Here is a 55921-nt window from a genome sequence, read left to right as displayed (position 1 = left end):
GCATCGTCACGCACGTGGTGCTCGGCGACGTCGCCGCGCAGGTCGAGATCCAGGCCGGCCCGTTCCGCGTGGTCTCGCTCATCAGCCGCGAATCCGCCGAGGAGCTCGCCCTCGTGCCCGGCGCACCCGCGACCGCCGTCATCAAGTCCACCAACGTGGTGGTCGAACGGCGCTGACGCGCCCTCGGCCCCGGCCCGGAAGGACCCGGAACCCATGAGCCGCCCCACCGTGATCGCCGTCGCCCACCGCGGCGATCCGTACCGCCACCGGGAGAACACCCTGCGCTCGGTGGAGTCGGCCCTCGCCGCCGGTGCCGACGCCGTCGAGGTCGACGTCCGGCTGACCAGGGACGGCGTGCCCGTGCTCCTCCACGACGCCACCCTGCAGCGGCTCTGGGGCGACCCCCGCCCGATCGACCGGGTCACCGCCGAGGAGGCCGCCGCCCTCGGCACGCCCGGCGTACGGATCCCCGGCCTCGCCGAGGCCCTCAAGGCCGTCGCCGCCGCACCCGGCGCCCGCCTCCTGATCGACCTCGACGACCCCGGCCCCGCGGCCGCCGTGCACCGCGCCGTCGCCGACCTCGGGGCGGAGGGCCGCGTCGCGTACTGCGGGCCGACCGCCGCCATGCTCGCCGTCCGCGCGCTCGACCCCGGCGCCGAGCTCTCGCTGACCTGGCGCCGCCCCCAACTGCCCGGCCGCCCCCTCCTGGACGACCTGCGCCCGCGCTACCTCAACCCGCCCTTCGGCCTGGTCGAGCCGCGCCTGGTCGACGCCGCCCACGACGCCGGCCTGCTCGTCTCCACCTGGACGGTCGACCTGCGCCGCACCATGCGCCGCATGCTCCGCACGAACGTCGACTCCCTCACCAGCAACCGGATCGAACTGCTGCGACGGGTGCTCGGCGGATGAGCGCCCCGCTCAGCTCCCGCGCCCTCGGCCGCGCCCTGCTGGCCCGTCAGCACCTCCTCGCCCGCAGCCCGCTCGACGCCGCCGCCATGCTGGAGCACCTCGTCGGCCTCCAGGCGCAGGCCGCCCCCGAACCGCCCTACCTCGGCCTGCTCAGCCGCATCGAGGGATTCCACCCCGCCCAGCTCAGCACCCTGCTGGAGAGCCGGCAGGCCGTCCGGATCGCCCTCCAGCGCGGCACCATCCACCTCGTCACCGCCCGCGACTGCCTGACACTGCGTCCGCTCCTCCAGCCCGTGCACGACCGCTGGCTGCGCGGCTCGTACGCCAAGCGGCTGCCCGACCTCGACCTCGACGCGCCGGACGGCGCCGCACCCGTCGCCGCGCTGGCCCGGGAGCTCGTCGAGGCCGAGCCGCTCACCTTCCAGAAGCTCGGCCCGCTGCTCGCCCCCGCCTTCCCGCGCAGCGAGCCCGCGGCGCTCGCCCAGGCCGCCCGGTGCGCCCTGCCGCTCGTCCAGGTGCCGCCGCGCGGGGTCTGGGGCCGCAGCGGCCCGGCCGCGCACACCACCGCCGAACACTGGCTGGGCGGCCCCCTCGACACCGAGCCCGTGCTGGACGCCCTGGTGCTCCGCTACCTCGCCGCGTTCGGCCCGGCCACCGCCACCGACGTGCAGAAGTGGTCCGGGCTGACCCGGATCGGACCGGTGCTCGCCCGGCTCGCCGACCGGCTCGTCCGGCTCCGCGACGAGAGCGGCCGCACCCTGTACGACCTGCCGGACGCCCCGCGCCCCGGGGCGGGGGTGCCCGCCCCCGTCCGGCTGCTGGCGCCGTTCGACAACCTGCTGCTCTCGCACGCCGACCGCAGCCGGGTGCTGCCGGAGGAGTACCGGGCGCGGGTGATGACCGTCAACGGCATCGTGCTCGGCACGGTGCTGGTGGACGGCGCGGTCGCCGGCACCTGGCGGCTCGACGAGGACCTGCTGACGGTCCGTCCGTTCGCGCCGCTGCCGGAGGCCGCGATGCCCGGCGTCGAGGAGGAGGGCGCCCGGGTGCTGGCCTTCGTCGGGGCGGTGGACGGACGCGTGGTGGTCGCCGCCGCCGACTGACCGCGGTGCCGGGTGACCCTCGGCCGCGCGGAGGGCCGGGCCCGGGCAGGCCGGGGGCCGGGGGAGCGGCGCGCCGTGGCGGGTGTACGGAACGGTCGAACCGCGGGCCGGTGTGCTCATATGGAGATCCGAACCGTGCTGTGGACTCCGGAGGTGCGATGCCGGCCGAGACGCCGCGCGCCGACCACGCCGCCCCGCTCCTCCCGCGCGTCGTGGGACGCGCAGCCGCCTGGTCGGCCGCCGTCATCCTCTTCATCGCCGTCGCGGCCTTCGTGGTCTACGCCGTCGTCGTCCTGCGCGCAGCCACCGTGCCCGTGCTGATCGCCCTCCTCGGCACCGCCCTGCTCTACCCCGTGATGCCCTGGCTCACCGGCCGCGGCCTGAGTCGCGGCGCCGCCGCCGGCCTCACCTGCCTGGTGCTCGTGCTCGCCGTCTCCGGAGTGATCGCCCTGCTGGTCAACTCCCTCGTGCACAGCGCCCCGCAGATCACCTCCGCCGTCGAGGAGGCCGGCAACCGGATCGCCGACTGGCTCGGCCCCGTCGGGGAGAAGATCCAGTACGCCCTCGACCAGAGCTCCGGGTCCGGCAGCTCCCTGATCAACTCGCTCGCCAACGGCGTGCTCTCCGGCCTGGGCCTCGCCACCCAGCTGCTCACCGGCGGCGTGCTCACCCTCGCGCTGGTGTTCTTCTTCCTGCGCGACGGCGAACGCACCGGCGACGCCGTCCGCGCCGCGCTCTCCCCCGGTACCGCCGAGACCGTCGTGGCCTGCGGGCGGCAGGCCTTCGCCGCGATGTCCGGCTTCATGCGCGGCACCACCCTGATCGCCCTGATCGACGCGGTGTTCATCACCATCGGCCTGCTGGTGCTGAGCGTGCCCGGGGCGGCGGGGCTCGGCGCGCTCGTCTTCATGGGTGCCTACATCCCGTTCGTCGGCGCGTTCCTCTCCGGCACGGTCGCCGTGCTGGTCGCGCTCGCGGACGGCGGGCTGTCCAAGGCGTTGTGGGTGCTCGGGGTGGTGCTGGCCGTCCAGGCCGTCGAGGGCAACATCCTGCAGCCCGTCATCCAGAGCCGCACCGTCGAGCTGCACCCGGCGACCATCATGATCGCGGTGGTCGCCGGAGCCGGGGTCGCCGGGATCCTGGGCGCACTGCTGGCCGTCCCGCTGTGCGCGGCCGTGCTCGGCGTGGTCTCCGTCCTCCGGTTCGCGGCACCGCCCGGACCGCCCGGACCCGCGGTGCAGGACGGACCCGCGGTGCCGCCCGGACCCGCGGTGCAGGGCGGCCCCGCAGAGGCGTGACCGGGCGGCCCCGGCACCTCAGCCCACCAGCGCCTGCTCCTGCCAGAACACGAACTGCTGCACCGGCTCGCCGTCGAGCCCCCAGGGCCAGACCGTCACCAGCCCGTCGAGCGCCCGGAACACCGCGGCGCCCTCGCGGATCCGTCCGGCCTGGCCCAGCGCGTAGCCGAGCAGGTTGAGGTCGGCCGCCCCCGCGGCGTGCCGCAGGAACCCCGGCACCGGCCAGTCGCGCACGGCCCGCTCCAGCGCGGCCTCCGCGTCCGGCAGCCCCCAGCGGCGCCGGGCACCCAGCGCGGTCACCCCGCCCGCGGCCAGCGCCGCCCGGTAGCGGTCCGTCAGCATCGCCAGCTCCAGGCCCGCCACCGGAGCTCCGGGCGGCGCCGCCTCCCGGACCGCCGCGACGAAGTCCAGCGACTGCCCGTGCGAACCGCACTCCTCCGGCGCGAGGTAGCGCAGCATCTCCAGGTGGGCGATGCGGTTCCACGCGTCCCGGGCCCCGATCTCCCGGCAGAGCGGGTACATCTCCGGCTCGGGCCGGCGCAGCATCCGGTGCACGGCCAGCAGCGCCACCCACGGTGACGGGTCCTCGGGCCGGAGCTCGGCCGCCCGGCGGCAGCGGTCCACGGTGGCCTGCGGATCCTCCAGGGCCCCGGCGACCCGGGCCTGCGCCACGTCGATCCACGACTGCAGCACGAGCGGGTCGGCGTCACGCGGACACCGCCGCCGCCAGACCTGCGCCAGTGCCGGGGTCGCCACCTGGGCGAGCACGGCCAGCCGGTGGGTCCGCCGGTCCCAGTTCGTGCCGGCGCCCTGCAGCAGCTGCTCCGCCAGCGCGGCGGAGACGTCCAACTGCCCCTGCAGCTGCGGCCCGGAGAGCTGCCGCCGCACCCGTCCGAGCTCGGCGTCGTCGAGCTCGGGCGCCAGGCGGGGGTCGGTGCTGCGGCGTCGTCCAAAGATCGGCATGCCGATGGAGGCTAGCGAACCCGCCGGTCCCGTACCAAGGCGTGCCGAGCCGCCGCCGGGTCCCTTCGCGGGCCTTCCGCGGGCCTTCCGTGGCCGGCCCGGCTGCTCGGTGTACGCCTGATCGGAACCGTTCGCCGACGTGCCGTCGGGTGCGGCCGGGACCGCCGCGGCCGCCCGTCCGTACCCGCCGTACCCGTCGTGGTCGCTCGTCGTCGCCGTGACCGTCCTGATCGCCGTGATTGCCCCGACGGCCCGGGGTCGATCGCCCGGGCGTCCGCGTGGTGCCGGTCGTCCCCGCTGCACCGGCCGGCTCCCCGGTACCGCCCGCCCGGTGATGCCGGCGGGCACCGCAGCACCGTCCGTCCCTCCCGCCACAGCCGTCGCGGTGCCGGTGCCGCGGAAAACGGCACGCATCGTCCAATCTCCGAGCAAAACGCTCGTGAATGCCGCGCGGACGCGGGAATGATCATATTCCGAGGGGCCTGTGGGCGCATTGTCGTGACCGTGTCCGAACCCTTGCCGTTCCGTGCTGTTCGTGTAATCTCGTCGCCGGGGCCGATCGCGGGGCGGGCGGTTCCGGTGCGGATACGCCGTCTGACTGCGCGCACTGGGGGATTTCATGATTCATTCGGGTTTCGGCACGGCCGTCGCCGACGCGCCGGAAACGACCGGCCGACTGCTCGGCGAACTCACCGGGAACGGCAGGATATCTCTCCGTCTCGCGTGTTCCCGGCTGACCGACTGGGAGTCGCTGCTCGTCCAGCACGTGCTCGGCCGACCCGACGTCGAACTCCTCGGACCGGCGGTGCCGCCCGCGTCCGACCTCGTGCCCGTGACCCGCTCCGCGCCCGCCGGGCTCGCCTTCTGGAGGCCCGGCGAGCTGCCGGAACCCGGTGCGGAGCCGCTGGGCAGCCTGCGGGTGCCGCCCGAGGTCCTCGACGCGGTGGCCGAGGAGTCCCGGGTCCGCGAGGCGCGGGAGATGGCCGACCGGCACGAGGCCGACGCGCTGCTGCGCACCTGGGAGGAGAGCGGCGAACTCGACGCCCGGATCGTGCAGCTCGCCGACTGGGTCGAGCGGGTCGAGACGGTCTACATCCTGATCGGTCGCGAGGTGTTCTCGAAATCCGACGCGGGCACGAACACCCTGACCCGTGAGGGCCTTCTCGAAAATCTCAGGAAATTACCCGTCGACACCTGGCGGCCGGCCGACCGCCTTTTCGTCGTCCTGGCCTACTGTCTTTTCGTCAGCGGCAGATCGGTGCGATTCGAGGAATTCAACGCGCGGCAGCTCTCCGCGACCGGCCTGCGCGATTTCTTCCTGGACCGCCACGCGCAGTACAGCGGTGCGCTGCGGCGGGATCCGGGCAATCCGCGGGGCCTGCCGCTGCTGGAGCTCGCGGAGCTCGTCCGCTCCCTGATGGCCGAGGTCGACCGCTCGCCGTCGATGCGCTACCGGCGGATCAACGGACTCACCTTCGTCAAGAACGAGCGGCTGCTCGACTTCCCGCTGCCCCGGGACCCGCGGACGATGCCGGAGCTCGTCGCGCAGCACGGCCTGCTGAGCCTCGGCGTCGCGCCCTCCGGCGGTGTCCGCGAGGACCTCCGGGCCATGACCCTGGCCGCTGCCGCCCTCGACGCGGACGCCGCGGGGCCCGCCGGGCCCGGCGCCGTCGGCGAACTGCTCGGCGCGATCGTGCTGTCGGCGATCGTCGCCACCGATTCCGACTACGGCATGAGCAGCTCCGTGCGCGACCTCGCCGGGCTGCGCGGCGCCGAACCCGGCGGGCCGGACGGCGTGCTCGCGCTGAAGAAGAACGACTTCTTCTGCTGCTGCCTGCCGCACACCACGCGCATGGAGGCCGTGGGTGACGAGGTCACGCCCATTCTGTGGCGGGCCGCCCAGCGGATGATGTACAACCGCTGGCACTTCGCGCCCGGAGAGTTCGACCGGGCGGAGATCCCGGAGAAGCGGCACTACTTCTTCCCCCCGCAGGTGCCGGACATCGCGGAGCACGCCGAGCACCACCACGGCGGCCACGTCGCCTCGCGGGTACGGTTCTCGATCCGCGCCCCCGGCGCCCAGGTGTGGCACCCGCCGTTCACGGTCTTCGGCCACGGCTACCGCGGCTGCTACGACATCCGGCTCGTCCGGATGGAGGGCCCGCCGTACACCGTCGCCGACCTCGCCGAGGCGGTGCGGCACTGCTCGCTCGTCGACGAGATGTGGCGCACCCTCGCGGAGGGCCTGCAGGACGGCACCCTGCCCGTACGGCCGGTGGGCGGCTTCGACCGCGCCTGGTACGAGTCGCGCGGCTGGGAGCGCCTGCGTCCGTACGCCCTCGCGGGCGGCGTGCCCGCGCAGGAGGTCCCGGCCGTCCCCGGGTGAGGCCGTCCGCGACCCGGGCCGTTCCCGTCGGCCCCTGAACCCTCCGTCCCTCCGCAGCAGTTCTGCTCTCCCGAACCCCGACGGCCCGGCGGCAGCCGCCGTGCCGTCCCGTCCGACCCCGCGAGGAGGATCTCCACCGTGGCCGAGCACAGCGCGGGCCCGCCCCTCGACGTTGCCGCCCGGGCGGCCGACGCCGTCAACACCATCGCCCTGACGCGGTGCCAGGACACGCAGCACCGGATCAGGTTCCGCGACGCGGACGGCATCCGGTCGCTGACGCTGGCCGAACTCGACCGCGGTGCGGCCCGGGTGGCCGCCCGGCTGTACGGGGCCGGTGTCCGTGCGGGCGACCGGGTCGGCATCATGTCCCGCAACCGCATCGAGTGGGTGCTGCTCGACCTCGCGTGCGTCAAGCTCGGCGCGGTGGTCGCCGGGGTCGAACCGGGCCGCTACCCGCCGCGGCAGGTGATCGCCGACCTCGGCCTCGTCCTGCTCTTCGCCGAGGGACTGCCCGCCGACGGGGAACCGGGCGGGGAACCGGGCGGGGAGCCCGGCCTGGAGCCCGGCCCGGAGCCCGGCCTGGAGCCCGGCGGGGAGCCCCGCGAGGGCTCTGCCCGGGCGGCCCGCGAGCCGGTCGTGCGCGACCTCGCCGAGGTCGGCGGATGGGCGCAGGACGCGGAGGCCGACCTCGCGCCGCCGCCGTCCAGGGCGGCGTACGACCCGGCGGACGTCTTCGCCGTCAAGCAGACCTCCGGAAGCACCGGCACCCCGAAGGGCATCGAGGCGACGGTCGCCAGCGTGAACCGCTCGATGGCCGCCGTCCAGGAGATGTTCGGCCACCGCGACGGCGACAACCTGCTCGTCTTCCTGCCCGTGCGGTTCCTCCAGCAGCGCTACTGGATCTACTCGGCGCTGGTGAACGGACACGACGTCACCCTCGCCGACCGGCACACCGCGTGCGAGACGGCCCGCGCCACCGCGCCGACCGTCGTCATGGGCGTGCCGGGCTTCTACGAACAGGTCAAGGCGCGGGTCGAGGCGTCCGGCGCACCGGCCGGGCCCGAAGCCCGCCGCGCCGCCGTCCAGGCCGAACTCGGCGGCGCCGTCCGCTACCTGTGGACGGGCTCGGCCCCCGCCGGGCGGCCCGTGCTGGAGTTCTTCAACGACTGCGGTGTGCCGCTCTACGAGGGCTACGGACTCAACGAGACCTGCATCGTGGCCAAGAACCACCCCGGGGCGTTCCGGCTGGGCAGCGTGGGCCGGGTCCTGCCGCACAAGCGGATCCGCTTCGACCGGGACGGCGTCCTCATCGTCGGCGGTGCCGACCCGGTCAACACCCGCTACACGTGGTCCGCACCGGGCGCGAGCGAGCGGACCTTCCTGCCGACCGGCGAGGTGCGGACGTTCGACCTCGGCCATGTCGACGAGGACGGATTCCTCTACATCGACGGCCGGGTCGACGACATCGTCACGCTCAGCGGAGCACTCAACATCCTGGTTCCCCTGGTCGAGGAGCGCCTGCGGGAGCTGCCCGGGGTCCACGACTGCGCGGTCTTCGGCGACGGCCGGCCGTACCTCGCGGCCGTCGTCTCGCCGACCGGCGCCGGCGCCGACCCGGAGGAGCTCGCGCAGGCGATCGACCGCCTGAACACCGAACTCCGTTACGAACAGCGGATCTACGCGGCGGTGGTCGCCGGGGAGCAGTTCTCCGTCGACAACGGCCTGCTGAACGCGCAGTTCAAGCTGGTGCGCGCGGAGATCGGCCGGGTGTTCGCCGACGACCTCGAACTCGTCTACCGCAAGCACTCCGTGTACAACGACGGCACCACGGAGGGCGCGCCCGTTCTGGTGACCGCGGCGGTCGGACGGCCGCGCAGCCGACAGTCGGAGGAATGATGAGCTGGGACAAACTGGCGGACGCGGTGCTGGCCAACGGTCGGGTCACGCTGCGGCGGGTCCGCGTCGGCGACGTGGCGGACCTCGCGCGGATCGTCTACGAGCCGGACACCTGGCGGTACTTCGTCACGCGCATCGACTCGCCCGCCGATCTGGACGCCTTCGTGGAGGCGGCCGTCCGCGACACCCTGAACGGCAGCCGCATCGTCTTCGCGATCGTCGACAACGCGGACGGCCGCGTCGTCGGCAGCAGCGCCTACGGCAACCTGGCCGAGGCCGACCGGCGGCTGGAGATCGGGTGGTCGTGGGTCTGCGGCGCCGCCCGGCGGACCGGGGTGAACCGGGCCGCGAAGCTCGCGCTGCTCGACCACGCCTTCACCGAACTCGGCTGCGAACGGGTCGAGTTCAAGACGGACGTGCTGAACACCGGCGCGCGTCGGGGGCTGGAGGGCATCGGGGCGACCGAGGAGGGCGTGCTGCGCAGCTTCAACGTCATGCCCGGTGGCCGGCGCCGTGACGTCGTCTACTACAGCATCCTCCGCGAGGACTGGCCCACCGTGCGCCGCGAGCGCTTCGGCCGGGTCCTCGGGGGAGGGGAGAGCCCCGGCACCGCCGGCGCCGGGAGCACCGGCACACACACCACCGACGCCGACGCCGACGCCGACACCGGTACCGACACCGGTACCGACACCGGTACCGGCATCGGCTGAACCGGGTCCGGACATCCGCAGGTCCACCGAGGGGGAGCGGCACCGTGGGGAACAGCACCGTGGCGAGCGACGGCGTACGGGACGGCAGCGCGGGCGGTGAGGCGGAGACCGAGGACTTCGTCTTCGAGGGCGGCGGGCAGCGCCTCGCCGCCACCCGGACGGTCCGGGCCGACGGGTCGCGGCCGGGTGTCCTGGCCCTGCACGGGCTCGGCACCACCGCGACCCGGCACCGGATCCGCTACCTGCTGGACGCCGTCGCGGCGCACGGCCACGGCTGGCTCACCTTCGACTTCGGGGGCAACGGCGAGAGCACCGGTGCGCTCACCACGTCGACCCTGCGGGGCCGCCGGGCGGAGACCCTCGCCGCCGCGGCCCACCTCGACCCCGCCACCGCGCCGGTGCTCATCGGCACCAGCATGGGCGCCCATCTGGCCGCCGCGTCGGTGCCCCGGCTGCGGCCCCGCGGGCTGGTGCTGTTCTGCCCCGCGGCCTACCCGGCGGACGCCGAGGGGCTGCCCTTCGACGGCAGCCTCGCGAGGCCCGGAAACTACCCCGACTCCCCGGCCTACGCGGGCCTGCGCGACTTCGACGGCGACCTGCTCGTCGTCACCGCCGGGCAGGACCAGGTGGTCGGGCCCGAGGTCGTCGACGGATACCTGGAGAGCGCGCGGAACGCCCGCTCGGCCGAGGTCGTGCGGCTCGACGACTGCGACCACTTCGTGCACCGCTGGCTGCCCGGGCAGCCGGAGCGCCGCGACGAGGTCGTGCAGGCGATGCTGCGCCTGCTGTCCGCCGAAGCACCCACCCTGCAGAGGAGTTGACGACCATGGCGGTCGAACCGAACTACCTGAAGCGGCGTGATCTGGCAAGCCTCAAGGCGGTGGAGGCGGCCTTCCACCAGGGGCCGCTCGCCGAGGCGTACGCCTCCGCCCCGGACATCGAGCGCCGCAGCGGCATCGGCCGTGAGGAGTTCGACGCCGAGTACCGGGCGAAGGGCCGGCCGGTGGTGCTGGAGGGCTACGCCGCCGACTGGCCGTCCGTACGGACCTGGTCGTTCGAGCACCTGGCCGAGCGCTGCGGATCGCTGCCGGTGGTCGTGGACAGCTACAACAGCGCGGCCGCCCGCTCCACGACGTTCGGCGGGTTCGTGGAGATGCTGAAGGCGAGCGCGGGTACGGGCGCGGCGCCGATCTACCTCCAGGAGTGGTACTACAAGACCAGCGCGCCCGAGCTGGCCGCCGACATGCCCGAACTCGACATCGCCCGCTACGACTTCCGCCGCAAGCTGTACGGTGACGCGGGCTCCACCAACCACCAGCTCTGGCTCGGCCAGCAGGGCGGCATCACCCGGCTGCACCAGGACTCCTACTCGGTCGACGTGCTGCACGCGCAGATCGTCGGCGAGAAGCTCTGGTCGATCATGGGCCCCGACGCCGAGCTGCTGCCCGGCCCGGACGGCGAGCTCGACGTCGAGGCCCTGTGCGCCTCGCCGGCCGCGCAGTTGACCCGTTTCGCGCTGAGGCCCGGCGACGTGCTCTACCTCCCCGCCTGGTGGTTCCACCGGATCGAACTGCTCAGCGACTCGATCGGTCTCGGCCGCAAGGCCCTCGACGAGGCCAACCTCCAGCTGCACGTGCGCCAGCGGGTCGGCGAACTCCTCGCCCTCGCCCTCAACCCGGACGAGCTCCGCCGTACGCACTCCGAGCTGTTCGACGTCGTCATGGCGCGCGGCCGCGCCCTGGCCCACCAGATGGACATCGACCTCTCCCGGCTGCGGCAGTGAGCCCGGGCCGGCTCCGGACAGGCGGGTACGACACGGACGGAAGGCGGCTCCGGTGAGGGCACAGCACATCCTGCTGGTCGGCGGGCGCGGGCACGAACTGCCCAAGGTGCGCCGGCTGGGCCTGCGCTACTCGATGATCCAGAGCCCCGAGCGGGACGACGTGCAGCACGCGGCAGGCGCGGAGCGCTACGCCGTGCGCGACTACCGGGTGTTCGACGAGGTCCTGCCGGTGGCCCGGGCCTGGCACGCGGCCGACCCGTTCGACGCCGTGCTGTCGTTCACCGAGTACGGCCTGGAGCCGGCGTCGCGGTGCGCGGCCGCGCTCGGTGTGCCCGGCGACAACCTCGCCGCCGTGCTGCTGACCCGCGACAAGACCCGCACCCGGGCGCTGCTCGACCGGCACGGCCTCAGCCCGGTGCGTCACCGGCTGTGCGAGACACCCTCCGACGCGCGGGAGTTCATGGCCGCGCTCGGCGGCCGGCCGATCGTGCTGAAGCCGCCGGCGGGTGGCCTCAGCGAGGGCGTCTACCTGGTCGCCGACGCGTCCGAACTCGACGAACGCTGGGGCTGGACGAGCCTGGTGGCGGCCGGGCCGGTGCTCGCCGAGGAGTACCTCGACGGCCCCGAGTACAGCGTCGAGTCCGTCTCGCAGGACGGCAAGCACGAGATCGTCATGGTGACCGAGAAGCTCACCACCGGCGCACCCGGGTTCGTCGAGCTGGGCCACCAGATGCCCGCCCGGCTCGCCCCCGCCGACCGGGAGGCCGTCGACGGCCTGGTGCTGCGCTTCCTCGACCTGATCGGTCAGCGCACCGGGCCCGTCCACACCGAGCTGCGCGTCACCCGCGCCGGGCCCCGGCTGATCGAGGCGCAGACCCGGATCGGCGGCGACCAGATCTGGGAGATGACCGAGCTGGTGACCGGCGCCGACCTCATCAGCGAGACGCTCGCCGGGCTGCTCGGCCTTCCGGCCCCGGCCCGGTCCCCGGGGGCGGGTGCCGCGGCGATCCGCTTCCTGGCCTTCGAGCACACCACGGTCGGGGCGGTGCACGGGCTGGCCGAGGCCCGGCAGGCGCCCGGTGTCCGCCGGCTGGTGTGCACGCTGACGCCCGGACGCGTCCTCGGCCCGATCGCCTCCTCGGACTCGCGGCAGGGCTACGTGCTCTGCGAGGGCGAGGACACCGCGGAGGCGCTGGCCCGGGCCGAGTCCGCCCGCGACCGGGTGCGGATCGACCCCGCGCCGGCCCGTCGCGGATGACGGCGGACCGGCCGCACGGCCCGGCCGCCCGCAGCACCACGCGCGCCGTCACCCTGCACTACTTCATGACGAACACGGGCCTCTTCGGCCTGCTCTCCACGCTCGCCGTCTCCCTGACGGCGGCCGGGTTCGGCGGCGCGCAGACCGGCTTCCTGATCCTCGTGTTCACCATCGCCAACAAGGTCGCGAAGGTGCCGCTGGCGCGCTGGCTGGACCGCATCCCGGCGCCCTCCTCGGTGCTGGCCGGCTGCCTCACCGCCGCCGTCGGCTTCGTCGGCCTGCGGGTCGCCGACGGCCTGGCGGCCACCGCGGCGACGCTCGCCCTCGCCGGGCTCGGCGTCTCCGTCAACGCCCTCGCCGCCAAGCAGCTGGCCGCGGACGCCGGCGACCGCTCGGGCGACCGCGCCCGGCTCTTCTCCCTGGTCAACATCGCGGTCAACGTCGCCTCCGCCGCCGCGGCGCCGGCCGCGCTGTTCCTCGTCGCCCACCACCGGCACGGCGCCGTGCTGACCGGGGTCGCCGCGGTCTACTGCCTGGCCGGCACCGTCACGTTCCTGAACTACCGCCGGCTCGTCCCCGACCGTCCGGAGCGGCCCGCCGGCTCCTCGCTGCAGGGGTACCTCACGATCCTGCGGCTGCCCGGCATGCGGGCCTTCATGCTGATCAACCTCCTCGGCTGGTGCTGCTACGGGCAGTTGTTCAACGCCCTGGCCCTGCACGTGTCGTCGGGCCCGGCCGCCGCGGGCGGCCTCGGCCCGCTCTACACGCTGAACGCCCTGCTCGTGGTGGTCGCCCAGCTCGGGGTGACCCGGCTCGGCGAACGGCTCTCCGGAGGCCGGCAGACCGTCACCGCGGTCGCCTCGTACACGCTGTTCGCGCTCGCCTTCGCCACCGTCTACCTGCTGCCCGGCTACCCGGGCGCGGTGGTCGGCGTGGTGCTGTTCACGCTGGCCGAGATGCTGTTCGTGCCCACCATGGACGTCCTGCTGCTGGGCCTGCTCGGCACGGCGAGCCGCGCCCTGGGCTACGGCCTGTTCTCGATCGGCAACGCCGTGGGGGAGGCGGTGGGTGCCGGCGCGGGCGTCGCGCTCTACCGGTGGCTCGACGGCGGCGGGCACGGCCCGTCCTTCTGGCTGATCGCCGCGGTGGTCGCCCTGCTGTCCGCCGTGCTCACCCAGCGCCTCCGCGTGAGCAGCGCGGGCCTGCGGGCCCTGGCCCCCGCGGAGGACCGCCGGGTGGCCGTCGACTGACCGGCCCGCGGGCCGTCGAGAGGAGAGGCGCGACATGCGCGTACTGGTGGCAGGCACCAACCGGATGTGCCACGACCGGCTGCACGCCCAGGGGCACGAGCTGGTGCTGATGGTGCCCCGCGGACGGGCCCGTCCGGGTGACCCGGCGGGCCCGTACCGGCACGTGGTGATCCTCGACGACGACGCCGGGCCCGAGCTGTGGGCGGACGTGGCGGCCGTGCTGCACGCCGCCGCGCCGTTCGGTGCGGTCGCGGCCTTCAACGAGCACACCTACCGCGTCGTCCGGGCCGTCGCCGACCGGCTCGGCGTGCCCACCGTGGTGGACACCGACCTGTTCGACCGGGTGCTGGACAAGGCCCGCACCCGGGAGGTCCTCGACAAGCACGGCGTGCCGGGCTGCCGCCACCGGCTCGCGCGCGGCCGCGAGTCGGTCGCCGCGGCCGTCCGGGCGGTGGGCCTGCCGTGCATCGTCAAGCCGGTCGACGGCGAGGCGAGCGAGGGCGTCGCCCGGATCGCGGGCCCCGGCGACGTCGAGGCGGCGCTGCTGCGGCTGGGCGAGGAGCAGATCGACCGCGGCGTCCTGGTCGAGGAGTTCCTGACCGGCCCCGAGTACAGCGTGGAGGCGCTCTCGGTCGGCACCCGCCACCACGTCCTCGCGGTCACCGAGAAGCACAGCGACGGACGGACGTTCGTCGAACGCGGGCACGTCGTGCCCGCCCCCCTGTCGGCGGACGACCGGGAGTCGGTCGTCCGCTACGTGCAGAGCGTGCTGGACGCCCTCGGGTTCCACGACTGCCCCTCCCACACGGAGCTCGTGCTGACCGCCGACGGCCCGCGCATCATCGAGACCCACAACCGCATCGGCGGCGACTCGATCATGGATCTGGTGGAACTCGCCACCGGTGTGGACGTCCACGAGCTGGTGGCCCGGCAGAGCATCGGCGAGGACGTGTCCGCGCTGCTCCCCGACCCGGTCACGGCGCACCGCGCGGCGGCGGTCTGGTACGCCGACCCGTCCGGTCCGCCGACCAGCACCCTGGTCGAGGTACGCGGGGTGGACGGCGTCCGCGCCCTGCCGTACGTGCACCGCGTCGAACTGCTCAAGCAGCCCGGCGCGCGGCAGTCCGCCGTACTGCGGAGCTCGGACCGCTCCGCGCTCGTCCTGGCCACCGGCGGCACCTCCGCGGAGGCCCTGCAGCGGGCCAGGGACGCCGTCGCCTCGCTCCGGTTCGTCCACACCGGCGACCGGCACGGGAGTTAGACCGGGTCGGCCTCGGGGGAGACCTCCGCCGCGGCCGCGACGTGCAGGTGCGCCTCGACCGCGCCCAGGTGCTCGTCACGGGCGACGACGATCTCGTCCCCGAGGCTGAGGATGCGCACCGGCCCGGCGGTGAAGCCGATGGCCACGCCGATGGGGAACTCCAGCGGCCCGTCCCGGTACCGGACCTCCCGGACGGACTCCACCCGGCCGCCGACGAGCGGGGCGAGCGGAAAGTCCGGGAGGTCGTCCTCCACGGCGGTGCGGCCGTGCTCGCCCATGTCGAACGGGCCGTGCGGCCGGTCGGCGTCCAGCGCCAGGCCGACCCCCTCCGGCCGGAAGCGCACCGGACCGAGCCCGTCCAGGTGCAGCCACAGGTGGAGGAGGCAGGGCTCGATCCCCGGGTAGTGGTGCCAGGACGTCGTCACCTTCAGCAGCTGCCTGCCGACCAGATCCTGAGAGTTGATCATCTCCGGATCGTCCCACACCGCCCGGCGCGGACGGCGCCGCTCGCGGGTTCAGGCGCGCGGTGCCGGGAAGTACGCGCCGATCCAGCGGTCCAGCTCGGTGAAGACCTGGGTGCGCGCGGCCTCGCCCGACAGCACGAGGTCGTGCATGCCGCCGTCGATCCGGACGGTCGTGACGTGGCGTCCGATCCGGGGCGCGAGCGCGGCGATGTCGTCGGCGCGCAGCACCGCGTCGGTGCGCAGCAGGGCGGGATCCCACCGGTTGGTGACCGTGGACGCCGTGGACGCCATCAGCAGCACCGGGCAGTCGACGCCGAGCCCGCGGCGCACCTGCCGCTGCCCGCGCTGGATCGCCGCGAGCCAGCCCGCGTACAGCGGGAAGCCCTCCGCGGGCTTGAGCGCGAGGTCGAAGTCCCAGCTGCCGCGGTGGTCGCGGTGGAGGCTGTGCACGTAGTGCGGGTTGAGCGGCGCCGGCAGCTTGCGGGTGGCCGCCACGCGGCCGAGCACGTCGAGGGCCGGGGCGCCCAGCGTGCGCACCGCGGCCCCGGCCGGCATCGACAGGAACGGGCTGTTGAGGAAGAGCCCGTCCACCGTGCCGCGGCCCGCCCGCCGGGACGCCCACAGCGCGGCGACGAGTCCGCCGGTCGAGTGGCCGTTGACCAGCAGCCGGTCGTGGCCGTCCTCCTCGCGGACGATCCGCACCGCCGCGTCGATCTCCTCGTCGTAGGCGGCGAGGTCGCGGACGAAGTTCGGCGAGTGGTGGGCGCGCAGCGACCGGCCGTACTTGCGCAGGTCGAGCGCGTAGAAGGAGAAGCCCGCCGCGGTGAAGTGGTCGGCGAGGTTGGTCTGGAAGAAGTAGTCCGTGTAGCCGTGCAGGTAGAGGACGGCCTGCCGGGAACCGGGGACGACGCGGCGGACCAGCGTCGCGCTGACCTCCCCCTCCTCGTCCGCGGTGAGCGGCAGCTCGGCCGCCTCGTACGGGGCACCCAGGATGTCTTCTCGGAACTCCACGTCTGCCGCACCCAATCTCTGATCCGACCCGCCACTGCCAGGACCCCTGACGATACCGGCCGGTAGCCGAACGCTCCGTGCCGGCCTTCCCGGGCGGGGGCATAGGCTTTCCGACATGCCCAGAAGCCTCACCCACCGCACCGCCGCGTCCGCGCAGCCGCTGCCGTCCGCCCGCCCGGCCCGGTGACCCGCCCCGTGACGCAGCCCGAGGCCCACCCCGTGACCGACCCGGCGGCCGACGACCTGACCGACGACCCGGCCGACGACGCCCGGCCCGTACAGCGCCCCGTCGCGCTCGGCACCGCCCGGCTGCTCCCCGACCTCGACCGCCCGCAGGCGTGGCTGCTCACCCTCGACGGCACCCCGCAGTCGTACGTCGACCTCGCCGAGCCCACCCACCTCGAGTTCGAGTACACCCGCCGGATCGGCCACCTCGTCGACGTGCTCGCCCCCGCCGGGCAGCCGCTCGACGCCCTGCACCTCGGCGGCGGCGCGCTCACGCTGCCCCGCTACCTGGCCGCCACCCGGCCCGGCTCCCCGCAGCACGTCGTCGAGACGGACGGGCCGCTCGTCGGTTTCGTCGCCGAGCACCTGCCCTGGCCGTCCGGCATCGAGGTCACCGTCGGCGACGCCCGCACCGCGCTCGCCGCGGCCCCGCCCGCCGCCGCCGACCTCGTCGTCTCCGACGTCTTCCACGGCTCCCGCACCCCCGCCCACCTCACCTCGCTGGAGTTCGTGCGGCTCGCCGCCGCCGCGCTGCGCCCCACCGGCTGCTACGCCGCCAACCTCGCGGACGGCCCGCCGCTCGCCTTCGCCGCCGCGCAGGCCGCGACCGTGCGCGCGGTGTTCCCGCACACCTGCCTGGTCGCCGAGCCGTCCGTGCTCCGCGGCCGCCGCTACGGCAACATCCTGCTGGTCGGCTCGTTCTCGCCGTTGCCCGCCGACGTGCTCGCCCGCCGCCTCGCCGCCGACCCGTTCCCGGCCCGGCTCTCCGAAGGGGCCGCCCTCGACGCCCTGGTCGGCCGGGCCCGGCCGGTCCGCGACGAGGACGCCGTCGACTCGCCGCCGCCACCGGACGGCGCGTTCAGCGTCGGCTGAGCGCCCGGCCGGGCAGAATGCAGCCGGGACGGGCCGGCCGGGCCGCCTCCGCGGTCCGGCGGTCCACGGCCCCTCGGAAGGGAGCACGGCGATGACGGCCCAGGAGCCGGAGCACGACCACGCGCCGCAGCAGCGGATCCGCGCCGCCCTCGGCGGGATCCCCGAGACCGCGCTCTGGACGCTCCACCACCGCGCGGTCGAGGCACGCCGCCCCGACACCGTGCTGCCCGACCCCAAGGCCGTCGAGCTGGTCGACCGGATCGACTACCCCTTCACCGAGCGCTTCGGCCCCGACGGCGGCCTCGCCGGGCAGATCCAGGCGCTGCGGGTCCGCTGCTTCGACCGCGAGGTCGCCGACTTCCTCGCCCGCCGCCCCAACGGCACCGTCGTCTGCCTCGGCGACGGCCTCGAAACCCAGTACTGGCGGGTCGACAACGGGCGGGCCCGGTGGCTCTCCGTCGACCTCCCCGAGGCCGTCGCCCTGCGCGAACAGCTCCTGCCCGCGGCCCCGCGCCAGCGCCTCCTCGCCTGCTCCGCCACCGACCCGGCCTGGCTCGACGAGGTCGACGACTCCCGCGGCGTCCTGATCACCGCGCAGGGACTGCTGATGTACCTGCGCCCCACCGAGGTCCGCGACCTCCTCGCGCGCTGCGCCGAGCGCTTCCCCGACGGCACCCTCGTCCTCGACGCGGTACCCCGCTGGTTCGCCCGCCTCGCCTCACGGGGGCGCCTGCGCAGCCGCGGCTGGACCGCCCCGCCGATGCCCTGGGGCATGGACGCCGACGAGCAGCCCAAGCTCGCCTCCGCGCACCCCGCCGTCACCGAGATCCGCGACGTGCTCCCCGCCGGCGGACGCGGCGTCGTCGGCGCCCTGCTGCCGTACGCGGCCCGGATCCCGCTGATCTCGGCGGCCCGGCCGTCGGTCGTGGCGCTGCGGTTCTCCGCCCGGGCCGGGCGGCCCGCGGGCCCGGTGTCCGCCTGACGGCCGCCCCGGGAACACCTGCCCGCCGTCCTTCGTATGAGGTAAAGAGCGGGTCAACCGGTTAGGCTGCCCAGCCGGGGCCTGCCAGCGCGCCCCGGCCCAGGGCGGGTCCGACCATTCCCGACGCCGCGCGCCGATCCGCCGCGAACTGTCAGACACGCCCCAGCCCGCCAACCGGGACGCCGTCCCGGCCTGCCCACGGAGGTACCCCGGCCTTGCACATCGACCAGTGGATCGAGAGCGTCCCGCCGACCTCCGTGTACGCCCTCGTCGGGCTGATCATCGGCCTGGAGAGTCTGGGCATCCCGCTGCCCGGTGAGATCGCCCTCGTCACGGCGTCGCTGCTGTCGGCCCGCGGCGTGGTCAGCCCCTGGTGGGTCGCGGGCTGCGCCATCGCGGGCGCGGTCATCGGCGACTCGATCGGGTACTCCATCGGCCGCCGCGGCGGCAAACCGCTCTTCGAACGGCTCGGCCGGCGCTTCCCCAAGCACTTCGGACCGGACCACCTCGCGACGGCGGAGCGGTCCTTCCAGAAGTGGGGCATGTGGGCGGTCTTCTTCGGCCGCTTCATCGCCCTGCTGCGCATCTTCGCGGGCCCGCTGGCCGGCGCGCTGCGCATGCCGTACTGGAAGTTCCTGCTCGCCAACGTGTTCGGCGGCATCGTCTGGGCCGGCGGCACCACCCTGCTGGTCTACCAGGTGGGCAAGGTCGCCGAGCAGTGGCTGAAGAGCTTCTCGTGGGTGGGCCTGGTGCTCGCCGCGCTGGTCGGCGCCGGCTCCGCGTGGATCATGAAGCGGCGTGCCGCGAAGTCCCGCGCGGCGCACCCCGAGCAGTCCGGCGGCCGGTCCGCGGACGCCGTGGCGCCGGTGGCCCCCGAGCCCGCCGCCGCCCTTGCGGCGGAGCCGCCCGCCGTCCCCGTCGCGGAGCCGCTCGCCGCCCCGGTCGCCGACTGAGCGTCAGACGCGCGGTATAGGCTCGGGCGGCGTACCCCGGCGGTTTTCCAGCGACCCCAAGCGACTCGGAGGCGGCGTGAGCCAGCAGCAGTGGACGGCGGTCGACGACTACATCACCGGCATCCTCATCGGTGCCGACCCGGTGCTCGACGCCGCCCAGGCCGCGGCCGACGCCGCCGGACTGCCGCAGATCGCGGTGTCGGCGCCGCAGGGCCGGCAGCTCCAGATCCTCGCCGAGACGCTCGGCGCCCGCCGCATCCTGGAGGTCGGCACCCTCGGCGGCTACAGCGCGATCTGGATGGCCCGCGCGCTGCCCGCGGACGGCCGCCTCATCACCCTGGAGATCGACCCTAGGCACGCCGAGGTCGCCCGCCGCAACCTGCACCACGCCGGGTTCGCGGCGATCGCCGAGGTGCGCCTCGGCCCGGCCGCCGACTCCCTCCGGCAGCTCGCCGACGACGGCGCGGAGCCTTTCGACCTCGTCTTCGTCGACGCGGACAAGGCGAGCAACCCGCTCTACTTCGCGTGGGCGCTCCGCCTGACCCGCCCGGGCTCGCTGATCGTCGTCGACAACACCGTCCGCGACGGCGCCGTCGCGGACGCCGCCTCCGCCGACCCCTCCGTCGTCGGCGTCCGCCGCCTGCACGAGGCCGTCGCGGCCGAGCCGCGGGTGTCGGCCACCACCGTGCAGACCGTCGGCGCGAAGGGCTACGACGGCTTCACCCTGATCCGCGTCCGTTCCTGAGCGGACGCCCGCCCCGAGCGGACCTCCCGATCCGCGTCCCCGTCCTGAGCACGAGGTACCACCCGTCATGAGAATCGGTCTGCTCGGCACCGGCCCCTGGGCCCGCACGGTGCACGCACCCGCCCTGGCCGGACACCCCGGCGTCGAGTTCGCCGGCGTCTGGGGCCGCCGCCCCGAGGCCGCCGCCGAGGTCGCCGCCGACCACGACGTGCGCGCGTACGCCGACCTCGACGCCCTGCTGGCCGACGTGGACGCCGTCTCCGTGGCGCTCGCCCCGCAGGCCCAGGCCGAGGTGGCGGTCCGCGCCGCCGAGGCCGGCCGCCACCTGCTCCTCGACAAGCCGGTCGCCCTGACCGTGGCCGACGCCCGCCGGGTGGCCGACGCGGTGGCGGCGCACGAGGTCGCCTCGGTGGTCTTCTTCACCACCCGCTTCAGCCGCGAACCCGCGGCCTGGGTGGCCGAGCAGGCCGCCCGCGCCGGCTGGTTCACCGCCCGCTGCACGTGGCTGGGCTCGGTCTTCACCACCGACAGCCCGTACGCGGCCTCACCCTGGCGGCGCGAGAAGGGCGCCCTGTGGGACGTCGGCCCGCACGCCCTGTCGCTGCTCCTCCCCGTGCTCGGCGACGCCGTCGCGGTGACCGCAGCCGCGGGGCCCGCCGACACCGTGCACCTGGTCGTCGGCCACGCGGACGGGGCGTCCAGCACCCTCACGCTGAGCCTGACGGCGCCGCCCGCCGCGGGCGGCGTCGAGCTGGAGCTGCGCGGCGAGTCCGGTGTCCGGCGGCTGCCGGAGCGCGGTGAGCCCGAGACCGAGACCTTCGCCCGCGCGGTGGACGCCCTGCTCGCGGGTGCGGGCGGCGACGCCCCCCACCCGTGCGACACCGCCTTCGGCCTGCGCGTGGTGGAGATCCTCGCCGCCGCGGAGCAGGCCCTCACGGACGGCCGGACCGTCCGGCTCTGAGCCGGCCCGGGCTGCCGCCGACCGCGCGTCGGTCCCGGGATCCTTGCCCCGGGATCCTTTGTCCCGGGGCACGCCGCCGGACATGCCGCCGGCGGCGTCGAGGCGGCTCCGGGAGCCACCCGGGCACGCCGCGCCCGATCCGGCGCGTGGCACCATGGCAGCCCGAGCCCGCTCGTGATCCCGGAGGGTCGCCCGTGCAGACCGAACCCGTCTTCCGCACCGCCGGACCGGCCGACGTGCCCGCCGTCGTCGCCCTGGTCGAGTCGGCCTACCGCGGGGACGCCAGCCGGGCCGGCTGGACCACCGAGGCCGACCTGCTCGCCGGGCGGCGCACCGACGAGGCCGCCGTCGCGGCGGTCGTCGCCCGCCCCGACTCGGTGGTGCTGCTGGCCGAGGCCGACGGCGTGCTGCTCGGCTGCTGCCACGTGGAGCGCCGCCCCGAGGCCGGGTACTTCGGCATGTTCTCGGTGCGGCCCGGCCTGCAGGGCGCCGGCCTCGGCCGCACCCTGCTCACCCGGGCCGAGACCCACGCCCGCGAGCAGTGGGGCCTCACGGCCATGGAGATGACCGTCATCGAACAGCGCGCCGACCTGATCGCCTGGTACGAGCGCCGCGGCTACCGGCGCAGCGGGGAGTTCGAGCCGTTCCCGTACGGCGACGAGCGGTTCGGCGTGCCGCTCCGCCCCGACCTGCGCTTCGAGCGGCTGGTCAAGGCGCTGTAGGCCGGGGCGGGCGGGCGGGACCAGGGGCGGCGGCGGTCAGCCGGTCTCCGTCCGCTGCTGCGACCACTCCAGGTAGCGGCCCGACTCGCGGGTCAGCCCGGTGAGGAACCAGACCAGCACGGCGGTGTCGTCCGTCCAGCCGAGGATCGGGATGAAGTCCGGCAGGAGGTCCACCGGGCTCAGCAGGTACAGGGCGGTCAGGGCGGCGAGCGCGGCCAGCTTGGCGGGCCCGACGCCCGGGTAGCGGCCGCGCAGCACGTCCACCGCGAGCCGCGGCATCGCGACGAGCCGCGCGCCGATCCCGGGTGCGCCGGGCCGGGTGGCCTCCCGGTACAGACTCCATGCCGACCGTGTCACCGCCGCCTGGTCGATTCCCCGCAACCGCTTCGGGACGGGCTTCGCCACGGCATCCTCCTCGCGCCCGGCCGGGCACCTGCGGCACCGGCCTGCCGCTACGGTACGCGACCGCGGTCACCCGCCGTAGAGGCTGCGGCAGATCCGTGCCTGTTCGGACCCGGGCGGCCACTGGCCCTGCTTCTCGGCCTCCGCGCACACTTTGATCGTCGGGACCTTCGCCGCCCCGGCCGGGGCGGCCGGCCGGGTGCCGTGTCCCGGTCGGCGGGTGGTGCGTGCGGGGGCCGGCCGCGGGGTGCGCGCCGGCCCGGCACCGGCCCGTCCGTCGGGGTCCGCCGTGCCGGCCGGATCCGGTGAGGTGCCCGGCTCCGGCGAGGCGTTCGTGTCCGTCGTGGCGTTCGGGAAGGGGACCGCGGCCGCCGGCTCCGGGGGCCGGCGTGAGGCGGTCGGCGGCGGGGCCGCGGGGGAGGAGGCCGCCACGGTCGCCAGGACGCCGGTGACCTCGCCGGTGCCGGGACCGCCGCAGGTGGCGAGCAGCCCGCCGAGCAGCACCACGCCGCCGACGACCGCCGCGGTGACCGCCGCCGCCGGGAGGCGCCGGGCTTGCGCCGGCGGAGGTGTGGTCGGCGGAGGTGTGGGCGGCGGCGCCGGTTCGGCGCTCTCCCATCCGTACGTCCACGGCGGCTTCCACTGCCCGTCCATGCCCGGCCTCCCGGTCCGTCACGAGGGCCGCACGCGCCTCGCGGCGGCCGCCGTGCACAACGATCAGGGCGGCCCGGGCGGAACGGCACCGGTCGGCGGACACCGTGGTGCGGCCCGGGTGCGCGCCCCCGTGGCTCGGACGATGCTGTGGGCATGAACAGCAACAGCACAGCCGAACCCATGATCGAGGTGGCGGAGTTCCGCACCGACAGCCGCTACCGCCTGGTGCACTTCAAGGGGGCCGGATGGAAGCCGCTCGCCCCCGAGGAGTTCGAGCCGGAGGTCGCGCACGCGTTCCCCGGCGCCGACCCGCACGACCCCGCCGTGGTGCACTGGGCCGACCGGCCCTGGGAGTGGCCCTCCTGGCACCCCGGCGAAGCCTGACGCACCGACCGGCCTGACGCGCGGTCCCGGCCCGACCGGCCTGACGCACCGTCCGGGGCCGGGCCGGGCCGTCCGTCCTGGCGATCCACCCGGGCGGGCGGTGTCAGAGCGGGCGCCCCAGCAGCCGCTCCGCGTCGGCGAGCACCGCCGCCAGGTAGTCGGCTGCGGGCCCGCCGACCGAGAGCGCGGCCGCCTGGCCCGCCCAGAGGTTCACCAGATCCGACCGGCCGCGGGCGGCCGCCTCGGCGCGCAGCGGCAGCATCAGCGCGTTCTGCGCCGGGTACGGCGGCACGGCGTCCTCGTGCGCCGCGAGCTCCCGGACGAAGCGGTTGGCGATGCCGCGCGCCGTACGCCCCGAGAACAGCCTGGTCAGCACCGTCGTCGCGGCCCCGGGGGAGAGCAGGGCCCGGCGGTGCACCTCGCTCGCGGCGGACTCCGTGCAGGCCAGGAAACCGGTGCCGATCTGCACGGCGTCGGCGCCGAGGACGAGCGCCGCGGCCAGGCCCCGGCCGTCGGTGATGCCGCCCGCGGCGATCACGGGCACCGCCACGGCGTCCGCGACCTGTGGCACCAGCGCGAAGGTGCCGACCAGCGACTCCCGGACGGGCGCGAGGAACGCGCCCCGGTGGCCGCCGGCGTCGCTGCCGGAGGCGACCACGGCGTCCACGCCCGCCGCCTCCAGTGCCACGGCCTCGGCGACGGTCGTGGCGGTGCCGATCAGCACGATGCCGCGCCGCCGGGCCTCGTCGACCGCGTGGCGCGGCGGCACGCCCATGACCAGGCTGATCACGGGCGGTGCGGCGGCGATCAGGGCGTCGAGCTGCTCGGCGAAGTCCGGTGTGCGGTGCTCGGTGGCGGGGTCGGGCAGGCCGAGTTCGGCGTAGTACGGGTGCACCCGGGCGACGTCCGCGGCCGTGGCGGCGGCCTCCTGCTCGCCGGGCTGCGGCACCCAGAGGTTGACGGCGAAGGGCCGCCCGGTGGCCGCGCGGAGCTCCTTCACCAGGGACGTGATCGCGTCGGGCCGCAGGTGGTGCGCACCGAACGACCCCAGCCCGCCCGCCTCGGAGACCGCCGCGGCCAGGGCGACCGACGACATGCCGCCGCCGAACGGTCCCTGGACCACCGGATGTTCCAGGCCCAGCAGTCCGCCGAGCCGTCCTGCGGTGTCCATGCCCATGGCAGTGCTCCCTCTGTCCGTCGACTGTCCGTCAGCTGTGCGGCCACTCTAGACGACCGGTCAACTATTCAGGGCGCCCGCCCCCGGGCCTGATAGTTGACCGCCCGTATACTCACCCCATGGGACGCACCAGCACGGCACGCGAGCGGCTGCTGGACGCCGCCGGCGAGCTGCTGCACTCGCGCGGCTACACCGCAGCCGGGGTGGCCGAGATCTGCGCCCACGCCGGCGTGCGGAAGGGCAGCTTCTACCACTTCTTCGCCTCCAAGCAGACGCTCACCCTGGAGGCGGTCGACGCCCACTGGGCCGCACGGCGCACGGTCTGGGACGCGTTCGCCGGCGCCGACGGACCCCCGCTCGACCGGCTGCACGGCCTGCTGCGCGCACACGCCGACGCCCAGCGCGCCGACCGCGCCGAGCACGGCAGTGTCCGCGGCTGCCTGCTCGGCAACCTCGGGCTCGAACTCAGCGGCCACGAGCCCGGCATCCAGGCGCGGATCGCCGCGATCTTCGCCGAGCAGGCGGCCATGGTCCGCACCCTCCTCACCGAGGCGGCCCGGACGGAGGCCGTCGCCGACGACGAGGCGACGGCCCGGGCGGTCGTCGCCCAGTTGGAGGGCACGGTGCTGCTCGCGAAACTGGCCGACGACCTCGCCGCTTTCGACGGGCTCTGGCCCGCCGTACGGCGGTTGATCCGCACCGACTGAACAGGCTGCCCGGATCGGCGTGTTCGGCCGGTGGTCCGCCCGGCCGGACAGGTGCCGTTGGGCGGATGCCGCCGGGCGGGTGCCGTCCCCCGTCAGAGCCCCGGAGTGTCCTTCGGGGCGGCCGGCCGTGCGGCCCGCCGTCCGGTGCGCGCGGCCGCGGAACCCCGTGTGGGGGAGGCGCGGTGCTCCGTGCCGTCCGCGGGGATGCCGGTGCCTCCCGTGGTCAGGTGCAGTGCGCGCAGCGCGACCTCGGTGGCGAACCGCTGCTCGGGGTCGGCCAGTTGGTCGCCGAACGCCCGGTCGAGCAGCCGCATGCGGTAGCGCACGGTCTGCGGGTGCACGCCGAGTCTGGCCGCCACCTCGGCGGCCGTGCCGCGGGTGGTCAGCCAGATCCGCAGGGTGTCGATCAGCCGGTGCTGCTGCGCGGGCGTCATACCGGCGAGTGGGCCCAGGTACCGTCCCGCCATCTGCCGGACGAGCGTGGGGTCGCCCAGCAGCCAGAGCTGCACGAGGTGTTCGTCGCAGGACGCCACCGGGCGGTCGGGCACCACGCCGGACTCGGCGAGGGTGAGCAGGTGGCGCGCCCACCGCAGGGAGTGGGCGGCCTCGGCGAGCGGGGTGGTCAGCCCGATCGCGGCCCGGCAGCCCTCCAGGGCGTCGTGCAGCGCGGCGCGGCGGTCGTCGTCGAGGCGCCCGGGCACCAGGAGATGGGGCTCCGGCGCCGCGAGGTCGACCAGGACGTCCCGTTCCAGCGCGGTGCGCCGCGGCCGGTCGCCGGGACGCAGCGCGACGAGGGTGACCTCGCGCGGCAGCGGCCAGGAGGCGTGCTCGGCCAGCTCGGTGAGGGTGCCGTTGGCGGCCGAGGTGCCGGTGAGGATGCGGCGGAGCAGCCGCCGGCGCCGGTTGTCGGGCTCCTCGCCGAGCTCGGCCATCGCCTGGAGGTAACCCTCGCGGGAGAGTTCGGCGAGCTCGCCCATGTAGGCGAAGAGCGCATCGGCGAAGGCCATCAGCACGGTCGCCGACAGGTTGTAGCGGCGCCCGACGGCGCGGGCCCTGCGCAGCGCGACCTGACAGCCGATCCGGTACGCGTCCTGGAGCATGTCCAGGCTGCGGCCCTCGTAGGCCTCGAAGCGGCCGAAGCGGCGGCACATCTCGTCGCGCAGGGCGGTCGTGGCGGTCGGGGCGGCGACGTGGTCGACGAAGGTGGCGATGTTCTGCTCGATCCCGACCCGGATGACCCGGGCCATCGGGCCTTCCAGCAGCTCGCGGTACTCGGGGATGGCGGCCACGATCTCGCCGGCCATCTCCTTGAGCAGGCTGGGGAGTTCCGGTCGCATGACGGTCGCGAGCTCGCGGGGTAATTCGCCCGACCGTGCGGCGAAGGCGGATGGTGCCCGCCTGGGTGAGGTCATGCGGGTTCCCCCTGACGGTCGGCCGGCCGCGCGTCGGCCGCGCCCGGTGCGGCTCGGGGCGGTCGGCGGGGGCGGGGACGGCGGCTCGCTGCTTGATCGTCCGGGCCCGGTCGGTGGGCGGGGGCCGGACGCGTGCGGACATCTCTGGTGGTGGGTTGAAAGATAGACCACGCGCGGTGTGTTGCGCAGTACCGCGGGTAACCGGGGCGGGGTTTACGGCAACCGCTCTCCGCCTTTTCGGGCCCGTACTCATCCGGCGACAACGCGGCGGCGCATTCTCGTGCCTGGGGAACAAGAATCTACTCGCGAGTAGGGAATTACCGGCTCCGTGCCGCCATGCTGTTGCGCCGCCTGATTACCGGTGCGTAACGTCCCACCGCAGTGAGGGCGGCCCGCTCCGGACGGTAGCCGCACCACAGCCCCGGACCTGTCGAAAACCCCTCCCCGCAGGGTACTTCAGCACGCCCGGGGCGCCACCCACCCCCACGGAAGGACCAGCCATGCGTACCCTCGCCAAGGGCGCTCTCTTCGCCGCCGCCGTGCTCACCGCGGCCACCGGCGCGATCGCCGCCCCCGCCACCGCAGGCACCAGCTCCACGCTCGCCACCTGGACCGTCAGCCCCGGCGGCGCGTGGACGGCCAAGGCCACCTCGCCCAAGCTGACCGACACGAAGACCGGGACGAAGCTCACCTGCTCCTCCTCCACCGCCGCAGGCGTGCTGAAGAGCGGCTCCGGCCTCAGCAACCCGCTCTCCACCATCACGTCCGTCGGCTGGACGAGCTGCTCCGGCCCGCTCGGCATCACCTTCTCCGTGACCGCGCAGAACCTGCCCTGGTCGATCAACGGCTCCACCTACGCGGCCGGCGTCACCACCGGCACCGTCACCGGCGTCAAGGCGCACATCAGCGGAGCCGGCTGCACCGCCGACTTCGCCGGCCCCACCAGCACCACTGCCGCCACCCTCACCGGCACCTACTCCAACGCCACCAACACCCTCACCCTCAGCGGTGGCGACCTGCACGCCTACAACGTGTCGGGCAGCTGCCTCGGCCTGCTCAACAACGGCGACGCCGCCACCTACAACGCGGCGTACCTGCTCGCCTCGCCGCAGGCGATCACCTCGCCGTGACCCACCGTCGGCCCGGCCCGGGGCGAACCCCCGGGCCGGGCCGACCCCCGTCCGCGGCCGGCAGCACCTGCGGGCTCGGCTGCCGTCCGGCTGCCGTGGCGTACCGGCCGTCGCACCGCTCGCGCCGCAGTGGCGTACCGGCCGCCGCGGCACTCTCGCCGTGATGGCACTCCCGCCGTGATGGCGCGCAAGGCTCGGAGAATCCTCGCCGGATGACAACGCCCGAGGTGCGCCGACCGCCGGGAGACTCGGCCGGTGACAAGGCGCCGGGCGTTTCTTGTCGTCCGATGACAAGAAAAGGCGCCCGGGTGGCGGCGTGGTGAATTCCGCCGTGCGATCACTTGTCGGCCTTGTTACCCGCCCGTAGTGTCCTGCGTCCCGAGCGGTTCGAGCGCATTCCATCGCCCCGGACACCCCTGATCCGTTCCCTTTCAGCCACCCGAGGAGTTCCGCCATGAGCGCTGCCGCGCGCCGCCGCCGCTCGGCCCGGATCGCCGCCGCCGGGTCGGCCGTCCTGCTGGCCGGGCTGGTGCCGGGCGGTGACTCCCGCGCCGAGGAGCCCACGGCGCCGGCGCCGATCCCTTACACCTGCGGCGCCGGCGCCGGGAGTTTCGCCGTGCAGGCGGTCCTCCGGCAGCGGTACCCGCGGACCGCCGCGGTGGGAGCGCCGATCCGGCCCGGCGAGATCGCCGTCACCCTCACGCTCCCCCCGGCCGCGACCGTTGCCCTGCTGCCCGCCGGGTCGACCGCCGTCACCGGGACGGTCGGGCTCGGTGTCCGGATCTCGCAGGGGAGTTCGGCCGACGACGTGATCTGGCCCGTGACGGTCGGGTCGGTGCCCCTGGCGGCGGACGGCGGCGCCGAGCTCACCGCGCGCGGCCCCGCCACCGCGGTGACGGTGACGGCGCCCGGCGCGGTGCGGTTCGACGCGGGTGTCCTGGAGCTGGGCCTCCACCCCGCCCCCGCCGGAGCGGCCGACCCCTCACCGGCGCAGCCCCCCGCGGCACCCACCGCCGCCGCGACGACCCCTGGGGGGACGACGGCTGGTGGGACGACGGCTGACATCCCGGCCGCCGACATCCCGGCCGCCGGCGCGGCGGACCCCGGCACCCCTGGCCCCGCCTCCGGAACCCCTGGCCCCGCCTCCGGCGCCGTGCCCGCCTCCGGCGCCGTGCCCGCCTCCGGAGGGACCGCCGCGAAGCGTGCCACCGTGCGGTGCACCCCCGACGCCGGTGCGCCCACCCGGCTCGGCAGCGTCGACGTGCCCGCACCGGCCGGTCCCGCCTCCCCGGCGCCGGCCGCCCCGCAGGCGCCGCCCGTCGGCGGCGGGCCGGCGGTGAGTGCGCTCGCCGCCGTACCCCCGGCCGTCCTGCGGAAGCTGACGGCCGGTCAGGGACCGGCCGGGACGATCCGCACGCTGGCCACCGTCCCGTCCGGGGTGAACTCCTGCCCGCCGGCGCCCACCGGTGACCTCGACCCGGCCAGGCTGCCGGCCGTGCCCGCCGGGGCGATGGTGATCCCGTTCCCCGACATGGATCCCTTCCCGGACGTGCCCGCCTGCGCGTTCGCCGTCGGTCTCGCCAACGTGCACAAGCTCGGCCAGGCCGCCGCCGTCAACGACCCGCACGGCACGCCCGCGCTCGCGGCCATCAACATGACCCGCCGGTTCGTCACCCTGTGGGACCCGGAGCCCGGCCAGCAGCCGTACCTGGAGGCCGACTCGCTCGGATACCTCCGACTCCCGCCCTCCGACACGACGTTCCTCACGTACGGCTTCATCCCGACCACGGCGAGGATGCAGCTCGTCCCGCAGGGGCCGCTCACCATCGTGGCCACGGGCAACTCCGACTGGGACCAGCCCATCGAGTTCACCATCGGCGGCTACCAGTCGCTGCGGCTCTACGACGTCAGGGTCAACGGCACCCCGCTGGACGTCGGCCCGAACTGCCGCACGGTGCGCCCGGTCGACCTGAAGCTCCGCGGCACCCAGGACAGCCACCTCGGCGACCGCGGCGACGGCCGCCCCGACTACAGCCTGCAGGCCGGCGGCCCGCTCTCCCAGGACGGCCTGACCGTACCGCCGTTCACCGGCTGCGGCACCGGCGGCGAGGACCTCAGCCCGCTGTTCACGGCCGCCGTCTCCGGCACCGGCAACTCGCTCAACCTCGTGCAGGGTCCGATCTGCACGCCCACCAGCGAGCAGCCGAACGGCTGCGAGCCGGAGATCGCCCTGCCCGAACTTCCCCACCGCTGAGCTCCGTCCACCACACCACCCAGGGAGGTGTCATGGGAATCGAAGTCACCGTCGAAGGACTGACCAAATCCTTCGACGGCCAGAACGTCTGGCAGGACGTCACCCTCACCCTGCCGCCCGGCGAGGTGACCGTGATGCTCGGCCCGTCGGGCACCGGCAAGACGGTCTTCCTGAAGTCGGTCATCGGCCTGCTGAAGCCCGAGCAGGGCCGGGTGATGGTGGACGGCGTCGACATGGTCAACGGCCGTGAGCGGGACGTCTACCGGGCCCGCAGGCTGTTCGGCCTGATGTTCCAGGACGGCGCCCTCTTCGGCTCCCTCAACCTCTACGACAACATCGCCTTCCCGCTGCGCGAGCACACCCGGAAGAAGGAGTCCGAGATCCGCCGCATCGTCATGGAGCGGATGGACATGGTCGGGCTCGTCGGCTCCGAGGCCAAACTGCCCGGCGAGATCTCCGGCGGCATGCGCAAACGCGCCGGCCTCGCCAGGGCGTTGGTGCTCGACCCGCAGATCGTGCTGTGCGACGAACCGGACTCCGGCCTCGACCCGGTGCGCACCTCCTACCTCTCGCAGCTGCTCATCGACCTCAACGCGCAGATCGACGCCACCATGCTCATCGTCACCCACAACCTCGACATCGCCGCGACCGTGCCCGACAACATCGGCATGCTGTTCCGCCGCAGGCTCGTCGCGTTCGGGCCGCGGGAGGCGCTGCTGAGCAGCGACGAGCCGGTGGTGCGGCAGTTCCTCAGCGGCGACCGCGCCGGGCCGATCGGCATGGCGGAGGAGAAGGACGAGGCCACGCTCGCCCTGGAGGCCGGGCTGATCCCGGCCCGGCCCTCCGGTCCGCTGCCCGCGCAGCTCCAGCCCTCGCCGGGGCTGCCCGCCCGCCGCGCGGCCGAGCGCCGCCGGGCCCGCCTGCTGGGACGCGTCCAGGGAGAACCGGTATGAGGAACCCCGCCGTTGCCGCACTGGCCGCCACCGGTGACCTCTTCGCGCTCGCCGCGACCACCGTCCGCGACACGTTCCGCCGCCCGTTCCAGATGCGCGAGCTGATCGAGCAGTTCTGGTTCATCGCCAGTGTCACGATCCTGCCCGCCGCGCTCGTGTCGATCCCGTTCGGTGCCGTCATCGCGCTCCAGGTCGGCTCGCTCGCCCAGCAGTTGGGCGCCCAGTCGTTCACCGGCGGGGCCAGCGTGCTGGCCGTCATCCAGCAGGCCAGCCCGCTGATCGTGGCGCTGCTCATCGCCGGCGCCGCCGGCTCGGCGATCTGCGCCGACCTCGGCTCGCGCAAGATCCGCGAGGAGCTCGACGCGCTGGAGGTCATGGGCGTCTCGCCGGTCCAGCGGCTCGTCGTGCCGCGGGTGCTCGCCACCATGCTGGTCGCCGTCCTGCTCAACGGCCTCGTCTCGGTGGTCGGCACGCTCGGCGGCTACTTCTTCAACGTCATCCTGCAGCACGGCACCCCGGGCGCCTACCTGTCGAGCTTCTCGGCGCTGGCGCAGCTCCCCGACCTCTACATCAGCGAGTTGAAGGCACTGATCTTCGGATTCATCGCCGGCGTGGTCGCCGCCCACCGCGGCCTGAACCCGCGCGGCGGCCCCAAGGGCGTGGGCGACGCGGTCAACCAGTCCGTCGTCGTCACGTTCCTGCTGCTCTTCGCCGTCAACGTCGTCCTCACCGCGGTGTACCTGCGGATCGTCCCGCAGAAGGGAGCCTGAGCCGTGTCCCTGCTCGACGAACCGTCCGCCCCGCAGCAGCCCGTACCGCCGCCCGACCCGTCCGCGGGCCGGCGGGCCGCCCGGCCGAGCCGTGCCTTCGCCTGGCTCGACGGGGCCGGCGACCACCTGCTCTTCCACGTCGCCGCCGTGCTCTGGGTGCCCCGCGCCCTGCGCCGCTACCTCCGCGAGGTGCAACGCCTGCTCGCCGAGGTGGTCTTCGGCAGCGGCGGCCTCGGCATCATCGGCGGCACCGTCGGCGTGATGGTCGGCATGACGGTCGCCACCGGCACCGTGGTCGGCCTGCAGGGCTACGCCGCGATGAACCAGCTCGGCGCCGCCGCGTTCACCGGCTTCGTCTCCGCGTACTTCAACACCCGTGAGATCGCGCCCCTCGTCGCCGGTCTCGCCCTCTCCGCCACCGTCGGGGCGGGCTTCACCGCGCAACTCGGCGCGATGCGCATCAACGAGGAGATCGACGCCCTCGAAGGCATGGGCATCCGCAGCCTTCCCTACCTCGTCACGACCCGCATCATCGCCGGCGTGGCCGCCATCGTGCCGCTCTACGGGGTCGGGCTGCTCAGCTCGTACGCCGCCTCACGGGCCGTCACCGTCTTCGCCAACGGGCAGGCACCGGGCACGTACGACCACTACTTCAACCTCTTCCTCTCGCCCGCGGACGTGCTGCTCTCCGGGTTCAAGGTGCTCGTCTTCAGCGTCATCGTGATCCTCGCGCACTGCTACTACGGCTACCACGCCAAGGGCGGCCCCGCGGGGGTCGGGATCGCGGTCGGCCGGTCCGTCCGCAACGCCATCGTCATCATCAGCGTCACCGACTTCTTCCTCTCCCTCGCCATCTGGGGCACCACCACGACGGTGCGGGTGGCAGGATGAACGCCGTCCCCCGCACCGCCCGGCGCCGCACCGCGGGTGTGGTCTTCCTCCTGGTGCCCGCGCTGCTCGCCGGCGTGTCGGTCGCCGTCTACGACAAGGCCTTCACCGACTCCGCGGACGTCGTCGTGGAGACCGGCAGCGCCGGCCACGAGATGCACGTCAACGCGGACGTCAAACTGCGGGGCGTCGTCGTCGGCCGGGTCCGGTCGATCGCCGCGGACGGCGAGGGCGCCCGCCTCACCCTCGCCCTCGACCCCGCGCAGCTGCCCCGCATCCCGGCCGGCGTCTCCGCCCAGCTGCTGCCCACCACGCTCTTCGGCGAACGCTTCGTCGCCCTCGTGCCCGCCGCCGACCGGCCGGGCGGTGCCACGCTCCGCGCCGGCACCGTCATCCCGCAGGACCGCTCCGCCGACGCCATCGAGCTGCAGCAGGTCCTCGACCACCTGCTGCCGCTGCTCACCGCCGTCCAGCCGGAGAAGCTCGCCACCACCCTCGACGCCGTCGCCACCGCCCTGCGCGGCCGCGGCGACCAGCTCGGGTCCACCCTCACCCGCCTCGACGCGTACCTCGGCGAGTTCAACCCGCAACTCCCGGCGCTCACCGACGACATCCGCAAACTCGCCGTCGTCGGCGACACCTACCGCGACGCCGCCCCCGAAATCCTGCAGGCCCTCACGGACCTCGCCACCACCAGCACCACCCTCGCCGACCGGCGACAGAGCCTCAGCACCCTGTACGCCACCTCCACCACCGCCGCCGACCGGCTCACCGACTTCCTGCGCCGCAACGAGTCGACCCTCATCCGGCTCTCCGCCGACAGCCGCGGCACCCTCGGACTCCTCGCCGAGTACGCGCCGTCCTTCCCGTGCACGCTGCGCACCCTCGCCGACTTCGTGCCCGTGATGGACAAGGCCCTCGGCAAGGGCACCGGCCGGCCCGGCCTGCGCGTCGACGTCACCACCGTGCCGTCCAAGGGCCGTTACCTGCCCGGCCGCGACACCCCCGTCTACCGGGCGGGCGGCGGTCCCCGCTGCTACACCGTGCCCTACACCGGCCAGGGCGCCCTGCCCGCCGCCTCCCGTCCCGGCGACGGCTTCCCGATGCCCGCCGACCCCGGACTCGGCCTGCCCAACTCCCCCCAGGAGAACGCGCTTGTCAACGAACTCCTGGCCGCCGGCCGGGGCACCGCGACCACCCTGCCGGACTGGAGCTCCCTGCTCGCCGGACCCGTCCTCCGCGGGGCGGAGGTGACCCTGAAATGAGGCGCCGATCGCTCGCCGCACCGCTCACCAAGTCCCTGGTGTTCGTGCTCGCCACCACCCTCGCCACCGGGGCCCTCGCCCTGGGCATCGCCGACACCGGCGTCGGCGACACCACCGGCTACCAGGCCCGCTTCACGGACGTCACCGGCCTCGCCCCGGGCGACAGCGTCCGCATCGCCGGAGTCCGCGTCGGCCGGGTCGACGCGGTCGAGGTCGTCGACCGGCGGGTCGCCCGGGTGCGGTTCTCCGTCCGCCGCGACCGGCAGCTGCCCGGCTCGGTGACCGCCACCGTCAAGTACGTCGACCTGGTCGGCCGCCGCTACCTCGACCTGCGGCAGGGCCCGGGCACGGTCGGCGAACAGCTCCCGCCCGGCGGCACGATCCCGCTGGAGCGCACCACCCCCGCCCTCGACCTCACCCGGCTCTTCAACGGCTTCCAGCCGCTCTTCCAGGGCCTCGCACCGGAGGAGGTCAACCGGCTCGCCGAGGAGATCGTCCACGTGCTCCAGGGCGAGGGCGGCACCGTCGACAGCCTCATGCGCAGCATCGCCTCCCTCACCACCACCGTGGCCGGCAAGGACGAGGTGATCGGACGGATCGTCACCAACCTCACCACCGTCACCGCCACCGTCAACACCCACGAGGAGGGCTTCACCGAGCTCGTCGCCACCCTCCAGCAGCTCGTCTCCGGCTTCGCGCAGGACCGCCGCCCGATCGGCCAGGCCGTCGACTCCCTCGCCGACCTCACCACCAGCACCGCCGGACTCCTGGAGGACGGCCGCGCACCCCTCAAGGACTCCATCGGCCAGCTCGGCCGCCTCTCCGCCGGCCTCGCCGACAACAGCGGCCCGCTGGAGGAGTTCCTGCAGCGCAGCCCGGAGAAGCTCGCCACCCTCGGCCGGCTCGCCTCCTACGGCTCCTGGTTCAACCTCTACCTCTGCCAGGCCACCGTCACCGGCGTCACCACCACCGACGGCAGCCCCGCACCCACCGGCATCCCCGTCACCGAAGCGAGGTGCCGCGCATGAGCCGCCCCCGCATCCCGCTCCGGCGCCCCCGCCGCCCGGCCGCCCCCGGCGCCGACCGCGGCCCGCTGCTGCGGCCCGTGCGCGACCGCAACCCCGTCGTCGTCGGCGCCGTCGGCCTCGTGCTGCTCCTCCTCCTGGTCGTCGTCGCGTACCGGTCCGACGACCTGCCCTTCACCGGCGGATCCACCGGCTACAGCGCGCACTTCACCGAGGCCGCCGGACTGCGGACCGGCGACGAGGTGCGGGTCGCCGGGGCCAAGGTCGGCAAGGTCACCGCCGTCGCCCTCGACGGCGACCGCGTCCGGGTCGGCTTCCGCGTCCATGACACGTGGGTGGGCGACGCCAGCACCGTCTCCATCGGCATCCGCACCTTCCTCGGCGAGAAGTACCTCGCGCTCGTCCCGCTCGGCGCCGCCCGCCAGGACCCCTCCCGCACCATCCCGACCGCCCGCACCACCTCCCCGTACGACGTCACGCAGGCCCTCGAAGGGCTCGGGAAGACCGTCGGCGCCATCGACACGGAGAAACTGGCGGAGAGCTTCCGCACCGTCTCCGAGACCTTCGCCGACACCCCCGGATCCGTCCGCGGCGCCGCCGAGGGCCTCTCCGCCCTCTCCCGCACCATCGCGAGCCGCGACGCCGAACTCGCCCGCCTCCTGGAGGGCAGCCGCAAGCTGACCCGCACCCTCAGCGACCAGAACGGCCGCATCCAGTCCCTCGTCGACGACGGCGACCTGCTGCTCGGCGAGGTCGAACGCCGCCGCGACGCCGTCCACCGCCTCCTCACCGGCACCCGCGACCTCTCCACCCAGCTCAGCGGCCTCGTCGCCGACAACCAGCGGCAGCTCGCCCCCACCCTCGACGCCCTCGACCGCGTCACCACCGTGCTGCGCGCCAACCAGGACGGCCTCGACCGCACCCTCGCCCTGCTCGGCCCCTACTACCGGCTGATGGGCAACACCCTCGGCAACGGCCGCTGGTTCGACAGCTACCTGTGCGGCGTCGTGCCGAAGGAGTACCTGCCCGAGGGCACCACACCCACCGACGGCTGCATGCCGTCCGGAGCCCGAGGCGGTCAGTGATGAAGAGGACCACCCGCGCCGTGATCGCCGGATCCGCGGCGCTCGCCGCCCTGGCCGCAGGCCTCGTCGCCGTCCCCGCCCTCGACGACGACGGCCTGCGGATCACCGCCTGGTTCGACCGCGCCGTCGGCGTGCACCCCGGCTCCGACCTGCGCATCCTCGGCGTGCGGGTCGGCCGGGTCGGCGACGTGCACCCCGAGGGCCGACAGGTGCGGGTCACCCTCCGGCTCGACCCCGGCATCGCCGTGCCCGCCGGGGCGTCCGCCGTGGTCGTCGCCCCCAGCGTCGTCGCCGACCGCTACGTGCAGCTCACCCCCGCCTACAGCGGCGGCGAACGCCTCGCCGACCGGGCCGTCATCCCGGCCGACCGCACCGCCGTGCCCGTCGAGATCGACCAGCTCTACCAGTCGCTCGGCGACCTCGGGGCGGCCCTCGGCCCCGACGGCGCCAACGCCGACGGCGCACTGTCCGCCCTCCTCGACACCGGCGCCCGCAACCTCGACGGCAACGGCCGCGCCATCGGCGACAGCATCCGCCGTCTCGGCGAGGCCGCCGGCACCCTCGACAGCCACAGCGGCGACCTCTTCGCCACCCTCGACCAGCTGCAGAGCTTCACCACCATGCTCAAGGACAACGACACGAAGGTGCGCGACGCCACCGGCAAACTCGCCACCGTCACCGACTTCCTCGCCCAGGACAAGGACGCCCTCGGCGAGGCCCTCGCCCAACTCGCCACCGCCCTCCAACAGGTGAAGACCTTCGTCGAGGACAACCGGGGCCGCCTCAAGAACGCCGTCGACCAACTCGCCCCGCTCACCCGGACCCTGGTGGACCAGCGCGCCTCCCTCGCCGAACTCCTCGACACCGCACCGCTGGCCGCCGGCAACATCCTGAGCGCCTACGACCCCGCCCACGGCACCCTCGACGGCCGCGCCAACCTCACCGAACTCACCGACGCCGCCGCGGCGCAGGCACTCCCGCTGCCCCTGCCCGCCACCGGCAGTGCCAACGGCAGCGCCAACGGTCGCGCCACCGGCAGCGGCACCGGGAAGGGGACCGGCCGATGAACCGCCGCACCGCCACCGCCGCCGCCACCCTCCTCGGCGTCCTCCTCGCCTCCGGCTGCACGGCCGGCGTCCACAGCCTCCAGGACGTCCCCCTGCCCGGCGGCGCCGACCTCGGCAGCCACCCGTACGAGATCACCGCACGGTTCCAGGACGTCCTCAGCCTCGTCCCGCAGGCCTCCGTCAAGGTCAACGACGTCGCCGTCGGACGCGTCACCCGCATCACCCTCGCCGAGGACGACTGGACGGCCGTCGTCACCATGCAGGTCAACGGCGACGTCCGGCTGCCCGGTAACAGCTACGCCCACCTCGAACAGGCCGGCCTGCTCGGCGAGAAGTACGTGCAACTCTCACCCCCGCCCGCCGGACGGGCCGCCACCGGCACCCTCGCCGGGGGAGCGGTCATCCCCGTCGAGCACACCGACCGCAACGTCGAGGTCGAGGAGGTGTTCGGAGCCCTCTCGATGCTGCTCAACGGCGGCGGCATCGACCAGCTCCGCACCATCACCACCGAACTCGACCGCGCGCTCACCGGCAACGAGACCGAGGTGCGCTCCGTCCTCACCCGGCTCGACACCCTCGTCGGCGAACTCGACGCCCACCGGCAGGACATCACCGCCGCCCTCGACGCCGTCGACCGGCTCTCCGCCACCCTCGCCACCCGCGACCGGCAGATCGGCACCGTGCTCACCGACCTCGCACCGGGCCTGCGCGTCCTCTCCGACCAGCGGGACTCGCTCGTCACCATGCTGCGCTCCCTCGACGCACTGTCGACCGTCGCCACCGACACCGTGCACCGCAGCAAGGACGACATGGTCGCCGACCTCCGCGCCATCGCCCCCACCCTGCAACGGCTCGCCGACGCCGGCCAAGCCCTGCCCGACTCCCTGCAGGTGCTCCTCACCTACCCGTTCACCGACGAGGTGCTCAACGGCGTCAAGGGCGACTACCTCAACGTCTACCTCAGCCTCACCGCCACCCCCGGCACCCGGATCATCCCCGAACTCACCTCCGCCGACAGCTCCTTCCCGCCCGACCCGCCCCCGGACGAGCCGGCACCGGAACCCGAACCCGAACCCGACCCGAGCACCGACCCCGGTACCGACCCGGGCACAGACCCCGGCACCGAAACCGCCGACCGGAGCCCCGCCCCCCTGCCCCTGCCCCTGCCCCTGCCCCTGCCCCTGCCCACCACCACGACCACGACGACCACCACGACCACGAGGAGCCGGTGATGCTCACCCCCGCCGTCCGGCTCAAGAACATCGCCTTCCTCCTGCTCTCCGTCCTCGTCCTCGGCTGGATCGCCGTCCACCAGGCCGACCTCGGCCGCCACATCGGACTCCGCGACCACTACACCGTCCACGTCCGGCTCGACCGCACCGGCGGACTGTTCGAGCACGCCGACGTCACCTACCGCGGCGTCTCCGTCGGCCGCGTCGGCGCCCTGCGCCTCACCGCCGACGGCGTCGACGCCGAACTCAGCATCCGCGACTCCGCCCCCCGCATCCCCGACCGGCTGCAGGCCGTCGTCGCCAACCTGTCCGCCGTCGGCGAGCAGTACATCGACCTCCGCCCGACCGCCGACACCGGGCCCTACCTCACCGACGGCTCACAGATCGCCCTCGCCGACACCACCACCCCCGCCCCCGTCACCGACATGCTCGGCAAGGTCGACGGCCTCGTCTCCTCCGTGCCCCTGCAGTCACTGCGCACCGTCGTCGACGAACTCGGCGCCGCCTTCGGCGGACAGGGCGACAACCTCCAGGTACTGCTCGACAGCAGCGGCCGGTTCGTCGAGGCCGCCGACGCCGACCTGCCCGCCACCACCCGCCTCGTCGTGGACGGCCGCACCGTCCTCACCACCCAGGCCCAGGAAGCCGACGCCATCCGCACGTTCGCCACCGGGGCCTCCCAACTCGCCCGCAAGCTCGCCGAGTCCGACTCCGACCTGCGCCAGGTCATCGCCGCCGCCCCGCAGACCGCCCTCCAGGTCACCGCGCTCGTCCACGACATCGACCCCGGCCTCAGCGTCGTCCTCGCCAACCTCCTCACCACCTCCGAACTCGGCGTCACCCGGCAGCACGGCATCGAGGAACTCCTCGTCCGGCTCCCGGCGGTGGCCGCCGCAGGCTCCACCGCCGTCGACGACCGCGGCGCCCACCTCGGCATGGCCGTCACTTTCTTCTCGCCCCTGCCCTGCACCAGCGGCTACCAGGACACCCAGCGCCGCAACGGCCTCGACACCGGCCCAGCACCCGCCTTCAACACCGGCGCCCGCTGCACGGCCCCCGCCGGCTCCGGCACCGGCGTCCGCGGCTCCGCCAACGCCCCCACCGGCGGCGTGCCCACCCCCGTCACCCCCGCCACCCCCCGCCCGGACGGCGGACGATGACCCGCGCCCGCCGCGCCCGGGCCGCCGCCGTGACCACCGCGGCACTCTGCTGCGCCCTCGGAGCGCAGCAGTACGCCCGGGCGCTCTCCGACCCCGTCCGCCAGGAGGCCGCCGCCCGGGCCCGCGCCCTCGCCGACGGCAGCCGTGCCGTCGCCCGCCTGGGCTCCCTCGACCCGGGCACCGGCGCGGCCGCCGTCCCGGCGGCCTGGCTCGACGCCACCGCCGGCGAACTCCACACCCGCCTCACCCACCTGCCCCCGCTCCAGGGCCAGCCCGCGGCGGCCGCCGCCGTCACCGCCGCCGCCGTCACCGACCTCGACGCGCACGCCGGCACCGCCCGCCTCATCGCCGTGCTCAACGTCGACCCCACCAGGCCCGAGCAGAACCCCGGCGGCACCGAACGGCGCCGGGTCGAAGCCACCCTGCTGCGCACCGGCGCGGGCTGGAAGGTCACCGGCCTGACGGCCGTCCCCGTCGGGGAGGGCGGCCGGTGACCGCAGCACCGGCGGGCCGCCGCGCCACGGCCGCCACCGCCGTCCTGGTCGCGGCCCTGCTGCTCACCGGCGCCGGACTGCTCGCCGCCGCCCGCCACGTCGACGGCCGCACCGCGGCGGCCCGCCCGCTCACCGACCGGGCCGCCACCGCGCAGGTCACCGCCGAGGTCGGCCAGGCACTCACCCGGGCGTTCTCGTACTCCACCGACACGCTCGGCAGCACCCCGGCCGCCGACCTCGACGACGGCGCCGCGCAGCAGTACACGGCCCTCGCCGCCCGGCTCCGCGACCTGGCCGCCGACCAGCACCTCACCGTCACCGCCACGGTCACCCGCATCGGCGTCGACCGCCTCACCGCCGACCGAGCCGAGCTGCTCGTCCTGCTCGACCAGCGGACCGCCCGCCCGGGCACCGGAGCCGTCACCACCGCCGCCCAGCTCACCGTCACCGCCCGTCTGCGCGACGGCCGCTGGCGGATCACCGACCTCACCGCCCTGTAACCGCACCACGGGAGAGACCAGATGACGCGACGACGCCCGACCGCCGTCACCGCCGCGCACCGCACCCGGGCCGCCGCCTGCCTCGCCCTGACCGCCGCCGTCCTCGCGGTCTGGTTCGGCTACGGCTGGTACGCCGCCGCGCACGACGACTCCGCCGCGTTCGCCCGCACCCGCGACCGGGTGCTCGCCGCCGGAGAACAGGCCGTGCAGAACATGAACACCCTCGACGCCGCCGACCTCGACCGCGGCCTCGCCCTCTGGGAGTCCTCCACCACCGGCGCCCTGCACGACCAACTCGTCCAGGGCCGCGCCGCGTTCGCCGCCCAGGTGCAGCAGGCGAAGACGGTCACCAGCGCCCAGATCCTCTCCGGCGCCGTCACCGAGCTCGACGACCGGGCCGGCCGCGCCACCGTCATGGTCGCCGTGCGGATCACCGTCCGCACGCCGAAGGCCGCCACCCCCGCGACCTCCACCAAGGACAGCCGCCTGCTGGGCGAGCTCACCCGCACCGGCGACACCTGGAAGCTCAGCGCCCTCGGACAGGCCCCGATGGGCACCACCGCCGACACACCGGCGCCGACGGCCAGTGCCGCCCCCACCGGCCCCTCGGCCTCCGCCACCCCCGGCCACTGAACCGACCAGCGAGAGGACGGCCGACGTGTCCACCACCCGGCACCTGATCAACCGCCACCGCCGCCTCGCCGCGGTCGGCGCCGCCACCGGCCCCGCCACGGTCGCCGGCACCGCGACCGCGACCGCCACCACGGCGCCCGCTCCGCCGACCACGCCCCGGACACCCGCCCGCGGCTCCCGCACGGAGCCCGCGACCGTCCACGACGAGGACGGCCCCGCCACCGCGGCCCGGAGGCGCTCCCGCCCCCGGCCGCGCCTGCGGGCCGCGCTCCTGCTGCCCGCCCTGCTGCTGGGGGCGTTCGCCGCGCTGGCCGCCGTCCGCACCGCCGACCTCGACGCCGGATCGGCCGGGCGCAACCACGCCCTCACCGACCCCGCCCGCACCGGGGAGGTGCGGGCCGCCGTCTCCGAGGCGGTCGGATCGCTCTTCTCGTACAGCTTCGCCGACCCCGCCCGCACCGACCGTGCCGCCGAGGAACTGCTCACCGGCAAGGCCGTCGAACAGCACACCGCGATGCTCGCCGAGGTCAGGGCGCAGGCCGCGGCCCGCAGACTGGTCCTCACCACCACCGTCACCGACAGTGGCGTGGAGCTGCTCACCGGTGGCCGGGCCCGCGTCGTCGTCTTCGCCGACCAGCGCAACACCAGCACCGCCCAGGGCGCCGAGACCGGGGCCACGTACGCGGCGGCGATGTTCGCGGTCGACGCCGTGCGCCGCGACGGCCGCTGGCTGATCGAGGGCATCGACACCTTCGGCCGCTGACGCACACCGCCCCGGCCGTCCTCCCCGCGCGGGGGAGGACGGCCGGGGCGGTGACCGGCGTGCGGGCCGGTGGCCGGACCGGGATCCGGTTCGGTGCTTCAGGCCGGGTTCAGGCCGGCAGCTGGGCCTCGATCGCGGCGATCACCTCGTCGGCCTCCGGCTCCGTCCGCGGGCGGAAGCGGCCCACGACCGTGCCGTCGGGCGACAGCAGGAACTTCTCGAAGTTCCACTGGACGTCGCCGGCCGCACCCTCGGCGTCCGCCGCCTCGGTCAGCTGCGCGTACACGGCGTGACGGTCGTCGCCGTTCACGTCGACCTTCTCGAACAGCGGGAAGGACACGCCGTACGTCGTCGAACAGAAGGTCTGGATCTCCTCGGCGCTGCCGGGCTCCTGGCCCATGAACTGGTTGCAGGGGAAGCCGACCACGGTGAAGCCGCGGTCCGCGTACCGCTGCTGCAGGCGCTCCAGGCCGGCGTACTGCGGGGTCAGGCCGCACTTCGAGGCCACGTTCACCACCAGCACGGCCTTGCCCTTGTGGTCGGCGAGCGAGGAGGGCTCGCCCGCGAGGGTGCGCAGCGGGATGTCGTACAGGCTCAACGGAGGGTTCCCTTCGGGGGACGTCGGGTCACGGCGCCGGAGCGCCGCACCGGACAACGGAAAACGCCCCCGGTCTGTTCCCGCCGGTCCTGTCGGACCCCGCCGGACCCGGCAGGACCCGGGCTGACCCGGCAGGCCGTCGACCCGCCGCCGCCACCCGGACGGCCCACGATGCTCGCCCTGGCCGCACCCGTGTGCTCTGCTGACCGCCATGACCACCCCCGACGCCGCCGCCTCCTACGGCGATCTGCGCGCCCTCTTCCTCAACTGCACCCTCAAGCGTTCGCCCGAGCGCAGCCACACCCAGGGCCTGATCGACATCAGCCGGGGCATCCTGGAGCGGCAGGGTGTCGCCGTCGACGTCGTCCGCACGGTCGACCACGACATCGCCACCGGCGTCTGGCCCGACATGACGGAGCACGGCTGGGAGACCGACGAGTGGCCGGTCCTCTACTCGCAGGTGATGGCCGCCGACATCCTCGTCCTCGCCGGCCCGGTCTGGCTCGGCGACAACTCCTCGGTGATGAAGACGGCGATCGAGCGGCTGTACGCCTGCTCCTCGATCCTCAACTCCGAGGGCCAGTACGCCTACTACGGCCGGGTCGGCGGCTGTCTGATCACGGGCAACGAGGACGGTGCGAAGCACTGCGCGATGAACGTGCTCTACAGCCTTCAGCACCTCGGGTACGTGATCCCGCCGCAGGCGGACGCGGGCTGGGTGGGCGCCGCGGGCCCGGGGCCGTCGTACCTCGACGAGGGGTCGGGCGGGCCGGAGAACGACTTCACCAACCGCAACACCACCTTCATGACCTGGAACCTCCTGCACTTGGCCCGCATGCTGAAGGACGCCGGCGGCATTCCCGCGCACGGCAACCAGCGCTCGGAGTGGGACGCCGGCTGCCGCTTCGACTTCGAGAACCCCGAGCACCGTTGAATCCCGGGCAGCCTGAGCGGAGGTTCGAACCTCTCCTGCCATGCTGAACCGGTTGTTATGTGGTGGAACTTCATCGGCCGATCCGGTGAGGAGACCGTACAGGCACGGGAGGACTGGGAGAAGGGGCGTCGGTTCGGCGAGGTGCACGGCTACGACGGCGCCCGGCTGGCTGCTCCCACGCTGCCCGCCGTGCCGCTGAAGCCACGGGGTCGGGCGCGCTGACCTGCTGGTTTTCCCTTCACACGGGGCTGTTCCGCCTGCACGAAACTACCGCTGAAACCTCCGCTCCGAGGAGCGCGTGAGGAGCCTCGCTGACCTGCCAATCATGTGGGTCGGCACATTGCGCTGCACTGCCGACCTTCTCGTGTGTAGGCATGTACGACAGGGTTTGGCAGGATCAATGCTGACCTTTTGCTGACTGTTCTGATGGTCAATCAGGTATCTGTACAGCAGGGCTGATGCAAAGTCGGATTTCAGCTGTGAATGCGCAGGTCACGGGGGATGCCGAAGAGGTCGAGCGGGGCTGTGTGCGGTGCGAGGGCCAGTCGGCGGCGTGTGTCGGCGATGGAACTTCCGGCCCTGCGTACAAAGTTCATCGCGACTGATCGCAACGTGGCCATGTTCTGGGCTCCGTGGCCGGTGCGGATGCGGGAAGCGTCCTCACCCAGTGTCACGTCCCGCACGTGGTTGACCTTGTTCTCGATGCCCCAGTGCCCTCGTGTGATCTCGCCGGTCCGCTGCGGGCCGGCCTGCCGCGAGGACAGGTCGGTGATCACGTACACGCGCTCCCGGGACCGCTTCCCGCTCGCGCGCAGGGCTCGGTGGCGGGTGACACGCGCGACCTGCCGAAGGTGCGGAAAGTCGAGACCTTCCCAGGTCACGGCCTTGATGATCCGGGTCTCCACGCGACCGTGGGCGCGGACGGTGGAGCGTGAGGCACGCACGCGGTCCCAGGGCACCGCCCGGCACGCTTCCCACAGGTCGGGCTGGTTACGCTTGACCACGAAGACGTAGTGGGCGCCGAACTCCTTGACCAGCACCTTCGCGTGCTCGCGCTGTGTGTGCAGCGCGTCCGCGGTGACCACCGCCCCGGCCAGGTCGAGGGCCGCGAGCAGGGCGGCGAACCCGGTGATCTCGTTCGTCCCGTCCGGCACCCGCTGCTGCGCGACCAGCGTCCCGTCCTGCAGCATCGCCCCCCGGCACGGTCACCACCGCGCCTGCCCCGCGGCGGGAGCCGCGCAGGCGCTTTCCGTCCACGGCCACCGTCACCGCCTTCTCCCGGAAGGCCCGCAGCAGCACCTCCAGCCCGCCGGGCAGCACCGCCGAGACCACCCGCCCGATGGTGGACGCGCTCGGCGGCACCGCGAGCGCGAACGCCCCGCGTGTCTGCAGTCCCAGCCGCACCAGCGTCTCCTGCGGAGCCGCGGCCGCCCACTGCCCCATCGCCCGGAACGAGTCGAACCCGCAGGCCATGGCACACAACGCAACCAGCAGCACCGCGTGCAGCGGATGCCGACGCCCCCGCGCCTTCCCCGGATCCCGCAGCCCGCCCACCAGCTCCGTAAAGCCGTGCGCACCCGACACACCGGCACCGCACTCCAAGCAGGGACAGGACATGGCAGACTGACGCACCGAAGCTCCGTTGCTGGTGGACGACTCGCGAGGTCATCAACCACAACGGAGCTTCACCTGCTTCGGACACCCACACCGACCAGGCAATATGCAAAATCAACTAACTTTGCATCAGCCCTGCAGCTTGACCGGGCTGTTGCCCGCTGATCGGCGGTACGTCGAAGCCCCGTCGGGCGGGTGACCCTTCCTGATCGACCTCGCCCGACGGGGCTTCGACGTGTACCGCTGCCGCGGATGTCGTCACACCGCCGCGACCTGCACACTCACAGGATCACCCCGGGGGCGCCGGTGTCCTGCCGGTGGTTGCTCAGAAGTGGAGCATCCACTGGAAGTCGGCCTGTGCGCTGCTGACGTGGAGGTGGGTGCGGGTGCCGTAGGCGAGGGGGTTGTTCCAGTTGTACTCCTCGACGTCGAAGGAACCGTCGGAGTGGACGGCGTTGACGTACGCGACGTGGCCGACCTTGTGGACGTCGTTGACGGCGATGGCCCCGACGGTGGGGGTGGTGTTGACGGTGACGCCGACGCGGCGGGCGGCGTTGTCCCAGGTGCCGGCGTTGCCCCAGGTGGTGCCGCCCCAGGAGTTGCTGAAGCTCGGGACGCCGAGACGGCTGGCGATGCGGTACGCCGCGAAGGCGGTGCAGTTGTCGGCGGCGAAGCCTCGGGTGCGGTGGTCGAAGTCGTTGGTGGGGCTCTGGTTGCCGCCGCCGCTGCTGCCGAGGAACTGGTGGGAGGCGTTGTTGTTCTTCAGGGTGGCGTTGAGGTTGCCCTTGGCGCCGGGGGCGAAGTCCTGGCTGGCGCCGGCGTAGCCGCTGTTGTAGTAGACGCGGACGGTCTTGCCGGTGCGGTTCCACACGGATGCGGCGTTGTTCTTGATGCAGACGCCCTGGCCGTTGCCGGAGCCCTTGAACTCGTAGCAGGTCGGCTGGGTGGTCCCGTAGTCGCTGATGGAGCCGGTGAAGTCGGAGATCGAGCCGGCCTCGTTGCTGTTGTAGTAGTAGCAGAACTCGCCGGAGTCGCAGTCCCCGTCGCGGGACGCGGCGAAGGCAGGGGCGGAGGTGGCGGCGACGAGCGGAATGGCCATGACCAGGGCGGTGCCGGCGACGGCGAGCGTGGTGCGTATGTTCTTCACGGTTCTCCCTTTCGCGGAGTGTCATCGACGGGGTGCTTCGGTCGTGCGTGGGGGGCGGGCGCGGTCAGTGGGTGCGCCGGTACTCCTCCCAGGTCTGGATGGGGATGCGGGGGCCGTCGTCGGGGGCGTGGTTGGCCAGGCCGTTGAGGCCGAGGTAGTAGTCACCGGTCTGGTTCTGGGCCTGGGTGGCCAGGTCGGTGTCGCTGATCGCCGCGGCGTGGATGTGCCACGGCCAGTCGCCCTGGGTGGGGTTGCGGACCCAGGCGGCGAATCCGACCTGGCGCAGGGCCTTGGCGACGGCGGTGCGGGTGGTGCTGGTCATCCCGTCGACGTTGATGTCCACGACGCCGCCGCCGTCGTGGGTGCCCGCGGAGGTGGGATCGCCGCCGGGGTTGTAGGAGCCCTGGTCCAGGGTCAGGGCGAAGCCCAGGATGCGTTCGGCTTCGGTGAGCATGTTCTGGGTGCGGGTGTCGACGGTGTATCCGTCGCGCCGCAGCTTCGCGCCCGGCCCGATCTGGCGGGTGAGGGTGAACCGGCCCTGCCCGAGCGCGGTGAGGGAGGAGGTGCCGGGCAGTCCGTTGGCGTCCAGGCCGCTGTAGCCGAGGGAGCGCTGAAAGGCGGCGTAGGCGCTGATGGTGGTGGTGCCGAAGTACCCGTCCACCCAGCGGGTGTCCAGGAGGCCGCGGGCCTGCAGGGCCCGCTCGACGGCCAGGACCGAGTCGTGGGCGCCCGGGGTCTGGGTGCTGTCGGCGCGTCGGGGATCGATCTGGGCGGCCAGGACGGTGGCTTCCATGTTCACCACGGGCAGCGCGGCAGCGGCGGCCGACGCCTCGTCAGGGGACGGTGGGGCTGCCGCGTGGGCCTGTGCGGCGCTCAGCACCAGGCCGCTCAGGACGGCGACGGCCGTGAGCAGTCGGGTCGCGGTGTTCCGGGTCTTGATGACGGATGCCATGCGATGGTTCCTTCGGGCTCGATGGAGGAACGGCCCCGGACCCGGCCTCGTCCCGGTGTGGGCACCGGGCGGGTGAGAAGTTCGACGGAGGGCTCGTGACGAGGACAGCGGTCGGCAGCGCGGCTGGTGGGTGCGGCCGTCGCAGACCTGGTTACCGCGGAGAGGGGCGGCGCCGCAGCGGGCGTACTCACTACCGGCCGGCGAAGCCGGGTGGCCGGTACAGGTTCCGGTGACGGCTCGGGGGTCGGTACCGCACTGCTCGATGGACATGACCGGCCTCGGAGAATCCGCCGGACGGTCGGCGACAGCGGTTCCGGGATCCGGCGCCACGGCGGTCGCCGTGGGCCGAAGGGTCAGCAGCGGACGTCGGTCTTGACGGCGACATCGCCGGCGTAGGGGAAGGGGCCGGTCCCGTTCCAGCCCAGGGCCTGGGTGTACTGCGAGAGGCTGCCTGCGCCGAGGGTCCACACCTCCACGGAGGTGTGGCCGCACCGGGAGTCCTGGACGTCGTGTCCGCCGTTGGTGACGATGGTTGCGCACACGTCCCAACTGCTGTGGGAGGAAAGATGGCCACGGCCTGACGGCCGGTCAGGAGCTCGGACATGTGAGTTGTCCGATGCCTTCCGCCGGGATGGCGGCCACCGTCTCGCGGGAGGCGCCCCGACAGCCCTCGGCGAGGTTCTTCGGGTCGGCGGTGGCGTCTTGGTGCGAGACCTCCGGCTTTTCGGCGAAGTCTTCGACACAGGTGGCGAGTTCGAGGATGCTGTCCTCGCCCACCTCCGACCGGGTCGTGTCGGCGTAAGGAGATTAGCTTGACCACTGGATCCGGCAGTTCTACCGCCACGACGAGCCCCACCCTTCAAGTGGACATGCCAAAGTTAGCCTAGTCGACTCGACCGTGCGCCGGTCAAGGACACATCAAGAGGATTGCGCAGCAACGGGATTCGCCACCGTGACGGTCGGACGACCGCTTTCGCCGGCACCGGGCGTGCCGCCCTTCAACGCCGCCGCAAGGGCCTGTGCCGTCGGCGAGTCGCGTGCCTCCGCCGGCGTGTCCAGGATGCCCTTGAAGACCACCCGGCTGCCGGCGCCGCCCGCATCGGGCCCGACCTCGATCCCGCGATCGGCGTGCGTGGCCACCCCGCTCCCGTCCGACCGGCCCGGTCGTCGCAACACGTCGATCGTGGAGGTGTCGGGTGGGGTGCGGGCGGCCTCGGATCAGGCGGCGGCCGGTGAGGTGGCGCGCCGGGGTGCGGAGGGGGGAGTTCTCGGAGGACGTTGAGTCCGTCTCTGGTAGCGGCCGCGCACGGGTTGGTCGAGGAGTCCCTGGCCCGCTCCCGCACCTGGCAGCGCAGGATCTCCTGGATCCGCTGTTCAAGACCGTCCTGCCGCCACAGGGTGAAGTAGTGGAACACTGCCGACCAGGCCGGTAGGTCGTGCGGCAGGAGCCGCCACTGGCAGCCCGTCCGGTTCTGGTACAGCAACGCGTTCACGACCTCACGCAGGTCACAGGAGCCCGGGTCCCCGGTCGCCGACCGCGACAGCCGCTCCCGCTTCCAGGCGGTGACCAGCGGCTCGATCAAGGCCCACTGCCCGTCGGGCAAGTCCGTTGAGTACGGACCCCGTTCCATGCTCCGACCCCATCATGCACGCGACATGCGAGTCAGGTCGAATGCCTCCGCACCCACGAACGGGCGACACCAGATCATCCAGAGACGGACTTGACGTCCTCTCAGGCTGCTTGAAGGGCTTCGTAGTCGTTGGGGCTCAGGTCCTCGCGCCGGGTCGGCAAGCACAGCCGGCGGGCGCGGGCATCGGGAATGCCGTGGGCCGGGTCGAGGTGGTGTAGCCGAGCGCCGAGGCGCTCGCCCTCCGAGCGGGTGCGGAGCGGGCGGTGGTGGCTCGGATGCGAGCGACCTCCAGCGGCTCGGTGCGGTTGCTGGTCCTGACGGCGATACTGCCCAGGCGGCGCCGGTGCGCGCGAGATTTGGGATTTCGCGTACTCCTGGAAGGATCACGAAGGCATGGCGGTCTTCACCGCAAGTCAGCCACGGTGCCAGAGTGTTCCGCCGGTCTGGCCGGGGGACAACTCCTCGGTCATGAAGACGGCGATCGAGCGGCTGTACGCCTGCTCCTCGATCCTCAACTCCGAGGGCCAGTAAGCCTACTACGGCCAGGTCGGCGGCTGTCTGATCACGGGCAACGAGGACGGTGCGAAGCACTGCGCGATGAACGTGCTCTACAGCCTCCAGCACCTCGGGTACGTCGCCTCCGAGCAGAGCAGCTTCATCACCGGTTCGAGCCTGTGCGTCGACGGCGGCCTGAACCGGATCCGGGGCCGGTGGTGGCCGTTGCGGACCACCGGACGGCGGCCCGCCTCAGGACACCGGCTCCCGCCCCGATCTCGCCGCCGCGGGTGGCGCATCCCCCGTGCGAGCTACAGGAGCTGTCCCTGAGAGGGTGATTCGCGGACGTCGGTGGATTCCTAGTGTGGTCGTCAGGTCGCCGCAGGTGCGACCACGACAGGGGAGGCCACCATGGACACGACGTCCGTCACACCGCACGACACAGGCTCCGGCCTGGACGAGGACCGCGAGGGACGGGGCAGCCGGCTCGGCCGGATCGTGCGCTCTCCGCTCGGCTGGATGCTGACGGGGACGGTCGGTGTCGGCCTGCTTTCGGGCCTGACGGCGACCGGACCGGGTCCGGTGCCGGTGCTGGGCGCGGCCGCCGCAGTGGCCGTGTACCGGTTGGTCATGCACCGTGCGGCACACCGCTCCACGCCGGAGATCGCCTGGCGCGGGGCCGGCCGGGCGGCGCTGCTCGGCGGCGGGATCGGCCTGGCCTTCGTCCTCGTCTCCACCATCCTGATCACGGTGTGCGGAGGCTACTCGTTCTCCTGGGCGGGCCACGGCTTCCTGTCGGTCGTCCTGGCCGCGGTCGTGGTGCAGATCGGCGCCTCGGTCACCGAGGAGTTGCTGTTCCGTGCTCTCGCACTGCAGGCCCTGGAACAGTTGTGGGGCAGCCGGGCCGCCATCGTGATCACCTCGCTGTTCTTCGGTGTCGCCCACCTGGGCGCCCCGGGAGCGAACGGGTGGAGCGCAGTGGCTATCGCTCTGGAGGCGGGCCTCCTGCTCGGAGCCGCGTTCCTGTGGCGGCGTAGCATCTGGTTCGTCGTGGGTCTGCACTTCGTCTGGAACACCACGGAGCAACTGCTCGGCATCCCGGTCTCCGGACACGCCCCCGAGGGCCTGTTCACCGTCGGCATCCACGGCCCCGCCATCCTGACCGGGGGCAACTTCGGACTGGAGGCGTCGATCGCGCCCATCCTCATGGCCGTGGCTCTCGCCGTCCCGATGCTCGTCCTCGCCCACCGGAACGGTGGGATCAAGACCCGCCGACGTGCGGGCCACTGAGGCAGACTCACCGGAGGAAACAGAAGTGATGAACCGTCAGACGCCCCGCAGCCTCGCGCTGTTCAGGACGCCGCTCGGCAGGTGGCAGGAGCGGGATGCCCTCCTCAAGGACGGCATCCTCGCTCTGACGCTCACCCTGCTGTCCTTCGTGCCGACCCTCTCCGGCGTCGGCGCACAGATCGGCGATCTGCCCGAGCGGCCGGCGAGCGTGCTGGGCGTCGGGCTGGTCCTGGCCCAGACCCTGCCGCTGGCGGTTCGCCGCAGGTGGCCCGCGGCCTGCCTGGCCGTTGTCGCGGGCGCGTTCGCCGTGCACCAGGCGCTGGGCTTCGCGACGACGTTCGCGAGTGTGGGGCTGTATCTGGCCCTGTACTCCGCCGGAGCCCATCAGGTCCGCTTCCGCCACGGGCTGGCCGCCGTGGCGAGTGCGGGCTATGCCCTGCTGGCCGTCGTCCTGCACCGCCTCGGCTCACCGCAGGAGATACCGGACTACCTCGCGTTCTATCTGATTCTGGCCGCGGTCCGGCTGGCGGGGAGCACGGTGCGCACGCGGCGGACGGAAGAGGCGAAGCGGCGCCGGCTGGCCGCCGAGGCGGCCACGGTCACCGAACGGGCGCGGATCGCCCGCGAGCTGCACGACGTGGTCACCCACCACGTGACGGCCATGGTGGTCCAAGCCGACGCGGCGCAGTTCCTGATCACGTCCGCGCCGGAACGCGTCGGCGAGGGACTGGCGGCCGTCAGCGACACCGGCCGCCGGGCGCTGACGGAACTGCGGTACCTGCTCGGCGTCCTGGAGGCGACCGGCGAGTCGGGGGCCGCGGACCCGGCGCGTGCGGACCGGGCACCCGCCCTGGGGCGGGTCGGGGATCTGGTCGAGCAGGCCCGCAGGTCGGGCCAGCCGGTCGTGTTCAGCGAGCAGGGCGAACGGCGGCCGCAGAGCGTGGACGTGGAGCTGGCCGCGTACCGGGTGGTGCAGGAGACGCTCACCAACGCCATGAAACACGCGGCCGGGGAGCCGACACGGGTCCTGCTCCGGCACGGCGACGAGCACATCGAGATCGAGGTGACCACCGACGGACCGGCCGCCGCACCGGTCGCCCGGAAACCGGGCCCAGCGGGCGGACGCGGGCTGGCCGGGCTGCATGCACGGGTGCGGATGCTCGATGGTGAACTGGAGTCCGGTCCCCTGCCCGAGGGCGGGTTCCGGGTCCGCGCCACGATTTCGTCCAAGTCCCTTCAGGAGTGACCCCCGTGAGTGATGCACCACCACCGATCCGCGTGCTCGTCTGCGACGACCAGGCGCTGGTGCGAACCGGCTACGTCACCATCTTCTCCGCGCAACCGGACATGGAGGTCGTCGGGGAGGCCGAGAACGGCCACGAGGCCGTTCAGGCCGCGCGGCTGCTGCGCCCCGACGTGGTGGTGATGGACATCCGGATGCCTCTGCTCGACGGTGTCCAGGCGACGCGGCAACTGGCGGGTCCGGATGCCGAAGGCACGTCGAAGGTCCTGGTCGTCACCACGTTCAACGTCGACGCCTACGTCTACGACGCGTTGCGAGCCGGAGCGAGCGGCTTCCTCCTCAAGGACGCGCCCGCGGCGGAGCTGGTCAACGGCATCCGGACCGTCGCCCGGGGCGAGGCCCTGCTGGCACCCGCCGTCACCCGCCACCTCATCGGCCACTTCGCCCAGCACCTGCGACCGGCCGGCACCTCCCGGACGGCCGGTCAGGACATCGTGCGCGTGCTGAGCCCCCGCGAGCTGGAAGTGCTCCGGCTGATCGCCGAGGGGCTGTCGAACGCGGAGATCGCTGCGGCGATGTTCATCACGTCCGAGACCGTCAAGACCTACGTGTCGCGGATCCTGGCGAAACTCGGCCTGCGTGACCGCGTCCAGGCGGTCGTCCTCGCCCACCGGGTCGGGCTGGTGCCCGGCGTGTCGTGAACCGGCACGGCCGGGTGCCCTCTCCCCGGCCGAGGCGTTGCCTTCCCGTAGCCGTAGCCGTAGCCGTAGCCGTAGCCGTAGCCGTAGCCGTAGCCGTAGCCGTAGCCGTAGCTGTGGCCGTCCGCGCGACGCGTCCTCCGGCCGTAGCCGTCGGATCGGCGTGCGGGCCTGGCGGTGCGTCACGCACGGCCGCGCCGCCGGCATCCGGTGTCGGATGCCGGCGGCGCGGCGGTTCCCGCCGGTGCTACAGCGTCTCGTAGTAGTAGCTGGCGAAGATGCTGAGGCACGGGTAGGCCGCGTCGGCCTCCGGCTCGGGGTCGGTCGCGAGCTGCTGGAGGGCGAGGATCTCGGTCATGGCACGGTTCCTTCCTGGTCGGGACGGGGCCGTCGGACGGTGCCGGTCAGGACAGGTCGGCGTCGACCCACGAACTGGCGTAGATGCTGAAGCAGGGGTAGGGGTACGCCTCCTCCGCCTGGTCGAATTCGAGTTCGAGCTGCTGGAGGGCGAGGATCTCGGTCATGGACGGTTCCTTTCGTTTTCCTGTGGGTGGGCGGGATCCAGGGTGAACCAGTCGTCACCCGGGCCGTGGAGGGCTCGGTGCAGCGCCAGCAGGATCCCGGCGCTGCCGCTGGCCACATCGGCGCTGAACCGGAGCGAGCCCGTTCCGAGCCAGCGGACGCCGTCACCGTGGGGGACGGCGTACTTGAGGAGTCCGGTCGCGATCCGCACCGCGTTCCGGCGGTCGGCGGCGTCCCGGGTGAAGTCGGCGTGTTCCGCGAGCAGGTAGGCGAGTCCGGCGAAGCCGTCGTGCAGGCCGGCCTGCGCCGCGCAGGCCTTGCGGGCGTCCGCGACGACGCGGGGCAGCGCCGCGGTGCAGCGTTCGTCCGCCGTGGCGGCCGCGTAGCGCAGCAGGACCGTTCCGATGCCGGCGGATCCCGTGGCCAGGTAGGGCATGACCCGCCTGTTCACGCTGTTGTCGGCGAACGAGAGGGAGCCGTCGGGCAGTTCCACCGCGCGGTCCAACTCCTCGTGGAGGAGCCCGAGTCCGGCCGCCAGGTAGTGCTGTTCGCCGGTGGCGCGGGCGAGGTGGTGGAGGAACAGCGCCAGTCCGGAGCGGCCGTGGAACAGGCCGCGGGCGTCGTGGGCGCCGAGGGTCCGCGTCAGGTCGGGGGTGCGCAGGACCGCGTCGCCGGCGGCGGCGGCCCGCTCCAGGTGGTGTGGGTCGCCGGTGTGCCGGTGCAGGGCGAGCCAGGCCAGGCCGACCCCGGCCCGGCCTCCGGCCAGTGTGGTCGTGGCGGCCGTCAGCGGATGGCGGTCGGCGGTGCGCAGCAGGTCGACCGCCTCGTCGAGGTGCCCGGCCCGGGCCAGCACCCGTCCGACCCCGGCCGAGCCGACGGCGAGCCCGGGGGGCAGCGTGTCGGCCGCGGTCAGGGCGTCCCGGCGCAGCCGCTTGTCGACGTGGTCCGGGACGGGCAGGCCGGCCCGGTGCAGGGCGTGCACCACGCCGGCCGTTCCGTACGCCACGCACAGCGTGTTGGTGTGGAACGCCAGGGGCGAGGGCGGGAAGACCCAGTCGGGCCGGTCGGGGTCCGCCAGGTCGAGCAGCCCCCGCGCGGTCCGGTCGGCGAGCCGGGCGAGGCAGCCCAGCGGGTCGGCGTCGACCTCCTCGGGGGCGGGCAGCGCCGGGGGTGCGTTCCCGTCGGGCCGGTGGAAGGCGGTGGCCCGCTGCCACAGGTCCCGGGGCACCGGGGCGGTCGCCGCCAGGTCGCGCCGCAGCAGGGCGAGGTTGGCCGGGGTCAGCTGGGGTGCGTTGTGGAACGGCGCCAGCAGGGTGAGGGCGACGGCCGCCAGGCCGTAGCGGTCGGTGAGGACCGGGTCGGCGGGGTGCTCGGCGGCGAGGCCGGGGGGTGGCGCGAAGCCCGGGGTGCCCATGCGGGCGGGGCGGTCGACCTGCGGGGTCACGGACTCGAAGTCGACGAGCCGGGCGTCGCCGGCGGGGGTGACGATGACGTTTCCGGGGCTGACGTCGCCGAACCGGAGCCCCAGCGCGTGGAGCCGGTCGAGGGCCGTGTCCAGCGCGGCGAGGACGCGGCGGCAGTCGGCGTGGTACCGGTCGAACTCCTGGACGGGCCGGTCGGCCCGGAGGCCGGGGGAGCTGTGGTTGATCCACTTCACCAGCGGGAGGCCCTCGACGTGTTCCATGACGAGGAAGTCGTGCTCCCATGCGGTGAACAGCTCCAGCGGCTCGGGGCAGACGCCCGGGGCGCCCGCGTGCACGGCGGTGAGGATGTCGTACTCCTGGCGCAGCCGCTCCCGTGCGCTGGCGCCGTCCCAGGTGTAGCCGGTGTGCGCGCGTGCCTCCTTGACGAGGACGAGGCGTCCGGTGCGGGTGTCGCGGGCCTGGTACGCGCCGCCGGCGTTGCTCGGCTGCAGCACCCGGACGACCTCGTAGTCGCGGATCCGGATCGCGCCCCGGTGCGGTGCCGGCTCCTCGGCCACGAACGGGTCGGCGACGCCGTCGGGCAGGACGAAGAACGGCTGCCGTACGTCCGGCACTTGGTGTCCGTACCCGTCCGTCAGTAGCGGTTCCGCGGTGCCGTCGGGCCGCAGCCGGCTCCGGCGGGCGAACGCGCCGTAGCGGTAGTGGACGGTCCGGGAGTCACGGTAGCGGCGGTCGGTGAGGACGTAGGCGCCCTCCTCGCCGTGCAGGGCGTCGGCGAGGAGGGCGAGCACCCGTCCGGCGGTCCCGGTGTCCGCCGGGTACACGGTGCAGGACTTGCCCGACTGGGAGCGGGCCGCGTGCTTGTGGTGGAGGGCGAGGAAGAAGAAGCGCGCCGACACGTGCTTGAACGGCACCCCCTCGGCGAAGCACGTGTCCGCCACCGTGTCGAGGACCTCCTGGACCCGCTCCAGCCGGGCCGACACGTGGATCTTCCAGCCCTGTTCGGCCCGGCGGACCCCGGGGCCGTCCCACGCCGTCCAGATGTCCCGGTCGGTTCCGTGCCAGCCGGCCGGCACCCGGGCGGGGGCGAAGCGCCGGCCGGGGTCGGCCATCGTGCCGAGGGGCGCGTAGAACTGCTCGTCGGCGAGGGCGTCGGACAGTGCGTCGAACAAGGTGTCCTCCTCCAGGGGTTGTGCGTCCGGCCGGGAAGCCGGTGGCGGGCAGGGGCGGTGGACCGCTCTCCCCCCCCATCGCCGTGTGCAGCCCGGCAGGGACGCCCGCCGCCCTGCAGCGGCCGGACGTCCCGGTTCCCGCCGGGCGTGCCGCCGTTGCGCGCCGCGACGTTCAGGGATGCCCCCGGGTCCGTCCGCAGTCCCCGGAGCGGCCATCGCTCCGGCGGACAGGACGCTAGGCACCGCGGGTTCCCCAACGGTCGAGCCGCGGTAGAGGAACGGCTCCTCACTTCGGGCCGGGGCGACCGTCGCCCGCTCGTCGGTCCTCGACGGGAAGGGCCGGTACGCCTCCTGCGGCCGGATCGGCGGCTGCCCGATCACGGGCAACGGGGACACGGCCGTCACCCCCGCCGCCACCCGGAGCCCGGCCGTCCTCGGACGCCTCCGGCCGGGCGGCGCCCCCGGTGCCCCTTCGCGGGAGATCCGACCTCCC

The 55921-nt window shown here is 74.0% G+C and carries 53 protein-coding genes and 5 pseudogenes (1 of these 58 only partly in view); 41 read left to right on the top strand and 17 right to left on the bottom strand.

Annotated features, from left to right (window positions below):
* The 4 genes from OG335_RS02735 to OG335_RS02720 form a co-directional block, all read left to right on the top strand.
* Positions 1-176, top strand: the final stretch of a protein-coding gene (locus OG335_RS02735; protein WP_405009338.1) for a molybdopterin-binding protein. Its footprint begins 241 nt before the window's first position; only the last 176 of its 417 coding nucleotides appear in the window; its start codon lies off the left edge, out of view; its stop codon occupies positions 174-176.
* A gap of 37 nt (positions 177-213) precedes the next feature.
* Positions 214-909 carry a glycerophosphodiester phosphodiesterase gene (locus OG335_RS02730; protein WP_405009337.1) on the top strand — a complete coding sequence of 232 codons (696 nt, stop codon included), beginning with the start codon at positions 214-216 and terminating at the stop codon, positions 907-909.
* Positions 906-2012: a winged helix DNA-binding domain-containing protein gene (locus tag OG335_RS02725; RefSeq protein WP_405009336.1), complete on the top strand. Its 1107-nt coding sequence runs from the start codon at positions 906-908 to the stop codon at positions 2010-2012. The genes OG335_RS02730 and OG335_RS02725 overlap by 4 nt, the downstream gene beginning before the upstream one ends.
* 158 nt (positions 2013-2170) lie before the next feature.
* A complete protein-coding gene (locus tag OG335_RS02720; protein ID WP_405009335.1) occupies positions 2171-3310 on the top strand; it encodes an AI-2E family transporter in 1140 nt (379 codons plus the stop codon).
* Positions 3311-3328: 18 nt separating this feature from the next.
* On the opposite strand, the gene OG335_RS02715 is transcribed toward OG335_RS02720, so the two are convergent.
* Positions 3329-4273, bottom strand: coding sequence for a hypothetical protein (locus OG335_RS02715; RefSeq protein WP_405009334.1), 945 nt, complete (start codon positions 4271-4273; stop codon positions 3329-3331).
* Positions 4274-4892: 619 nt separating this feature from the next.
* Between OG335_RS02715 and OG335_RS02710 the strand changes: the two genes are divergently transcribed.
* The 8 genes from OG335_RS02710 to OG335_RS02675 all read left to right on the top strand — a co-directional run bounded on the left by OG335_RS02710 (position 4893) and on the right by OG335_RS02675 (position 14817).
* Positions 4893-6659 carry a hypothetical protein gene (locus OG335_RS02710; protein WP_405009333.1) on the top strand — a complete coding sequence of 589 codons (1767 nt, stop codon included), beginning with the start codon at positions 4893-4895 and terminating at the stop codon, positions 6657-6659.
* A gap of 138 nt (positions 6660-6797) precedes the next feature.
* The gene (locus OG335_RS02705) at positions 6798-8555 is read left to right on the top strand and encodes an AMP-binding protein (protein WP_405009332.1); all 1758 of its coding nucleotides are present in this window, start codon (positions 6798-6800) and stop codon (positions 8553-8555) included.
* Positions 8555-9265, top strand: coding sequence for a GNAT family N-acetyltransferase (locus OG335_RS02700; protein ID WP_405009331.1), 711 nt, complete (start codon positions 8555-8557; stop codon positions 9263-9265). Before OG335_RS02705 ends, OG335_RS02700 begins: the two co-directional genes overlap by 1 nt.
* 44 nt (positions 9266-9309) lie before the next feature.
* On the top strand, positions 9310-10086 hold the full coding sequence (locus OG335_RS02695; RefSeq protein ID WP_405009330.1) for an alpha/beta hydrolase: 777 nt from the start codon (positions 9310-9312) through the stop codon (positions 10084-10086).
* Between the two features lie 5 nt (positions 10087-10091).
* On the top strand, positions 10092-11048 hold the full coding sequence (locus OG335_RS02690; protein ID WP_405009329.1) for a cupin-like domain-containing protein: 957 nt from the start codon (positions 10092-10094) through the stop codon (positions 11046-11048).
* A gap of 52 nt (positions 11049-11100) precedes the next feature.
* A complete protein-coding gene (locus OG335_RS02685) occupies positions 11101-12306 on the top strand; it encodes an ATP-grasp domain-containing protein (protein WP_405009328.1) in 1206 nt (401 codons plus the stop codon).
* Positions 12303-13556 carry an MFS transporter gene (locus OG335_RS02680; protein WP_405009327.1) on the top strand — a complete coding sequence of 418 codons (1254 nt, stop codon included), beginning with the start codon at positions 12303-12305 and terminating at the stop codon, positions 13554-13556. The genes OG335_RS02685 and OG335_RS02680 overlap by 4 nt, the downstream gene beginning before the upstream one ends.
* Before the next feature lie 34 nt (positions 13557-13590).
* Positions 13591-14817 (top strand): ATP-grasp domain-containing protein, encoded by a 1227-nt coding sequence (locus OG335_RS02675; protein ID WP_405009326.1) that lies wholly within the window; start codon positions 13591-13593, stop codon positions 14815-14817.
* On the opposite strand, the gene OG335_RS02670 is transcribed toward OG335_RS02675, so the two are convergent.
* Both OG335_RS02670 and OG335_RS02665 read right to left on the bottom strand, forming a co-directional pair.
* Positions 14814-15284: a hypothetical protein gene (locus tag OG335_RS02670; RefSeq protein ID WP_405009325.1), complete on the bottom strand. Its 471-nt coding sequence runs from the start codon at positions 15282-15284 to the stop codon at positions 14814-14816. The genes OG335_RS02675 and OG335_RS02670 overlap by 4 nt on opposite strands.
* A 48-nt stretch (positions 15285-15332) precedes the next feature.
* Positions 15333-16292, bottom strand: a complete 960-nt coding sequence (locus OG335_RS02665) for an alpha/beta hydrolase (protein ID WP_405009324.1) — start codon at positions 16290-16292, stop codon at positions 15333-15335.
* A 243-nt stretch (positions 16293-16535) separates the two neighbouring features.
* Between OG335_RS02665 and OG335_RS02660 the strand changes: the two genes are divergently transcribed.
* The 6 genes from OG335_RS02660 (at position 16536) to OG335_RS02635 (ending at position 21753) form a co-directional block, all read left to right on the top strand.
* The gene (locus OG335_RS02660) at positions 16536-17390 is read left to right on the top strand and encodes a spermidine synthase (RefSeq protein WP_405015291.1); all 855 of its coding nucleotides are present in this window, start codon (positions 16536-16538) and stop codon (positions 17388-17390) included.
* 91 nt (positions 17391-17481) lie between these two features.
* Entirely contained in the window at positions 17482-18372 is an 891-nt protein-coding gene (locus tag OG335_RS02655; protein WP_405009323.1) for a class I SAM-dependent methyltransferase, read from the top strand.
* Positions 18373-18587: 215 nt separating this feature from the next.
* Positions 18588-19325 carry a DedA family protein gene (locus tag OG335_RS02650; protein ID WP_405009322.1) on the top strand — a complete coding sequence of 246 codons (738 nt, stop codon included), beginning with the start codon at positions 18588-18590 and terminating at the stop codon, positions 19323-19325.
* A gap of 76 nt (positions 19326-19401) precedes the next feature.
* A complete protein-coding gene (locus tag OG335_RS02645; protein ID WP_405009321.1) occupies positions 19402-20070 on the top strand; it encodes an O-methyltransferase in 669 nt (222 codons plus the stop codon).
* Positions 20071-20137: 67 nt separating this feature from the next.
* Complete coding sequence (locus OG335_RS02640) at positions 20138-21031, top strand: Gfo/Idh/MocA family protein (RefSeq protein WP_405009320.1); 894 nt, start codon at positions 20138-20140, stop codon at positions 21029-21031.
* A 194-nt stretch (positions 21032-21225) separates the two neighbouring features.
* Complete coding sequence (locus tag OG335_RS02635) at positions 21226-21753, top strand: GNAT family N-acetyltransferase (RefSeq protein ID WP_405009319.1); 528 nt, start codon at positions 21226-21228, stop codon at positions 21751-21753.
* A 36-nt stretch (positions 21754-21789) separates the two neighbouring features.
* On the opposite strand, the gene OG335_RS02630 is transcribed toward OG335_RS02635, so the two are convergent.
* Both OG335_RS02630 and OG335_RS02625 read right to left on the bottom strand, forming a co-directional pair.
* Complete coding sequence (locus OG335_RS02630; RefSeq protein ID WP_405009318.1) at positions 21790-22158, bottom strand: YkvA family protein; 369 nt, start codon at positions 22156-22158, stop codon at positions 21790-21792.
* 66 nt (positions 22159-22224) lie between these two features.
* Positions 22225-22809, bottom strand: a complete 585-nt coding sequence (locus OG335_RS02625; protein WP_405009317.1) for a hypothetical protein — start codon at positions 22807-22809, stop codon at positions 22225-22227.
* 153 nt (positions 22810-22962) lie between these two features.
* Between OG335_RS02625 and OG335_RS02620 the strand changes: the two genes are divergently transcribed.
* The gene (locus OG335_RS02620) at positions 22963-23193 is read left to right on the top strand and encodes a hypothetical protein (protein ID WP_405009316.1); all 231 of its coding nucleotides are present in this window, start codon (positions 22963-22965) and stop codon (positions 23191-23193) included.
* 103 nt (positions 23194-23296) lie between these two features.
* Here the strand turns inward: OG335_RS02620 and OG335_RS02615 are convergent, their stop codons facing one another.
* A complete protein-coding gene (locus tag OG335_RS02615) occupies positions 23297-24370 on the bottom strand; it encodes an NAD(P)H-dependent flavin oxidoreductase (RefSeq protein ID WP_405009315.1) in 1074 nt (357 codons plus the stop codon).
* 119 nt (positions 24371-24489) lie between these two features.
* On the opposite strand from OG335_RS02615, the gene OG335_RS02610 reads away from it, so the two are divergent.
* Positions 24490-25077, top strand: coding sequence for a TetR family transcriptional regulator (locus OG335_RS02610; protein WP_405009314.1), 588 nt, complete (start codon positions 24490-24492; stop codon positions 25075-25077).
* Positions 25078-25169: 92 nt separating this feature from the next.
* Here OG335_RS02610 and OG335_RS02605 read toward each other — a convergent pair whose 3' ends face one another.
* On the bottom strand, positions 25170-26489 hold the full coding sequence (locus tag OG335_RS02605; protein WP_405009313.1) for a helix-turn-helix domain-containing protein: 1320 nt from the start codon (positions 26487-26489) through the stop codon (positions 25170-25172).
* Between the two features lie 500 nt (positions 26490-26989).
* On the opposite strand from OG335_RS02605, the gene OG335_RS02600 reads away from it, so the two are divergent.
* From OG335_RS02600 to OG335_RS02530, 15 genes and pseudogenes are all read left to right on the top strand, one after another.
* Positions 26990-27619, top strand: coding sequence for a hypothetical protein (locus OG335_RS02600; RefSeq protein ID WP_405009312.1), 630 nt, complete (start codon positions 26990-26992; stop codon positions 27617-27619).
* Positions 27620-28073: 454 nt separating this feature from the next.
* Positions 28074-29873: a hypothetical protein gene (locus tag OG335_RS02595; RefSeq protein ID WP_405009311.1), complete on the top strand. Its 1800-nt coding sequence runs from the start codon at positions 28074-28076 to the stop codon at positions 29871-29873.
* Between the two features lie 32 nt (positions 29874-29905).
* Complete coding sequence (locus tag OG335_RS02590; RefSeq protein WP_405009310.1) at positions 29906-30826, top strand: ABC transporter ATP-binding protein; 921 nt, start codon at positions 29906-29908, stop codon at positions 30824-30826.
* Positions 30760-31596, top strand: a pseudogene (locus OG335_RS02585) (MlaE family ABC transporter permease); the annotation flags it as partial. The gene OG335_RS02590 and the pseudogene OG335_RS02585, both read left to right, overlap by 67 nt.
* Before the next feature lie 126 nt (positions 31597-31722).
* Positions 31723-32487, top strand: coding sequence for an ABC transporter permease (locus OG335_RS02580; RefSeq protein WP_405015290.1), 765 nt, complete (start codon positions 31723-31725; stop codon positions 32485-32487).
* Positions 32484-33749, top strand: coding sequence for an MCE family protein (locus tag OG335_RS02575; RefSeq protein WP_405009309.1), 1266 nt, complete (start codon positions 32484-32486; stop codon positions 33747-33749). The genes OG335_RS02580 and OG335_RS02575 overlap by 4 nt, the downstream gene beginning before the upstream one ends.
* The gene (locus OG335_RS02570; protein WP_405009308.1) at positions 33746-34777 is read left to right on the top strand and encodes an MCE family protein; all 1032 of its coding nucleotides are present in this window, start codon (positions 33746-33748) and stop codon (positions 34775-34777) included. The genes OG335_RS02575 and OG335_RS02570 overlap by 4 nt, the downstream gene beginning before the upstream one ends.
* The gene (locus OG335_RS02565; RefSeq protein WP_405009307.1) at positions 34774-35859 is read left to right on the top strand and encodes an MCE family protein; all 1086 of its coding nucleotides are present in this window, start codon (positions 34774-34776) and stop codon (positions 35857-35859) included. Before OG335_RS02570 ends, OG335_RS02565 begins: the two co-directional genes overlap by 4 nt.
* On the top strand, positions 35859-36926 hold the full coding sequence (locus tag OG335_RS02560; RefSeq protein WP_405009306.1) for an MCE family protein: 1068 nt from the start codon (positions 35859-35861) through the stop codon (positions 36924-36926). The genes OG335_RS02565 and OG335_RS02560 overlap by 1 nt, the downstream gene beginning before the upstream one ends.
* Positions 36923-38158 (top strand): MCE family protein, encoded by a 1236-nt coding sequence (locus OG335_RS02555; protein ID WP_405009305.1) that lies wholly within the window; start codon positions 36923-36925, stop codon positions 38156-38158. Before OG335_RS02560 ends, OG335_RS02555 begins: the two co-directional genes overlap by 4 nt.
* A complete protein-coding gene (locus OG335_RS02550) occupies positions 38158-39318 on the top strand; it encodes an MlaD family protein (RefSeq protein WP_405009304.1) in 1161 nt (386 codons plus the stop codon). The genes OG335_RS02555 and OG335_RS02550 overlap by 1 nt, the downstream gene beginning before the upstream one ends.
* A complete protein-coding gene (locus OG335_RS02545; protein WP_405009303.1) occupies positions 39315-39812 on the top strand; it encodes a hypothetical protein in 498 nt (165 codons plus the stop codon). The genes OG335_RS02550 and OG335_RS02545 overlap by 4 nt, the downstream gene beginning before the upstream one ends.
* Entirely contained in the window at positions 39809-40312 is a 504-nt protein-coding gene (locus OG335_RS02540) for a hypothetical protein (protein ID WP_405009302.1), read from the top strand. Before OG335_RS02545 ends, OG335_RS02540 begins: the two co-directional genes overlap by 4 nt.
* A gap of 21 nt (positions 40313-40333) precedes the next feature.
* Complete coding sequence (locus OG335_RS02535) at positions 40334-40945, top strand: hypothetical protein (protein ID WP_405009301.1); 612 nt, start codon at positions 40334-40336, stop codon at positions 40943-40945.
* A 25-nt stretch (positions 40946-40970) separates the two neighbouring features.
* On the top strand, positions 40971-41708 hold the full coding sequence (locus OG335_RS02530; protein WP_405009300.1) for a hypothetical protein: 738 nt from the start codon (positions 40971-40973) through the stop codon (positions 41706-41708).
* Between the two features lie 109 nt (positions 41709-41817).
* Here the strand turns inward: OG335_RS02530 and OG335_RS02525 are convergent, their stop codons facing one another.
* The gene (locus OG335_RS02525; protein ID WP_405009299.1) at positions 41818-42306 is read right to left on the bottom strand and encodes a glutathione peroxidase; all 489 of its coding nucleotides are present in this window, start codon (positions 42304-42306) and stop codon (positions 41818-41820) included.
* A 211-nt stretch (positions 42307-42517) separates the two neighbouring features.
* Between OG335_RS02525 and OG335_RS02520 the strand changes: the two genes are divergently transcribed.
* Together OG335_RS02520 and OG335_RS02515 are read left to right on the top strand one after the other, a co-directional pair.
* Positions 42518-43240: a flavodoxin family protein gene (locus OG335_RS02520; protein ID WP_405009298.1), complete on the top strand. Its 723-nt coding sequence runs from the start codon at positions 42518-42520 to the stop codon at positions 43238-43240.
* A 45-nt stretch (positions 43241-43285) separates the two neighbouring features.
* Positions 43286-43462 (top strand): annotated as a pseudogene (locus OG335_RS02515) (pirin family protein); the annotation flags it as partial.
* Positions 43463-43713: 251 nt separating this feature from the next.
* Here the strand turns inward: OG335_RS02515 and OG335_RS02510 are convergent.
* The 8 genes and pseudogenes from OG335_RS02510 to OG335_RS02475 all read right to left on the bottom strand — a co-directional run.
* Positions 43714-44430, bottom strand: coding sequence for an ISAs1 family transposase (locus tag OG335_RS02510; RefSeq protein WP_405009297.1), 717 nt, complete (start codon positions 44428-44430; stop codon positions 43714-43716).
* 154 nt (positions 44431-44584) lie between these two features.
* Positions 44585-44857 (bottom strand): annotated as a pseudogene (locus tag OG335_RS02505) (transposase family protein); the annotation flags it as partial.
* 322 nt (positions 44858-45179) lie between these two features.
* Positions 45180-46001 (bottom strand): CHAP domain-containing protein, encoded by an 822-nt coding sequence (locus OG335_RS02500; protein WP_405009296.1) that lies wholly within the window; start codon positions 45999-46001, stop codon positions 45180-45182.
* 64 nt (positions 46002-46065) lie between these two features.
* Complete coding sequence (locus OG335_RS02495; RefSeq protein ID WP_405009295.1) at positions 46066-46953, bottom strand: peptidoglycan-binding protein; 888 nt, start codon at positions 46951-46953, stop codon at positions 46066-46068.
* Positions 46954-47306: 353 nt separating this feature from the next.
* Positions 47307-47495: a hypothetical protein gene (locus tag OG335_RS02490; protein WP_405009294.1), complete on the bottom strand. Its 189-nt coding sequence runs from the start codon at positions 47493-47495 to the stop codon at positions 47307-47309.
* A gap of 46 nt (positions 47496-47541) precedes the next feature.
* On the bottom strand, positions 47542-47730 hold the full coding sequence (locus OG335_RS02485) for a hypothetical protein (RefSeq protein ID WP_405009293.1): 189 nt from the start codon (positions 47728-47730) through the stop codon (positions 47542-47544).
* 141 nt (positions 47731-47871) lie between these two features.
* A complete protein-coding gene (locus OG335_RS02480) occupies positions 47872-48093 on the bottom strand; it encodes a hypothetical protein (protein WP_405015636.1) in 222 nt (73 codons plus the stop codon).
* 184 nt (positions 48094-48277) lie between these two features.
* Positions 48278-48584, bottom strand: a pseudogene (locus OG335_RS02475) (transposase); the annotation flags it as partial.
* Positions 48585-49022: 438 nt separating this feature from the next.
* Between OG335_RS02475 and OG335_RS02470 the strand changes: the two are divergent.
* From OG335_RS02470 to OG335_RS02455, 4 genes and pseudogenes are all read left to right on the top strand, one after another.
* A pseudogene (locus tag OG335_RS02470) lies at positions 49023-49235 on the top strand (flavodoxin family protein); the annotation flags it as partial.
* A gap of 255 nt (positions 49236-49490) precedes the next feature.
* Positions 49491-50369: a CPBP family intramembrane glutamic endopeptidase gene (locus OG335_RS02465; protein ID WP_405009292.1), complete on the top strand. Its 879-nt coding sequence runs from the start codon at positions 49491-49493 to the stop codon at positions 50367-50369.
* A gap of 28 nt (positions 50370-50397) precedes the next feature.
* Positions 50398-51615: a histidine kinase gene (locus tag OG335_RS02460; protein ID WP_405009291.1), complete on the top strand. Its 1218-nt coding sequence runs from the start codon at positions 50398-50400 to the stop codon at positions 51613-51615.
* A gap of 5 nt (positions 51616-51620) precedes the next feature.
* Positions 51621-52313 carry a response regulator gene (locus tag OG335_RS02455; RefSeq protein ID WP_405009290.1) on the top strand — a complete coding sequence of 231 codons (693 nt, stop codon included), beginning with the start codon at positions 51621-51623 and terminating at the stop codon, positions 52311-52313.
* Positions 52314-52830: 517 nt separating this feature from the next.
* Here OG335_RS02455 and lanKC read toward each other — a convergent pair.
* Complete coding sequence (lanKC, locus tag OG335_RS02450) at positions 52831-55428, bottom strand: class III lanthionine synthetase LanKC (protein WP_405009289.1); 2598 nt, start codon at positions 55426-55428, stop codon at positions 52831-52833.
* Between the last annotated feature and the right edge of the window lie 493 nt (positions 55429-55921).

It is taken from the genome of Kitasatospora sp. NBC_01539 (genome assembly GCF_045040525.1).
Classification (GTDB): Bacteria; Actinomycetota; Actinomycetes; order Streptomycetales; family Streptomycetaceae; genus Kitasatospora.
The sequence above is the reverse complement of the archived record's forward strand: the minus strand, read 5'-3'. Positions and strand labels throughout refer to the sequence as shown.

What these genes read in the sequence shown, in the direction of transcription:
- OG335_RS02670 (WP_405009325.1), bottom strand. Translation starts at nt 15,284, where the DNA reads ATGATCAACTCTCAGGATCTGGTCGGCAGGCAGCTGCTGAAGGTGACG.
- OG335_RS02565 (WP_405009307.1), top strand. Translation starts at nt 34,774, where the DNA reads ATGAGCCGCCCCCGCATCCCGCTCCGGCGCCCCCGCCGCCCGGCCGCC.
- OG335_RS02615 (WP_405009315.1), bottom strand. Translation starts at nt 24,370, where the DNA reads ATGGGCATGGACACCGCAGGACGGCTCGGCGGACTGCTGGGCCTGGAA.
- OG335_RS02535 (WP_405009301.1), top strand. Translation starts at nt 40,334, where the DNA reads ATGACGCGACGACGCCCGACCGCCGTCACCGCCGCGCACCGCACCCGG.
- OG335_RS02720 (WP_405009335.1), top strand. Translation starts at nt 2,171, where the DNA reads ATGCCGGCCGAGACGCCGCGCGCCGACCACGCCGCCCCGCTCCTCCCG.
- OG335_RS02640 (WP_405009320.1), top strand. Translation starts at nt 20,138, where the DNA reads ATGAGAATCGGTCTGCTCGGCACCGGCCCCTGGGCCCGCACGGTGCAC.
- OG335_RS02725 (WP_405009336.1), top strand. Translation starts at nt 906, where the DNA reads ATGAGCGCCCCGCTCAGCTCCCGCGCCCTCGGCCGCGCCCTGCTGGCC.
- OG335_RS02570 (WP_405009308.1), top strand. Translation starts at nt 33,746, where the DNA reads ATGAGGCGCCGATCGCTCGCCGCACCGCTCACCAAGTCCCTGGTGTTC.
- OG335_RS02690 (WP_405009329.1), top strand. Translation starts at nt 10,092, where the DNA reads ATGGCGGTCGAACCGAACTACCTGAAGCGGCGTGATCTGGCAAGCCTC.
- OG335_RS02605 (WP_405009313.1), bottom strand. Translation starts at nt 26,489, where the DNA reads ATGACCTCACCCAGGCGGGCACCATCCGCCTTCGCCGCACGGTCGGGC.
- OG335_RS02700 (WP_405009331.1), top strand. Translation starts at nt 8,555, where the DNA reads ATGAGCTGGGACAAACTGGCGGACGCGGTGCTGGCCAACGGTCGGGTC.
- OG335_RS02600 (WP_405009312.1), top strand. Translation starts at nt 26,990, where the DNA reads ATGCGTACCCTCGCCAAGGGCGCTCTCTTCGCCGCCGCCGTGCTCACC.
- OG335_RS02675 (WP_405009326.1), top strand. Translation starts at nt 13,591, where the DNA reads ATGCGCGTACTGGTGGCAGGCACCAACCGGATGTGCCACGACCGGCTG.
- OG335_RS02625 (WP_405009317.1), bottom strand. Translation starts at nt 22,809, where the DNA reads ATGGACGGGCAGTGGAAGCCGCCGTGGACGTACGGATGGGAGAGCGCC.
- OG335_RS02710 (WP_405009333.1), top strand. Translation starts at nt 4,893, where the DNA reads ATGATTCATTCGGGTTTCGGCACGGCCGTCGCCGACGCGCCGGAAACG.
- OG335_RS02510 (WP_405009297.1), bottom strand. Translation starts at nt 44,430, where the DNA reads ATGCTGCAGGACGGGACGCTGGTCGCGCAGCAGCGGGTGCCGGACGGG.
- OG335_RS02555 (WP_405009305.1), top strand. Translation starts at nt 36,923, where the DNA reads ATGAACCGCCGCACCGCCACCGCCGCCGCCACCCTCCTCGGCGTCCTC.
- OG335_RS02610 (WP_405009314.1), top strand. Translation starts at nt 24,490, where the DNA reads ATGGGACGCACCAGCACGGCACGCGAGCGGCTGCTGGACGCCGCCGGC.
- OG335_RS02460 (WP_405009291.1), top strand. Translation starts at nt 50,398, where the DNA reads ATGAACCGTCAGACGCCCCGCAGCCTCGCGCTGTTCAGGACGCCGCTC.
- OG335_RS02545 (WP_405009303.1), top strand. Translation starts at nt 39,315, where the DNA reads ATGACCCGCGCCCGCCGCGCCCGGGCCGCCGCCGTGACCACCGCGGCA.
- OG335_RS02715 (WP_405009334.1), bottom strand. Translation starts at nt 4,273, where the DNA reads ATGCCGATCTTTGGACGACGCCGCAGCACCGACCCCCGCCTGGCGCCC.
- OG335_RS02465 (WP_405009292.1), top strand. Translation starts at nt 49,491, where the DNA reads ATGGACACGACGTCCGTCACACCGCACGACACAGGCTCCGGCCTGGAC.
- OG335_RS02550 (WP_405009304.1), top strand. Translation starts at nt 38,158, where the DNA reads ATGCTCACCCCCGCCGTCCGGCTCAAGAACATCGCCTTCCTCCTGCTC.
- OG335_RS02730 (WP_405009337.1), top strand. Translation starts at nt 214, where the DNA reads ATGAGCCGCCCCACCGTGATCGCCGTCGCCCACCGCGGCGATCCGTAC.
- OG335_RS02495 (WP_405009295.1), bottom strand. Translation starts at nt 46,953, where the DNA reads ATGGCATCCGTCATCAAGACCCGGAACACCGCGACCCGACTGCTCACG.
- OG335_RS02680 (WP_405009327.1), top strand. Translation starts at nt 12,303, where the DNA reads ATGACGGCGGACCGGCCGCACGGCCCGGCCGCCCGCAGCACCACGCGC.
- OG335_RS02595 (WP_405009311.1), top strand. Translation starts at nt 28,074, where the DNA reads ATGAGCGCTGCCGCGCGCCGCCGCCGCTCGGCCCGGATCGCCGCCGCC.
- OG335_RS02560 (WP_405009306.1), top strand. Translation starts at nt 35,859, where the DNA reads ATGAAGAGGACCACCCGCGCCGTGATCGCCGGATCCGCGGCGCTCGCC.
- OG335_RS02655 (WP_405009323.1), top strand. Translation starts at nt 17,482, where the DNA reads ATGACGGCCCAGGAGCCGGAGCACGACCACGCGCCGCAGCAGCGGATC.
- OG335_RS02590 (WP_405009310.1), top strand. Translation starts at nt 29,906, where the DNA reads ATGGGAATCGAAGTCACCGTCGAAGGACTGACCAAATCCTTCGACGGC.
- OG335_RS02575 (WP_405009309.1), top strand. Translation starts at nt 32,484, where the DNA reads ATGAACGCCGTCCCCCGCACCGCCCGGCGCCGCACCGCGGGTGTGGTC.
- OG335_RS02620 (WP_405009316.1), top strand. Translation starts at nt 22,963, where the DNA reads ATGAACAGCAACAGCACAGCCGAACCCATGATCGAGGTGGCGGAGTTC.
- OG335_RS02520 (WP_405009298.1), top strand. Translation starts at nt 42,518, where the DNA reads ATGACCACCCCCGACGCCGCCGCCTCCTACGGCGATCTGCGCGCCCTC.